The organism is Sphingomonas sp. SAFR-052 (assembly GCF_051965015.1).
In the GTDB taxonomy this organism is placed as follows: Bacteria; Pseudomonadota; Alphaproteobacteria; order Sphingomonadales; family Sphingomonadaceae; genus Sphingomonas.
In genome coordinates, this window is the sequence record NZ_JBQCMO010000009.1 from 1 (window position 1) to 57,671 (window position 57,671).

At 68.1% G+C, this 57,671-nt stretch carries 48 protein-coding genes (1 of these 48 running past the window's edge); 28 read left to right on the forward strand and 20 right to left on the reverse strand.

Translation table 11 applies throughout. From position 1 onward, the window contains the following. Positions 1-112: 112 nt before the first annotated feature. On the reverse strand, positions 113-283 hold the full coding sequence (locus ACTHQV_RS14970) for a hypothetical protein (protein ID WP_440491385.1): 171 nt from the start codon (positions 281-283) through the stop codon (positions 113-115). 301 nt (positions 284-584) lie between these two features. Here ACTHQV_RS14970 and ACTHQV_RS14975 point away from each other — a divergent pair, with 301 nt between their 5' ends. Further along, positions 585-1,370 carry an IclR family transcriptional regulator gene (locus ACTHQV_RS14975; RefSeq protein WP_440491387.1) on the forward strand — a complete coding sequence of 262 codons (786 nt, stop codon included), beginning with the start codon at positions 585-587 and terminating at the stop codon, positions 1,368-1,370. 2 nt (positions 1,371-1,372) lie between these two features. On the opposite strand, the gene ACTHQV_RS14980 is transcribed toward ACTHQV_RS14975, so the two are convergent. The 3 genes from ACTHQV_RS14980 to ACTHQV_RS14990 all read right to left on the reverse strand — a co-directional run bounded on the left by ACTHQV_RS14980 (position 1,373) and on the right by ACTHQV_RS14990 (position 3,282). Then, positions 1,373-2,383: a zinc-binding alcohol dehydrogenase family protein gene (locus ACTHQV_RS14980; RefSeq protein ID WP_440491388.1), complete on the reverse strand. Its 1,011-nt coding sequence runs from the start codon at positions 2,381-2,383 to the stop codon at positions 1,373-1,375. 235 nt (positions 2,384-2,618) lie between these two features. Continuing rightward, a complete protein-coding gene (locus ACTHQV_RS14985; RefSeq protein WP_440491390.1) occupies positions 2,619-2,984 on the reverse strand; it encodes a hypothetical protein in 366 nt (121 codons plus the stop codon). Between the two features lie 40 nt (positions 2,985-3,024). Beyond that, positions 3,025-3,282: a hypothetical protein gene (locus ACTHQV_RS14990; protein ID WP_440491391.1), complete on the reverse strand. Its 258-nt coding sequence runs from the start codon at positions 3,280-3,282 to the stop codon at positions 3,025-3,027. Between the two features lie 359 nt (positions 3,283-3,641). Here ACTHQV_RS14990 and ACTHQV_RS14995 point away from each other — a divergent pair, with 359 nt between their 5' ends. Next, positions 3,642-5,042 (forward strand): dihydrolipoyl dehydrogenase, encoded by a 1,401-nt coding sequence (locus ACTHQV_RS14995; RefSeq protein WP_440491392.1) that lies wholly within the window; start codon positions 3,642-3,644, stop codon positions 5,040-5,042. Between the two features lie 61 nt (positions 5,043-5,103). Here ACTHQV_RS14995 and ACTHQV_RS15000 read toward each other — a convergent pair whose 3' ends face one another. After that, positions 5,104-7,170: a TonB-dependent receptor domain-containing protein gene (locus ACTHQV_RS15000; RefSeq protein ID WP_440491394.1), complete on the reverse strand. Its 2,067-nt coding sequence runs from the start codon at positions 7,168-7,170 to the stop codon at positions 5,104-5,106. A 253-nt stretch (positions 7,171-7,423) separates the two neighbouring features. On the opposite strand from ACTHQV_RS15000, the gene ACTHQV_RS15005 reads away from it, so the two are divergent. From ACTHQV_RS15005 to ACTHQV_RS15050, 10 genes are all read left to right on the forward strand, one after another. Further along, a complete protein-coding gene (locus ACTHQV_RS15005; protein ID WP_440491396.1) occupies positions 7,424-8,095 on the forward strand; it encodes a PepSY-associated TM helix domain-containing protein in 672 nt (223 codons plus the stop codon). Between the two features lie 17 nt (positions 8,096-8,112). Next, a complete protein-coding gene (locus ACTHQV_RS15010; protein ID WP_440491397.1) occupies positions 8,113-8,598 on the forward strand; it encodes a DUF2271 domain-containing protein in 486 nt (161 codons plus the stop codon). A 22-nt stretch (positions 8,599-8,620) separates the two neighbouring features. After that, positions 8,621-9,466, forward strand: coding sequence for a DUF4198 domain-containing protein (locus ACTHQV_RS15015; RefSeq protein WP_440491398.1), 846 nt, complete (start codon positions 8,621-8,623; stop codon positions 9,464-9,466). A 95-nt stretch (positions 9,467-9,561) separates the two neighbouring features. Continuing rightward, positions 9,562-10,437 carry an FAD:protein FMN transferase gene (locus ACTHQV_RS15020; protein WP_440491399.1) on the forward strand — a complete coding sequence of 292 codons (876 nt, stop codon included), beginning with the start codon at positions 9,562-9,564 and terminating at the stop codon, positions 10,435-10,437. Positions 10,438-10,591: 154 nt separating this feature from the next. Beyond that, positions 10,592-13,045 carry a zinc-dependent metalloprotease gene (locus ACTHQV_RS15025; protein WP_440491400.1) on the forward strand — a complete coding sequence of 818 codons (2,454 nt, stop codon included), beginning with the start codon at positions 10,592-10,594 and terminating at the stop codon, positions 13,043-13,045. 192 nt (positions 13,046-13,237) lie between these two features. After that, a complete protein-coding gene (locus ACTHQV_RS15030; RefSeq protein ID WP_440491402.1) occupies positions 13,238-13,531 on the forward strand; it encodes a hypothetical protein in 294 nt (97 codons plus the stop codon). An 88-nt stretch (positions 13,532-13,619) separates the two neighbouring features. After that, entirely contained in the window at positions 13,620-16,724 is a 3,105-nt protein-coding gene (locus tag ACTHQV_RS15035) for a TonB-dependent receptor (protein ID WP_440491404.1), read from the forward strand. A 98-nt stretch (positions 16,725-16,822) separates the two neighbouring features. Next, positions 16,823-18,325 (forward strand): tryptophan halogenase family protein, encoded by a 1,503-nt coding sequence (locus tag ACTHQV_RS15040; RefSeq protein WP_440491405.1) that lies wholly within the window; start codon positions 16,823-16,825, stop codon positions 18,323-18,325. Continuing rightward, on the forward strand, positions 18,322-19,623 hold the full coding sequence (locus ACTHQV_RS15045; RefSeq protein ID WP_440491407.1) for a sugar porter family MFS transporter: 1,302 nt from the start codon (positions 18,322-18,324) through the stop codon (positions 19,621-19,623). Before ACTHQV_RS15040 ends, ACTHQV_RS15045 begins: the two co-directional genes overlap by 4 nt. Next, positions 19,620-23,000 (forward strand): glycosyl hydrolase 2 galactose-binding domain-containing protein, encoded by a 3,381-nt coding sequence (locus ACTHQV_RS15050; RefSeq protein WP_440491409.1) that lies wholly within the window; start codon positions 19,620-19,622, stop codon positions 22,998-23,000. The genes ACTHQV_RS15045 and ACTHQV_RS15050 overlap by 4 nt, the downstream gene beginning before the upstream one ends. A 7-nt stretch (positions 23,001-23,007) precedes the next feature. On the opposite strand, the gene ACTHQV_RS15055 is transcribed toward ACTHQV_RS15050, so the two are convergent. Beyond that, positions 23,008-23,805, reverse strand: a complete 798-nt coding sequence (locus ACTHQV_RS15055) for a phosphate/phosphite/phosphonate ABC transporter substrate-binding protein (RefSeq protein WP_440491411.1) — start codon at positions 23,803-23,805, stop codon at positions 23,008-23,010. Next, positions 23,798-24,673, reverse strand: coding sequence for a fatty acid desaturase (locus ACTHQV_RS15060; RefSeq protein WP_440491412.1), 876 nt, complete (start codon positions 24,671-24,673; stop codon positions 23,798-23,800). Before ACTHQV_RS15060 ends, ACTHQV_RS15055 begins: the two co-directional genes overlap by 8 nt. 155 nt (positions 24,674-24,828) lie before the next feature. Here ACTHQV_RS15060 and ACTHQV_RS15065 point away from each other — a divergent pair, with 155 nt between their 5' ends. The 8 genes from ACTHQV_RS15065 (at position 24,829) to ACTHQV_RS15100 (ending at position 33,339) form a co-directional block, all read left to right on the forward strand. After that, positions 24,829-25,755 carry a DNA/RNA non-specific endonuclease gene (locus tag ACTHQV_RS15065; protein ID WP_440491414.1) on the forward strand — a complete coding sequence of 309 codons (927 nt, stop codon included), beginning with the start codon at positions 24,829-24,831 and terminating at the stop codon, positions 25,753-25,755. A gap of 74 nt (positions 25,756-25,829) precedes the next feature. Beyond that, positions 25,830-26,000, forward strand: a complete 171-nt coding sequence (locus tag ACTHQV_RS15070) for a hypothetical protein (protein ID WP_440491416.1) — start codon at positions 25,830-25,832, stop codon at positions 25,998-26,000. 26 nt (positions 26,001-26,026) lie between these two features. Further along, positions 26,027-27,046, forward strand: a complete 1,020-nt coding sequence (locus ACTHQV_RS15075; protein WP_440491417.1) for a hypothetical protein — start codon at positions 26,027-26,029, stop codon at positions 27,044-27,046. 10 nt (positions 27,047-27,056) lie between these two features. Next, the gene (locus ACTHQV_RS15080) at positions 27,057-27,815 is read left to right on the forward strand and encodes a hypothetical protein (RefSeq protein WP_440491419.1); all 759 of its coding nucleotides are present in this window, start codon (positions 27,057-27,059) and stop codon (positions 27,813-27,815) included. Positions 27,816-27,838: 23 nt separating this feature from the next. After that, positions 27,839-28,921 (forward strand): M4 family metallopeptidase, encoded by a 1,083-nt coding sequence (locus tag ACTHQV_RS15085; RefSeq protein ID WP_440491420.1) that lies wholly within the window; start codon positions 27,839-27,841, stop codon positions 28,919-28,921. After that, positions 28,918-29,274 (forward strand): protealysin inhibitor emfourin, encoded by a 357-nt coding sequence (locus ACTHQV_RS15090; protein WP_440491422.1) that lies wholly within the window; start codon positions 28,918-28,920, stop codon positions 29,272-29,274. Before ACTHQV_RS15085 ends, ACTHQV_RS15090 begins: the two co-directional genes overlap by 4 nt. A gap of 90 nt (positions 29,275-29,364) precedes the next feature. Then, entirely contained in the window at positions 29,365-32,319 is a 2,955-nt protein-coding gene (locus ACTHQV_RS15095; protein ID WP_440491423.1) for a VIT domain-containing protein, read from the forward strand. Positions 32,320-32,433: 114 nt separating this feature from the next. After that, on the forward strand, positions 32,434-33,339 hold the full coding sequence (locus ACTHQV_RS15100) for a LysR family transcriptional regulator (protein WP_440491424.1): 906 nt from the start codon (positions 32,434-32,436) through the stop codon (positions 33,337-33,339). Positions 33,340-33,391: 52 nt separating this feature from the next. On the opposite strand, the gene ACTHQV_RS15105 is transcribed toward ACTHQV_RS15100, so the two are convergent. The 12 genes from ACTHQV_RS15105 to ACTHQV_RS15160 all read right to left on the reverse strand — a co-directional run bounded on the left by ACTHQV_RS15105 (position 33,392) and on the right by ACTHQV_RS15160 (position 45,089). Next, positions 33,392-34,375: a bile acid:sodium symporter family protein gene (locus ACTHQV_RS15105; RefSeq protein WP_440491425.1), complete on the reverse strand. Its 984-nt coding sequence runs from the start codon at positions 34,373-34,375 to the stop codon at positions 33,392-33,394. Positions 34,376-34,396: 21 nt separating this feature from the next. Next, positions 34,397-34,738: a hydroxyisourate hydrolase gene (gene uraH / locus ACTHQV_RS15110; RefSeq protein WP_440491426.1), complete on the reverse strand. Its 342-nt coding sequence runs from the start codon at positions 34,736-34,738 to the stop codon at positions 34,397-34,399. Continuing rightward, positions 34,735-36,156: an FAD/NAD(P)-binding protein gene (locus tag ACTHQV_RS15115; protein ID WP_440491428.1), complete on the reverse strand. Its 1,422-nt coding sequence runs from the start codon at positions 36,154-36,156 to the stop codon at positions 34,735-34,737. The genes uraH and ACTHQV_RS15115 overlap by 4 nt, the downstream gene beginning before the upstream one ends. Beyond that, entirely contained in the window at positions 36,153-36,638 is a 486-nt protein-coding gene (gene uraD, locus ACTHQV_RS15120; protein ID WP_440491430.1) for a 2-oxo-4-hydroxy-4-carboxy-5-ureidoimidazoline decarboxylase, read from the reverse strand. The genes ACTHQV_RS15115 and uraD overlap by 4 nt, the downstream gene beginning before the upstream one ends. Beyond that, positions 36,635-37,015 (reverse strand): oxalurate catabolism protein HpxZ, encoded by a 381-nt coding sequence (gene hpxZ, locus ACTHQV_RS15125; protein WP_242121760.1) that lies wholly within the window; start codon positions 37,013-37,015, stop codon positions 36,635-36,637. The genes uraD and hpxZ overlap by 4 nt, the downstream gene beginning before the upstream one ends. Beyond that, a complete protein-coding gene (gene puuE / locus ACTHQV_RS15130; protein ID WP_440491431.1) occupies positions 37,012-37,914 on the reverse strand; it encodes an allantoinase PuuE in 903 nt (300 codons plus the stop codon). The genes hpxZ and puuE overlap by 4 nt, the downstream gene beginning before the upstream one ends. Further along, positions 37,911-39,092, reverse strand: coding sequence for a pyridoxal-phosphate-dependent aminotransferase family protein (locus tag ACTHQV_RS15135; protein WP_440491575.1), 1,182 nt, complete (start codon positions 39,090-39,092; stop codon positions 37,911-37,913). The genes puuE and ACTHQV_RS15135 overlap by 4 nt, the downstream gene beginning before the upstream one ends. A gap of 37 nt (positions 39,093-39,129) precedes the next feature. Further along, on the reverse strand, positions 39,130-40,380 hold the full coding sequence (locus tag ACTHQV_RS15140; RefSeq protein ID WP_440491432.1) for an allantoate amidohydrolase: 1,251 nt from the start codon (positions 40,378-40,380) through the stop codon (positions 39,130-39,132). Continuing rightward, positions 40,374-41,957 carry a gamma-glutamyltransferase family protein gene (locus tag ACTHQV_RS15145; RefSeq protein ID WP_440491433.1) on the reverse strand — a complete coding sequence of 528 codons (1,584 nt, stop codon included), beginning with the start codon at positions 41,955-41,957 and terminating at the stop codon, positions 40,374-40,376. Before ACTHQV_RS15145 ends, ACTHQV_RS15140 begins: the two co-directional genes overlap by 7 nt. Then, the gene (locus ACTHQV_RS15150) at positions 41,954-43,285 is read right to left on the reverse strand and encodes an AtzE family amidohydrolase (RefSeq protein ID WP_440491435.1); all 1,332 of its coding nucleotides are present in this window, start codon (positions 43,283-43,285) and stop codon (positions 41,954-41,956) included. The genes ACTHQV_RS15145 and ACTHQV_RS15150 overlap by 4 nt, the downstream gene beginning before the upstream one ends. Further along, entirely contained in the window at positions 43,282-43,446 is a 165-nt protein-coding gene (locus ACTHQV_RS15155) for a hypothetical protein (protein WP_440491436.1), read from the reverse strand. The genes ACTHQV_RS15150 and ACTHQV_RS15155 overlap by 4 nt, the downstream gene beginning before the upstream one ends. 101 nt (positions 43,447-43,547) lie before the next feature. Continuing rightward, a complete protein-coding gene (locus ACTHQV_RS15160; RefSeq protein WP_440491438.1) occupies positions 43,548-45,089 on the reverse strand; it encodes an adenosine deaminase in 1,542 nt (513 codons plus the stop codon). A 215-nt stretch (positions 45,090-45,304) separates the two neighbouring features. Between ACTHQV_RS15160 and ACTHQV_RS15165 the strand changes: the two genes are divergently transcribed. The 6 genes from ACTHQV_RS15165 to ACTHQV_RS15190 are packed head-to-tail and all read left to right on the forward strand — an operon-like array spanning position 45,305 to position 53,644. Beyond that, on the forward strand, positions 45,305-46,657 hold the full coding sequence (locus tag ACTHQV_RS15165; RefSeq protein WP_440491439.1) for an NCS2 family permease: 1,353 nt from the start codon (positions 45,305-45,307) through the stop codon (positions 46,655-46,657). A gap of 4 nt (positions 46,658-46,661) precedes the next feature. Continuing rightward, the gene (xdhA, locus tag ACTHQV_RS15170) at positions 46,662-48,068 is read left to right on the forward strand and encodes a xanthine dehydrogenase small subunit (protein ID WP_440491440.1); all 1,407 of its coding nucleotides are present in this window, start codon (positions 46,662-46,664) and stop codon (positions 48,066-48,068) included. Further along, positions 48,065-50,332 carry a xanthine dehydrogenase molybdopterin binding subunit gene (gene xdhB / locus ACTHQV_RS15175; protein ID WP_440491441.1) on the forward strand — a complete coding sequence of 756 codons (2,268 nt, stop codon included), beginning with the start codon at positions 48,065-48,067 and terminating at the stop codon, positions 50,330-50,332. Before xdhA ends, xdhB begins: the two co-directional genes overlap by 4 nt. Then, entirely contained in the window at positions 50,329-51,252 is a 924-nt protein-coding gene (gene xdhC / locus ACTHQV_RS15180) for a xanthine dehydrogenase accessory protein XdhC (protein WP_440491443.1), read from the forward strand. The genes xdhB and xdhC overlap by 4 nt, the downstream gene beginning before the upstream one ends. Next, entirely contained in the window at positions 51,249-52,538 is a 1,290-nt protein-coding gene (guaD, locus tag ACTHQV_RS15185; protein WP_440491445.1) for a guanine deaminase, read from the forward strand. The genes xdhC and guaD overlap by 4 nt, the downstream gene beginning before the upstream one ends. After that, positions 52,538-53,644 carry a nucleoside hydrolase gene (locus tag ACTHQV_RS15190; RefSeq protein WP_440491446.1) on the forward strand — a complete coding sequence of 369 codons (1,107 nt, stop codon included), beginning with the start codon at positions 52,538-52,540 and terminating at the stop codon, positions 53,642-53,644. Before guaD ends, ACTHQV_RS15190 begins: the two co-directional genes overlap by 1 nt. On the opposite strand, the gene ACTHQV_RS15195 is transcribed toward ACTHQV_RS15190, so the two are convergent. Beyond that, positions 53,595-54,530, reverse strand: a complete 936-nt coding sequence (locus ACTHQV_RS15195; protein ID WP_242121773.1) for a LysR family transcriptional regulator — start codon at positions 54,528-54,530, stop codon at positions 53,595-53,597. The genes ACTHQV_RS15190 and ACTHQV_RS15195 overlap by 50 nt on opposite strands. A 232-nt stretch (positions 54,531-54,762) precedes the next feature. Between ACTHQV_RS15195 and ACTHQV_RS15200 the strand changes: the two genes are divergently transcribed. After that, positions 54,763-57,246 carry a TonB-dependent siderophore receptor gene (locus ACTHQV_RS15200; RefSeq protein WP_440491447.1) on the forward strand — a complete coding sequence of 828 codons (2,484 nt, stop codon included), beginning with the start codon at positions 54,763-54,765 and terminating at the stop codon, positions 57,244-57,246. Positions 57,247-57,305: 59 nt separating this feature from the next. Continuing rightward, positions 57,306-57,671 carry the 5' end (the start) of a purine nucleoside permease gene (locus ACTHQV_RS15205; protein WP_440491449.1) on the forward strand. Its footprint extends 735 nt past the window's final position, so only the first 366 of its 1,101 coding nucleotides appear in the window; its start codon is at positions 57,306-57,308; the stop codon falls past the right edge of the window.

Consider the following 57,671-nt stretch of genomic DNA (forward strand, 5'->3'; position numbering starts at 1 on the left):
TCACCAAGATCTGGACGTCAGAGCCAGACCGGTTCATCGTAAATCCGATCCACCAGATGCCGGGACTGAACACCTAGTATGCGTTCCTGGCGCTGCCCTTGCCCCAGCTGGTTCAGATTGCCGCCGGTGCGATGATCGCGTGGCCCCGTGACCGCTTGCCGCGCATCACCTCCCCCGCGCCCTGCGGCCGCGGCAGTGCGGCGCGCACGTCGTGTTCGTCGTGGTTCGTGGAGGGACCGCCCGGCAGCGTGTCGGCGTTGCGCGCCATATGCCAATGGTGCAAAAACGAGCAGCGTTCCGGCCGCCATGGCGGCCGGAATCCCAACTTTGGTCGCAGTTCGCCGGAACCCTCCGGGCATGTCCGCTCTCCTGATGCATCGAATGTCCCGGCTTATGGTCCGGTGACGTTTTCGAATGTGAGAGCTTAGTAGCATATATAAACTAATTGCAAGCTAGAAAAAATCGCGCCTTTACTGCGAATGTCCTGCGATACGGGGGTTCGTGCGGTGGGGCTACGCACTACGCAGACGCGCCGCGATACGGAGATGCGTTGACGCGCAGCGACACTCCATTATGCCATCCGCATGAGTCGCCCACGTTCTTCCACCAAAACCTATGCCGCCCCGGCGATCGAAAAAGCGTTCCACATCATCGATCTGCTGGCGCATTACCCACAGGGCGCGCTGGTCAAGGAAATGGCTGCGCATCTCGGCCGATCGGTTGGCGAATTGTTCCGCATGGTCGTGGTGCTGGAACAGAGCGGCTATCTTCGCCGCTCGCCGACGACCGATCGCTACAGTGTCACCTACAAGATTCTCGACCTCGCCTTTCGCGCCACCCCGGCGCGCAACGTGGTGCGTACCGCGACTCCGTGGATGCGGCGACTGGTCGAGGAGGTCGGGCAATCCTGCCATTTCGTGGTCGCCAACGGCGCGCACGGGCTGGTCATCGCACGGGAGGAAAATCCCGGCACGCGCGGATTCGCGCTGCGGCTGGGGGCGCCGATCGACATGATGCAAAGCTGTTCCGGCCAGGTGATCCTCGCCTTCTGCCCGCCCGATGTCGCCGACCAGATCGTGCGCGACATCGATGCCGTGCGCGCAGAACCCATCGACCGGTCATTGCTGGACGAGCGCCTGGAGCTGATCCGCGCGCGTGGCTTTGATCAGCGCAAGAGCCCGATCACGTTCGGCGTCACCGACGTCAGCTACCCGATCTTCGCCTTCGACCGCGAACTCGTGGGTGCGCTGACCGTGCCGTTCATGGAACTGATCGACGGATCGCAGCGTGTCACCGTCGACGCGGTCGGCGAACGGTTGCGGGCAGCGGCGCGCGCCATTTCGGTGGAGCTGGGCTGCCCGGAGGATTGAGGTCAGAAGGTGACGATCGCCTTCAGGACATGATCCGCCTCCTCGATCAATTGCGGCAGTCGCCGGGGCAGGTCGCTGGCCGTCACGTCATGCGTGTGCAGTGCATCGGTCGGGATGTCACCGTTGACAATCGCGGCGATCACGCGGGCGAAATCCGCCTCCAGCGCATTGCGGCTCGCCATCAGCGTCGTCTCGCGCTTGTGGAATTCGGGATCGGCGAACACCAGATCGCCGGGCGCCACGCCGACCAGCACCAGCGTGCCGCCATGCGCGACATATGCGAGGCTTGCAGCCATCGCGGATAGCGAACCGGTCGCGTCGAATACCACATCGAACATCTCGCCCCGTGTCGCCTGCTGCAACGCGGCCGCCAGATCCGGGGAGGCGAGCCATGTATCGGCGAACCCCAGCCGTTCGCGGGCATGGGCCAGACGTGCCGGACGCGTATCGACCAGCGTGACCGCCGCGCCGTTCATGCGCGCGAACAGAGCGGTGCCGATGCCGATCGGCCCGGCGCCGACCACCAGCGCGCGTTGGCCCGGTGCCGGCCGGCCACGGGCGACGGCATGCGCGCCGATGGCGAGGAATTCCACCATCGCCGCCTGATCGATCGTCAATCCCGATGCGTCGACCAGCGCGCTTTCGGGCACCACCAGCCGTTCGCACATCCCGCCATCGGTATGGACGCCCAGGACGCGGATGTTGGTGCAGGCATTGGGCTTGGCGTTGCGGCACGCGATGCAGGTACCGCACGCCAGATAGGGATTGAGCGCCACCGTCTGCCCGACATGAAAGGCCGAACCCGCACCGATCCATTCGATCGTCCCGCCCAGCTCATGTCCCATCACGCGGGGATAGGACAGGAACGGATGGCGCCCTTCATAGATATGATAGTCGGTTCCGCACAATCCGACCCGATGGATGCGCACCACGGCCTCTCCGGGCGTAGGTTGCGGCTCCGGCCGATCGATCAACGTCAGGCTGAACGGTTCCGGACAAATGATTGCCTTCATCAGACCCTCCCTCTCGATCACCGCACTAGACAGTCAGTAGCAAATATGCAAGCAAAGTAGCATATGTAATTTTAGAATAAGGTAGATCGAATGGCGGATCGGCGCACGACGATTCGCAGCAGGCGTCGGGCGGCTCGCCGATCACTGTCGGCATGGCGGCCGGGACAACCGCGGTGCCGGCAACCCACAGGGGAAAACGAGACGAGACATCCGGGATAGGCTGGCTTGATCGTTGTTAAATAGGAGAAAAAGGATGATCAAAGGCACTTCGATTTGCAAGGCCGTTGCGATAGCCCTGGCGTTCGCGCCGCCGGTTCTCGCGCAAACTCCGCCCCCTGCAACCAATGCATTGCCCGTGCTCGGGCCCAAGCGGTTCATCGATTATTTCAAGCCGATGCCGATCATCCAGCCGCTCAGCAAAACTGCGTGGGGCGCGAAGGAAGTCGGGCCGCCCTCCACCCAGCGGCGTGAACCGATAGCCGTCGTCGCTGCGCGCCAGTTTCAGCCCGTCGCGCCCCTCGTCCTTGTCGGTGAAATAGCTGAGCAGTAGAACGCTATCGGCGTCCTTCGCCCATACTGGAAAGGCCGCACCGCCCAGCATCGCACCGATCCCGGCCAGCGCGCTGCGTCGATTGCATTCGTCATGGTCGTAGCCTCCGATCGATCGTCAGCCTCTCTTGCCGCGACGGCGGGCATTTGTCGCTTGCGATCGGCGGCAGCGAGGTGAACGAAGCCGGTGAAATAATGATGCGGCGATCGTAGCGAGTGGCGAAGCGTCGGAAATGCTTGAGGCGACTGACGCAGCTCTCGATCTGGTTGCGATGCTTGTCGATGCCTGCATCGTGCGGAATGGCGACCTTGCGGTTGCGCCTGGAGGGGCTCACCGCCTCGGCGTGCATTGCCGCGATCTGACGAACTGCCCCCGGCCTGTTCGGAACGGATGCACCGTGCGCTGCCCGATTTACGCATCCATGTCTTTCCGAACAGCTCACACATGCCGTTCTACGAGCAGCCGGAGCCGTATTTCGCGGTGCTGGTAGCGTTTCTGCGTTCGGTCCGCCGGTGGCTGGCCGATCTGCCACTGTCCAATTTCCTGACCGACGCGATCGTACCTCAGGAAGCGGACGAGGTGACGCGGCCGATCGTCGATCCTACGACGCGGCGGCATTCGACAGCTGCTCCTGGCATGTTCCTCGATCGATCACCGCCTTCAGCCAACGATTGTGCCCGTACTCAGACCCTACGACCCGGAACCTTAATGCTGCTCGGTCGCCTTGACGCATATCAAGATCGGAGGCGGACATTGAGCGAGCGTAGCTGCGACGTTGTAATCATCGGGGCGGGCACCGCCGGGCTCAAGGCATATAAGGCAGCAGTCGCTCGCGGCGGTGAGGTGGTGATCGTCGAACGGGGTCCCGGCGGCTCGACCTGTACGCGAGTCGGTTGCATGCCGTCCAAGCTTCTGATCGCGGCCGCCCGAATGGCGCATCAAGCCCGGCGGGCATCGGACTTCGGGATCGTAACCGGCAACGTATCGGTCGATGCTACGAAGATGTGGGAACGGATCCGGCGCGAGCGCGACCGCTTCGTCGCCTCGGTGCTCGACGAATATCATGCCATTCCCTCGGATCGGGTGGTCCATGGCAGCGCGCGCTTCGACGGTCCCGACGCGATCCTTGTCGGGGACGATCGCATTGCGGCGCGGCGCGGGATCGTCATCGCCACCGGCGCGCGTCCGATCATCCCCGATCTGCTCGACCCGGTCCGCGAGCGCGTTCATACGCACGAAACCATCTTCGATCTCCCGGATCTGCCCGCCGCGATCGCGGTGCTCGGGGCCGGGCCGCTGGGTCTGGAACTGGCGCAGGCATTTGCCAGGCTCGGTGTCGACGTCACCGTTCTGGACGAAGGCGAGCGCATCGGCGGCCTCAAGGACCCGGCGGCCAATGCCGCCGCCATCGACGCGCTCCGCGACGACGTGACCCTGCGGCTCGGTGTCGCCGTCGAGGCATCGGTGACGGCGGACGGCCGTGCCCGACTGAGCTGGGCGGAGGGCGAAGTGGTCGTCGACGTGGTACTGGCGGCCACCGGCCGACCGCCGGCCCTTGACGACCTCGCCCTCGACACCACCGGGCTTACGCTCGATGCGCATGGCACGCCGGTGTTCGATCGCGGAACCCATCGTTGCGGCGACAGTAACATCTTCATCGCCGGCGACGCCGATGCCTGGCGGCCGGTGCTGCACGAGGCGGCACGCGGCGGCAGTATCGCGGGCGATGTCGCGATGGGCGGACCGTCCGCGAAAATCCTGCCGGCACTGGCGATCGCCTTCACCGAACCCAATCTCGTCGAAGTCGGTCGGTCGTTCGACCAGCTTCCCGACGATGCACGGATCGGTCAGGCCGCCGTCAAGGACAACGGCCGCGCCACCGCCGACGGCGAGATGCAGGGTCTCGTCCGCCTGTATGCCGATCGCGACGGCAAGCTCCTCGGCGCCTCGATCGTCGCGCCTGAGGGCGAACACTTGGGGCATCTGGTCGCGCTGGGAATCGAACGCGGGATCGACGTTGCCGAATTCGTCGATCAGCCGTGGTATCATCCGACGATCGAGGAACTGCTGCAAGCTGCGGGTCGCGATCTGCTTGGTACCGATAATTGATCGCTGCGATACGAGATGCCGGTTGTGATCCATCGGGAATAGTCACGCAGGCTATCGTCTCTTAAAAATCGACGTTGGCCGAGAGCCATAGTCGCCGTCCTTCCTGATTGATCGCGTACGCTGGGGTAAAGACCGTGTTCGCGCCGCTGCGATAGGGTTCGTAGATCGCATAATCGGTATCGAGGATGTTGTAGACCGCAGCCGAGAGGCGGAGTGCCGACGTCACCTGATAGGAGCCGCCGATATGGAACAGTTCGTACGCGCGGAAATCGCCCAGCGCGCGCTGCTGATCGTTGTTGCCGCGATACCGGCTCGAGCGGATTTCGGTACGGGCCCACAGGTTCGCCCGCTCCGATAGCGTGCAGCGCAGATTGCCGTTCACCATATGCTTCGGGATGCCGACCAACGGCCGGCCCTGTTCGGTACCGCTCAACTGCTCCGTCTCGGTGTACGTATAGTTCGCCACCAGCGCGAGGCGACCCGTCAGAGCGAACCGGCCGGCCGCTTCGACCCCGCGGGTTCGCGCCCTGTCGATATTGATCGATTGGCTGAACAGGTCGACCGCGGGGAACGGCCCGACGTCGAGGCAGTTCGGCCGGTTCGGATTGCCGGCGAAGCGGCAGTTGGGAATGCCCGGTCCGGCCGCGATCTTGTCGGTGAAGTCATTGTTGAACAGCGTGACGTTGCCGCTGAACATGCCCTTATCGTCGAAATAGATCCCCGCTTCGTAACTCGTGCTGGTTTCGGGGACGAGGTTCGGCGTGCCGAGCAGGGGAATACGCCCCTGGCCGCCGAACCCGATGATCCCCTCGGCGATCTGTTCGACGCGCGGCGTCTTGAAACCGCGACTGACGCCGCCCTTGATGGTCAGCGCGTCGTTGACGTTCCACACGGCATAGACGCGCGGCGACCATTTGCTGCCGAAGGTCGAATGATCGTCGTAGCGCGCCCCGCCGGTCAGGTTGAATCCGTCGGTGACGGTCAGCGTCGCTTCGGCGAAACCGGCCCATTGGGTGAAGGTGAACGGCTCGGGGGCGACGCCCTCGACCATCCGCGCCCGCCAATATTGTCCGCCGAGGGTGAAGGCGACCGGTCCTTGCCGGCCGGCAAAGCGTGAATCGACGATGTCGTTGCGCGCCTCCAGCGTGCGCGGACTGCCCGGCACCTTACCCGGCGTGCCGTTAGGGATCAGGCGGCCGATCGTCTCGGTATCGTTGCGGGTCACCGTCGTATCGAGCATGCCGAGCGACGTACGCCAGCTATGCGCGACGACATAGTTGCTGCGGTTGAACCGTTGTTCCGGGGCATAGCCGCCCGACCCCAGCGTGCCGAGCTGGCCTTCGCTGTTGTCGTAGGACTGGGTATTGCGATCGAACTCGATCCACAGGTCGTGATCGGCATGCGGCGTCAGCGACAGACGTCCGCCATAGTTGTAGATGTCCGACCGTACCGGATTACGCCCGAGGGTGAGCGCGGGATCGCCGGGAATGGGAATGTCCGATCCCTCGCGGTGGAACACGCTCCCGCGCAGCGTCAGTCCCAGCAGATCGCGCACCACCGGCCCTTGCGCGAAGCCGTTCACCGACTGGATATTGCCGAAGCGGTCGTCGCCCTGGATCGTGCTCTCCGCGGTCGCCGTACCGACCCAGCGGTTACCGACCTTGCGCGTGATGATGTTGATGACGCCGCCCATCGCGTCCGATCCGTACAGCGTCGACATCGGACCGCGCACGACCTCGATCCGGTCGATCGCCGAAAACGGCGGCAGGAAGCTGGTCGAGGTTTCGCCGAAGCCGTTGGGCGTGACCCCGCCCGGCGCGTTCTGGCGGCGGCCGTCGAGCAGGATGAGGGTGTAGTCGCTGGGCATGCCGCGGATGGAGATGTTCAAGCCGCCGGTCTTGCCGGCCTCGCCGCCGACATCAATGCCCTGCACGTCCTGCAGCGCCTCCGCCAAACTGCCGAAGCGCTTCTCCTCGAGGTTCGCGCGGTCCAGCACCGAGATACTGGCCGGCGCTTCGACGATACGCTGCTCATATCCGGAAGCGGTCACGACGATGTCGGCGTCGGTCGTATCGGTATCGCTGGTTCCTGCCTGGGTCTGGGCAGCAGCGGGTGCGGATGCCAGCACACACGCCATTCCGGCCCACATACTCCAATTCCGGCTTACCATGACGATCCCCTTACTATTGCGAATGATTAGCATTCGCGGCGCAACTGGAGGAACGATCGTTGGAATGCCACTCCTATTGCCGGCAGATCGAAAACGTAACGGTCAAGCAACATTGATTTACACTCGTGAGTAGCTGCGCATCGCGGCGCGCAAACAGCTGTCAGACTTGCTAATGACAATGGTTCGCATTACGGAGGTGCGCAGAGGGCGAATGGCGGACACCAGTCTACACAGCGAACCGGACACGCGGACGATAGCGACAGCGAGCAGGCGCCCGCGCAACTGGCGTGCATGGTGGGCCAGGCACATCATCGCATGGCATTGGATCAGTGCCGGTGTCGCGCTGGCGGCAATGCTGCTGTTCGCGGTAACCGGCATCACGCTGAACCATGCCGGGTCGATTTCCGCCGAGCCCATCGTCGCGGAACGCACGGTGACCCTACCCGCCGGACTGGTCGCGACGCTCGGTCCCGCCGCGCGCGCAGGAGGAAGCGTGCCGCCGCCGGTCGCCGCAATGGTGAAAGCGAGGGTCGGACTGGACGTCGCGGGTCGCCCGGTCGAATGGTCCGAGGGGGAAGCCTATATCGCCCTGCCCCGCCCCGGCGGCGATGGCTGGGTCAGCATCGACCGGGCGAGCGGGGCGATCCGCGCCGAGACGACCGATCGGGGGTGGATCAGCTATCTCAACGACCTGCACAAGGGGCGCAACACCGGTGCGGCATGGTTCTGGTTCATCGATATCGTCGCCATCGCCTGCGTGCTGTTTTCCGTCACCGGCCTGCTGTTGCTGCAACTCCATGCGAAGCGGCGTCCGTCCACCTGGCCGCTGGTCGCCACCGGCATCGTCCTGCCGGTGGTGCTCGCCGCCTTCCTGATCCATTGACGAGGGGGATTTCTCCGATGCGTATCCTTTCCCTGGCGGTCCTCGGCGGTGCGACCGTCGCCGCGGCGCCCGCGACAACAGGCACCGTCTCCGTCACCATCCCGCGCCTGTCGGTCGCCGAATATCATCGTCCCTATGTCGCCGTCTGGATCGAACCGGCGGGCGGCGGCGCGGCGCGCACGCTGGCGCTGTGGTACGACGTACGCAAGAGCGGCGCGGAACCCGGCACGAAATGGCTCGCCGATCTGCGCGCATGGTGGCGCAAGGGCGGCCGCAGCCTGCGCCTGCCTACCGACGGCGTCAGTGGTGCGACCCGTGCGCCCGGCACGCATACCATTAAGCTGCCCGCCGACCTGCGGCCCGGCGCCTATGTGCTGAACGTCGAGGCCGCACGCGAAACCGGCGGTCGCGAACTGGTACAGGTGCCGCTGACCGTGCCCGCCAAGGCCGCGCGCGCCGGCGGATCGCACGAACTGGGCGCCGTCACCGTCGCCGCCCGTTGATATCTTGCAAAGGGAAATGCCGATGCCTCGCTTGACCCGGCGTCTGTTCGCCGCCGCCGTCCTGTTGTCGATCCCCGCCGGCGTATCCGCGCATCGGCTGTGGCTGTTGCCGTCGGGGACGGTGTTCTCGGGCACCGACAGCTGGGTCACGGTCGATTTCGCGGCATCGAACGACCTGTTCTATGCCGATCATCAGCCCGGCCGGATCGATGGCGTCAAGGTGTGGCAGCCCGACGGCAGCGCCGGTCAGGTACAGAACGGCGCGACCGGCCGCTATCGCTCGGTGTTCGACGTGAAGCTCGACAAGCCCGGGACGTGGAAGATCGGGACCGAAATGTCGGGGCTGATGGGCAGCTTCAAAGTGAACGGCGAGGAAAAGCGCGTTGGCGGCCGCGGCGGACCGCCCGGCCCTGACGGCGTACGCCGGCCGCCGCTCACGGTCGCCGACATTCCCGCCGATGCGACCGATGTGAAGCTGACCGAAACCAGCAACCGCAACGAGATTTTCGTGACCGCGGGCGAACCGACCCGCATTGTGCTGAAGCCCACGGGCAAGGGGCTGGAGGTCGATTACGTGACCCATCCCGACGAACTGGTCGCGGGTGAGACGGCACGCCTGCGCTTCCTGGTCGACGGCCGGCCCGCGCCCGCGTTGAGGGTGACGGTGGTGCCCGGCGGCAAGCGCTATCGCAATGCCGAGGGTGCGCGCGAACTCACGACCGGTGCGGACGGGGTGCTGGCGATCGACTGGCCACAGGCCGGTATGTACTGGCTGAGTGCCACGCATGAAGATGCCAAGCCGACGGCACCGCGCGCGACGGCGCGACGCATGGGCTATGTCACGACGCTGGAGGTAATGACGCCCTGACGATACCGCGCATCGCGCTGCCGGTCGCGCCCGACGCGGCACTGCTGGCGACGCATGACCCCGCCGCGCCGGTCGCGACCCTGGCCGGCCGGACCATGGGTACTGGCTGGAGCGTGCGCTGTGCGCTGCCGGCCGGCATAGACCCGGACCGGTTGCGGCAGGCGATCGATGCCCGTCTCGACGATCTGGTCGGGCAGATGAGCCACTGGGACGCGGCATCGGCGTTGTCGCGCTTCAACGCGCTGCCCGCCGGTGCGATCACCGATCTGCCCGATGATTTCGCTGCGGTGATCGACCTGTCGCTGCGGATCGCCCATGCCAGTGGCGGTGCCTTCGATCCTGCGATCGGCCGGCTGGTCGACCTATGGGGTTTCGGACCGCCCGGGCCGCAGCCGGCGCCCGACGATGCGGCGGTTGCGGCAGCACGCGTGGTGTCGGGATGGCGACGCCTGCGACGCGATGCCGGCGGGCGGCGCCTGGTCCAGCCGGGTGGACTGGCGCTCGACCTGTCGGGGGTCGCCAAGGGCTATGCCGTCGATGCCGTCGCCGACCTGCTGGCCGGCCACGGGATCGCCCATTGCCTCGTGGAGATCGGCGGCGAACTCGTCGGGCGCGGCATCCGCCCCGATGGCGACCCGTGGTGGGTCGAATTGGAAAACCCGCCCGGTATCGATGCCGCCCCGATCCGGGTGGCGTTGCACCAATGCGCGGTTGCGACCTCGGGCGACTATCGCCGCGGCCGGCATTCGATCGACCCGCGGACCGGCCGGCCCGTTACCAATGGTGTGCGATCGGTCAGCGTGATTGCCGGTAGCGCCGCGCTTGCCGATGCGCTGGCAACGGCGATCACGATCGCGCGGCCCGATGACAGCCTGATCGCCGCGCAGCGCGTCGCAGCCCGGATCGTGGTAGATGATGGCAACGGTATTCGGGAATTCCTGACCGTTCCGCTACGCGCAATGCTGGCGTAGCATTTTCCGCGATGACAACGGCTAGCGTGGCCGGGGTTATCGCTCGGCAAGTGGAGGCGGTAGCGAAGGTTCGACCCGGCCATTCCGTTTCGTGGAAGCGTGCTGCACTTGCGAAGACTGGGGCGATCCGGCATCACCGACGGCGGGGGGTACCATGATCCGTAGAGCCATCATCGCCGGCGTCCTGTTGACCACAGCGCTTCCCGTTGCGGCCGAAGGACGGAAGGCCGACCGCGCCGCGGCGAAGCAGGACACGCTCGCCGGCACGGAGCGGCTGGACGGTTTGCTGCCCGTCCATGTCGATCGCAAGGGCGGACGCATCCTCCTGTCGCTGCCGGCGCCCGGTGCCGACGGCATCGCCGCGCGTATGCTCTACACGACGGCACTCAGGACCGGGCTCGGTTCGGCCCCGATCGGCCTGGATCGTGCGCAGCCCGGGCCCGCGCAACTGCTGGTGATCCGCCGGCTGGGCCGGAAAGTGGCGTTCGAATTCGAAAACCCCCGCTTCCGCGCGACCGGCGCGTCGGCGGCGGAGCAGGCGGCGGCGGCAGATGCCTTCGCCACGTCCACCTTGTGGCTGGGCGACGTGATCGACGGTCCCGACGGGACCCTGCTGGTCGATATCGCGCCCTTCCTCATCCGCGACACCAAGGGGATTACGGCACAGCTCAACACCAGCGGCGAGAAGGGCTGGAAGCTGGTCGACGCACTGAGCGCCGCCGATCCGAACAGCGTTCGTGCGTTCCCGTTCAATCTCGAGTTCGAGGCGCGACAGACCTTCGCGAGCGACACGCCCGGCCCCGAGGTGCGCAACATCGCCCCCGATCCGCGGCAAGTGACCCTGGTGGTGCGCCACAGCTTCGTCGCGCTGCCCGAAACGGGCTATGTCAGCCGCGCCTTCGATCCGCGCGGCGGCAGCTTCGCGACGCAGATCCTCGATTTCGGTGCGCCGCTCGGCGGGCAGATCGTTCAGAGCCTCGCCAACCGATTCCGACTGGAACGGGTCGATCCCAACGCGCCCCGCTCGCGCGTCAAGAAGCCGATCGTCTTCTACATCGACAATGCCGCGCCCGAACCGATCCGCACCGCGCTGCTTGAGGGCGCATCGTGGTGGAAGACGGCGTTCGAGGCGGCGGGGTACATCGACGCCTACAGGGTCGAGATCCTGCCCGACGGGGCCGATCCGCTCGACATGCGCTACAACGTCGTCAACTGGGTCAACCGCGCGACCCGCGGCTGGTCCTACGGTTACGCCGTCACCGATCCGCGCACGGGGGAAATTCTGAAAGGATCGGTGCTGCTCGGGTCGCTCCGCATGCGGCAGGACATGCTGATCTACGAAGGGCTGGTCGGCGCCGCCCGGACGGGAACGGGTGGGCCCAACGATCCGGCGCAGGTCGCGCTCGCCCGCATCCGCCAGCTCGCGGCACATGAGGTCGGCCACGCGCTCGGCCTGCTGCACAATTTCGCAGGCAGCACGCAGGGCCGCGCGTCGGTCATGGACTATCCGGCGCCGCGGATCGGGCTGGTGAACGGTGCGCCCGACCTGTCGGACGCGTACGGCGTCGGGCTGGGCGCGTGGGACCGGTACGCGATCGACTGGCTGTACGGCGATCCTACCGGAACGAACCCGGACGCGGCGGCACGCACGAAGGCGGCAGCGGCGGAGCAGCGCGGGCTGCGCTTCGTCTCCGACGAGAACGCGCGCAGCGCCTCCGCATCGCAGCCATGGGGGAGCCTGTGGGATGACGGGGCCGATCCGGTCGCCGAACTCACCCGCATGATGACCGTTCGCGCGGCCGCGGTCGCCCGTTTCGGGCCCGACGCGCTCGCGCCGGGTGAAGCCGTGGCCGCGCTGCGCCGCAAATTCGTACCGATCTGGCTGCTCCACCGTTACCAGGTGGAGGCGGCGACCAAGCTGGTCGGCGGCGTCTTCTCGACCTACGCGGTCGCGGGCGGCAGTGGCGGCACGGCGGCACCGGTCGATGGCGCGACCCAACGCCGCGCGCTGGATGCGATCCTGACGACGCTGGATCCGGGCGCGCTCGACGTGCCCGAGCGGCTGATATTGCAGCTGTCGGCCGGCTGGTCAGGGGAGAGCGACCGGCAGACCGACATCGAGGTCATGCGCACCGCCGGCAGCACCGTCTTCGACCCGCTGGCGGCGGCCGAGGTCGCCGCGGAGGTGACCTTGCGTGCGTTGCTGGCACCGGAGCGCCTCGCACGGCTCGCGGACCAGAACCGCCGCGATCCCGCAATCCCCGGCACCGCGCTCATCGCCACGCGATTGCTGGCGATCGCGAACGCACCCACGACCAGCACCCGCGAGGCAGCGGTGCGTCGGGCGGTCGGTACGCGTATCATTCTCGACCTTGCGAAGGCGGCCGCCGACCCGGCTACCGGTTCCGACGCGGCACGATCCATCGATCAGGCGCTCGCCGACTGGGCCGACCGGCAACAGGCGCGTGCGTTCGCGAACGGCGACGACCGCGCCTGGGCGCTCGCCACCGCCCGCCTGCTGCGGGACCGCGAGGCACTGCAAGCGGCGCTGCGCGACGAGGATGCCGACGTGAAGATCCCACCGGGCATGCCGATCGGGTCGGATTAGGGCGCAAGCGATCCGGTTTCGGTCGCTTTCGGTGATCGGGCGACTTTTCGAAAGCGAACTTTCGTTCATCGGCACCTGACGCCCAGTTCGACCTGCCGCCGACGCATCGCCGACCGCGACCATGGCGACGCGTCATGTCGGTCGACGGCCGGGTCTTGTCGTGAAGACGGAGTGTTCGGGATCGAGGTCGAGTTGACCGTCGTATCCCTCGGCTTCGGCGTGGCGCACTCGGCGAACAGCGCCTGCAACTCGACCAGCGTAATGTCGTGCTTCGCTTCGATCCGTCCCGCACGGCAGTCGCAACCCTGCGGCTTGGCTGCCGGCGTGCCGTGCAGCGTCGATCGCGGTCGTCTCCTGCGCGAACTGGCGCTCGGTGGGCGGGGTAGTGAGGAACATCGTCTCGATGTCCTGTATCGCGGCCGACAGCGTGTCGGGCCGATCGAAGCACCGCGTCGAGGCGTCGGTGGCCATACGCTATTTGGTTGACAGATTGCCGGAAAAATACGAATGTTTGCTTTAATTAATCGTATCAGGCCGCGGATGACGGTCTGGACGCCATAAAGGGGAGGTTCTTATGCGCTACGAATCGTCGACAGCCGTTCGGTCGCTGTTGCTGGGTGCTGTGTCGGTCATCGGACTCACCGCACCGACGGGCGCCTTCGCCCAGACCGCGACCGGCAACACCCCCGCCGCCCCGGCGACCCCGGCCGATGCCGCCGCCGCACCGACCCAGATCGAGGGCGTCAGCGACGAAATCGTCGTCACCGGCATCCGCGCGTCGCAGGCCCGCTCGGTCGAGATCAAGCGCAACGCCGCCAGCGTTGTCGAGGCGATCAGCGCGCAGGACATCGGCAAGTTGCCCGACGTCACCATCTCCGACTCGCTGCAACGCATCCCCGGCGTCCAGATCCGCCGCGAGGCGGGCGAAGGCGGCGCGGTCAACATCCGCGGCCTGCCGCAGGTCACCACGCTGATGAACGGCGAACAGTTCCTCGGCGCCAATTCGGTGACGACGGTACAGCCGAACTTCACCGACATCCCGTCGCAGCTGTTCTCGGGCGCGACGGTGTTCAAGTCACCGACCGCCTCGCTGCAACAGGCGGGCCTTTCGGGCACGGTCGACCTGCTGACGCGTCGGCCGATGGACCTGAAGAACGGGCTGACGCTGTCGGCCGCCGCCGAAGGGCAATATGGCGACCGGACCGAGAAATGGAGCCCGTCGGCCAACGGCCTGATCGCCTATCATGGCGATCGCTTCGGCGTGCTGGTATCGGCCGCCTATAGCGACCTGACGCTCGGCAACAGCTTCCGCGGGATTCAGGATTACGGCGTCGCGCTGAACAACGAAGGCGGCAGCGCCACCAATCAGGGTAATTTCGCGGTCGGCAATAACGGCGTCAGCCGCGGCACCCCGGTGCGCAACGCGCAGGGCGCCATCATCGGCTATGACGTGAATGGCGACGGCGATGCCAACGACGCGTTCATCACGCCACAGTCGCACACCGCGTGGAATCGCATCACCAACCGCGAACGCTTCGGCGCCAATGCGTCGTTGCAGTTCGAGATCAACGACGCGCTCAAACTGACCGCCGACGGCTTCTACACCCGCCAGACACAGTATGACCGCACCGCCGGTTTCCAGTTCCAGAATGTCGACTGGCTGTCCTCGCCGTTCCTGCCGACCAAGTCGCGCGATACTGGCGCGGTCGTTGGCGGCTACAACGTTAACACCGTCCAGCAATATACCTACAGCCTGCCCAGCTTCGACAGCTATTCGGAAACCTTCCGGACCAAGAGCGAATCGCAGAACTACAACGTGCAGCTCGACTGGCAACCGAGCGACCAGTTCAAGGGTACGATCCGCGGCATCTATGGCAAGGCATCGCGCAAGCGCGACCAGGCCTATACCCAGTTCAGCCTGACCAACGGCGCGCAATGGGCCTATAACGGCGTCGGCAACTATCCGGCGTCGATCGGCGGCGACCGGCAGTTCAATCCGACCGGCTATCCGATCTACAGCCAGACCGCGACCGTCGACTATTCGAGCGGCGCGCCGGTGTTCGGCTTCTCCCCCGCCTTTCTGGCGCAGGCGTCCGATCCGTCGCGCTACGGGCTGAAGACGATTTCGTCGGAAGGTAACCAGTATCAGAATGGCGACCTGTGGGCAGTGCGCGCCGATGGCGAATATACCGCCGATAACGGCGTGAAGCTGTCCTTCGGCGGGCGCTATGGCGAACGCAGCGTCGACCAGTTCACCTTCGACCGGGTATCGCCCTTCTATGCCGGCAACCGCGACAATGCCGCCAATCCGGCGGGCGGATGCCTCGTCAAGTGGAAGGCGTTCGACGTCAACCTGAACGACGGCAAGTGCGCGGTGCTCGACGCACAGGGCAATGCCTATACCGCCGGCTATACCCGCCAGGCCAACGACCCGATCTTCGAGGGTCTGGTCAAGCAATATGCCCTTCCCGCCGGTGGCGCACCTGCCCTCTATGCGCTCGATCCGCATGCGATGGACGATAGCGAGGCGTGGCAGAACAAATTCTACCCGGGCAGCCAGAATCTGGTGAACCCCGCCGACAGCTTCACGGTCAATGTCCGCCAGATCTCGGGCTATGGCCAGGTATCGGGCGAAGGCGAGCTGTTCGGCATGCCGTTCCGCGCCAATGGTGGTCTGCAGGTCGTCAACACCCGGCTGAACGTGCGGCAGAACATCGTCGGCGCGCCGCAGCCCTACGGCGTGTCGGGCGTCGATGCCGGCGATGTGACGACGAACCGCGAATTCACCGACTTCCTGCCCGCGTTCAACGTCGCGTTCGACCTTACGACCAAGCTGCGCGCCCGTGCCGCCTTCTCGAAGACGATGACGGTGCTCGACTTCCTGCAATGGGGCGGCGGTCTGAACGTCAACTACGCGATCAATACGCAGGTGAACCCGGCCCGGTTTGAGGCACGGACCGCGGATTCACGCGGCAACCCGAACCTGAACCCGTGGCGCGCGACCAATGCCGAAGCGAGCCTCGAATATTATACCGGCCGCTCCAGCCTGGTCGCGGTCGGCGCCTTCTACATCTCGGTCGACAGCTTCATCACCACCACGACAGAGACTCGCAACGATATTCCCGACAATGACGGCGTGATCCGTCGCCCGGTCATCACCAATACGCTGGCGCAGGGCGAAGGCGGCACGCTGAAGGGGATCGAGGCGTCGGCGCGCCAGTCGCTCGCCGATTACGGCGTGAACGGTTTCCTCGGCGGGTTCGGCGTCGATGCCAACTACACGCTGTCGCTGGGCGATGCGGGCCTTGTCGACCTGGCCGGCAACAACCAGCCGTTCCAGGACAACAGCAAGCATCAGGTGAACGCGGCGCTGTGGTTCGAGAAATACGGGTTGCAGGCGCGCGTCGCCTATAACTACCGCTCGAAGCGCCTCGCCTCGTCCAACTATGGCGGCATCCGGGACCAAGTGACCGGTCGTGGCCTCGCGCAATATCAGATGCCAACAACCTATCTCGACGCCTCGATCTCCTACGACATCACGCCCCAGTTCAGCATCTATGGTCAGGCATCGAACCTGACCGGCGAGACCGAACGCTATTACCTCACTTGGGCCGATCAGGTGTTCAACGAGAACATCTACGAACGCCGCTTCATCGCCGGCGTCCGCGCCAAGTTCTGATCGGCTCCCTTCGTCCGCAGTCGCCGTCGCGCAGCGTCGCGGCGGCGACACGGGACGAAGGGTGGGGTATCGATCGAACGCGACGAAGGGGGGGACAGATGCCGCACGAACCGGTTCGATCGATCGTCATCGTCGGCGGCGGCACCGCCGGGTGGATGGCCGCGACCTATTTGGCGCGGCGGCTCGCGCATCTGAAGCTGTCGATCACCGTCGTCGACAGTGCCGCGATCGGCACGGTCGGCGTCGGCGAGGCAACGGTGCCGGCGATCCGCGATTTCCTGTCGGCGATCGAACTGGGCGAACCCGATGTGCTGCGCGAAACCGGCGGCACGATCAAATATGGCATCCGCTTCGATGGCTGGGGCGGCGAAGGGCATCGCTTCTTCCACCCCTTCGGCCTGTACGGGGTCGGTGCACAGGGCGTGGCGTTCCACCAATATTGGCTGAAGCTCAACGCCGCCGGGCGGGCCGGGCCGCTGGGCGATTACTGCCTCGCCACGCAACTCGCGCGGAACGGCCTGTTCCTGCCGCCCGCCGATCGGCCCGCCAACGACCTAGGCGTCTTCAACTTCGCGCTGCATTTCGATGCAGCAAAGTTCGCCGCGCTGCTGCGGCGGCTCGCGCTCGCCAATCATGTCGCCCATGTCGACGGCCGGATCGTCGACGTCGCGACCGATCCGGCGCGCGGCCATGTGACGCAGGTGACGCTCGACGACGGGCGCGTCATCGCCGGCGACCTGTGGATCGACGCATCGGGATTTCGCAGCCTGTTGCTGGGCGAGGCGCTGGGCGTGCCTTATGTCGACTGGTCGCACTGGCTGCCCTGCGACCGGGCGGTGGCGATCCCGTGCCGCGCGGCGCCGGGTGACCCCACCCCCTATACCGTCGCCACCGCCCGCCCCGCCGGCTGGCAATGGCGCATCCCGCTGCGCCACCGCATCGGCAATGGCAGCGTCTATTGCAGCGCGTTCCAGTCCGACGCCGATGCCGAGGACGCACTGCTCGCCTCGCTGGAGGCTGCGCCGCTCGCCGATCCCAATCGCCTCCGCTTCGTCACCGGGCACCGGACACGCTTCTGGAGCGGCAATGTTGTCGGCCTCGGCCTTGCCTCGGGTTTCCTCGAACCGCTCGAATCGACCAGCATCTCGCTGATCCAGTCGGGGCTGGAACGCTTCGTCGCCTTGTTCCCCGATCGGACCTGCGATCCCCGCCTTGCCGCCACCTACAACCGGCAATCGGTGCTGGAATTCGAACGGCTGCGCGACTTCCTGTTCCTGCACTATCTCGCCAACGGCCGCGACGAGCCGTTCTGGCAATCCATTCGCGCGGTCGAACCGCCGGAGCCCTTGCAGATCAAGCTGGACGCATGGCGTTCGGGAGGAGAATTCGTGCGCAACGAGTGGGATACGTTCCAGGACCCGAGCTGGTTGAGCCTGTATGCCGGCTTTGGCGACCTGCCCGCCCGCCATTCGCCGCTGGCGGATGCGATCGGCGAGGACGATCTGGCCGACAGTTTTGACCGGATGCGCGCCGCCATCGCCAAGACGCTGGCTCATGCCGAACCGCATGGGCGCTTCCTCGCCCGGGTGACGAGCGCATGAGCGGCACCACCCACACCCGCGCCGTCATCGCGATGAGCCTCGGCGGCCTATTGTTCGGGTTCGACACTGCCGTCATTTCCGGCGTCACCGACGCGCTGCGCAGCCAATATGCCCTGTCCGAAGCGGGCCTCGGCTTCGCCGTCTCCGCCGCATTGTGGGGGACGCTGGTCGGCGCATTGTTCAGCGGTGCGCCCGGTGACCGTTGGGGCAGCCTTGCCGTGCTGCGGGTCATCGGGCTGCTCTATGTCGCGTCGGCGGTCGGCTGCGCGATCGCCACGACGCTGACCGGCTTCGTCGCGTTCCGCCTGCTCGGCGGCCTCGCCATCGGTGCGTCGTCGGTACTGGTGCCCGTGTATATCGCCGAGATCAGTTCGGCGAAGCGGCGCGGGCTGCTGGTCGGGCTGTTCCAGTTCAACATCGTCGCCGGCATTCTCGTCGCCTATCTCAGCAATTATCTGGTCGCACAGGCGATCGCACCCGACCTTGCCTGGCGGTGGAAGCTGGGCGTGGCGGCGATCCCCGCCGCGCTGTTCCTCGTGCTGCTGACCGGCCTGCCGCAAAGCCCGCGCTGGCTCGCCGCGCGCGGTCGCGATCAGGATGCGGCGCGGGCGGCGGCGCGGCTCGGCCTCGATGCAATTCCGGCAGTGGAGACGGGGGGTACTGGCCGGCTCGACTGGCGCATTCATCGCCTGCCGATCCTGCTCGCCATCGCCATCGGTCTGTTCAATCAGCTCTCGGGGATCAACGCGATCCTCTATTATCTGAACGACATCTTCGCCGCGGCCGGCTTTACCGGCGTGTCGGGCGATGTGCAGGCGATCGCGATCGGGGCTGCGAACCTGGTCGCGACGGTCATCGGCATGGGCGTGATCGACCGGGTCGGGCGCAAGCCGCTGCTGATCGGCGGCGGCATCGTCACCGCGATCGCGCTCGCCGGGGTCGCGCTGGTCTATATGGGCGCGGCATCTCCCGCGCTGCTGCTGCCGTTGCTGATCCTGTTCATCGCCGCCTTCGCCATGTCGCAGGGCGCGGTGATCTGGGTCTACCTGAGCGAGATATTCCCGACCGACGTGCGCGCCCGCGGACAGGCGATCGGCAGCGCGACCCACTGGGTCGCCAATGCCGCACTGTCCTTCGCCTTTCCGCTGATCGCGCAATGGGACCGCGCGCTCCCCTTCTGGGGCTTTGCCGCGGCGATGCTGTTGCAGGCGCTGCTGGTCTGGCGGCTATTCCCCGAAACCCGCGGCCGCGATCTCGAAGCGATCAGCGCCGACCTGACCAAAAGGACGAAGGCATGAAACTGGGACTTATCGCGACACTGCTTGCTGCGGCTGGACCGGGCGGGATTGCCGCAGCCCAGGTGCCTGTGAATGGCGGCCCGTATAACGCCAGCTTCCTATCCGGCGGCATCGGCATCGAACGCCCGATCGTCGGACCGGTGCTGTCGGCCGGCGCGCCGTACAGCGTGACGCTGTGGATCAAGGGCGCGGCGCGGCAGGCGGGCATGGTGCCGCTGGTCGCGATCGGCGATGCGCGGGTGCTCGGGCTCGACGACGGGCGGCTGACGCTGCGCGACGGCACCGCGACGATCGCCGGCCCGGTCATCGCCCCCGGCCGCTGGACGCAGGTCGCGGTCGTCTCCGACGGCAGCCGCGCGAGCCTCTATGTCGATGGCCGCCGGGTCGCCGGCGGCGCGGCGCGCACCACCGCGACGCAAGGCATGTTCCACATCGCCCGCGCAATTCCGGGCAAGCCGCATTTCGGCGGCACGCTGGTTGGCGTCACGCTGCACGAACGAGCATTGTCGGCAGCGGACGTCGCGAAGCTGCCCCGCCCCGATTTCGACAATGTCCAGCTATGGGAAGTCGGCGTCACCTGGCCGTTCCAGAAACAGGCCAATATCGGCCTGACCCAGCAGCAGGACCCCTGGACGCTGCCGCAGAGCAAGGGCGACGCCTATAGCGCACCGGTCGCCAAGCCGCTGCCGACGGCGCCGGTCATGCAATCGCTGGCACCGGGCCGGTGGCAGATCAATGGCTGGCAACTGGCCGCCGCCCCCGATGTCGCGGCCGATGGCGCCGCCCTGTCGCGGCCCGGTGCGCCGAAGGGCACGTGGCGCGTGGCGACCGTGCCGGGGACGGTGCTCCAGACGCTGGTCGATCGCGGCGTCTATCCCGATCCCTATTACGGGCTCAACAACCTGAAGATTCCCGAACAGCTGGCGCGGCAGGAGTATTGGTACCGTACCCGCTTCACCGTGCCGGCGGAAGCGGCGGGGCGGAAGCTGACCATCTTGTTCGGCGGCATCAATTACGCATCCGAAATCTGGGCCAATGGTGCGAAGCTCGGCACGACCCGAGGCGCGTTCATCCGCGGCCAGTTCGATTATGTGCCGGTCGCGGGCGAAAACGTGATCGCGGTGCGGGTGTCGCCGCCGCCGCATCCGGGCATTCCGCATGAACAATCGGTCGCGGGCGGCGTCGGCGAAAATGGCGGGCAACTGGCGATCGACGGCCCGACCTTCGTCGCAACCGAGGGGTGGGACTGGATCCCCGGCATCCGCGACCGCAACACCGGGCTGTGGCGCCCGGTCGAGCTGCTGGCGCATGGCAGCATCCGCATCCTCGACCCGCATGTCGTCACCGACCTGCCGCTGCCGCGCACCGACCGCGCCGATATCCATATCACCGTCCCGATCGACAATAGCGGCCCCGCCGCGCCGGTCACGGTCAAGGTCGCGTTCGAAGGGGTCACCGTCGAAAAACGGGTAACCGCCCCCGCCGGGCGCAGCGACGTGCGCTTCACCCCCGCCGATTTCCCCGCGCTGACCGTCGCCAACCCGAAATTATGGTGGCCGAACGGCTATGGCGAACCGCATCTCTACCACGCGACCTATCAGGTCAGCGACGCGAACGGCCTGTCCGACAGCAAGACCGGACGCTTCGGCATTCGCGAGGTCAGCTACGACCTGTCGCTGTTCGATGCTGCCGGGGCGCTGCGCCGCGTGAACGTGCAGACCACCGACGGCGGCTTGGCGGGGCAGAAGCTGATCGACGTCCGTCACGGCGCGATCAAACAGACGCCGACCGGATGGGCGGAATCGCTGACTGCGGCCGGCGAGGCGTCGCGGGCGGTGACGGCGATCGCCGAAACCCTGCCCGAACCGCATCTGACCATCCGCGTGAACGGCGTGCGGATCGCGGCGCGCGGCGGCAACTGGGGCATGGACGACGCGATGAAGCGGGTGAGCTATCAATGGCTTGCCCCGTTCTTCCGCCTCCAGCGCGAGGCGCACATGAACGTCATCCGTAACTGGATGGGGACGAATACCGAGGAGGAGTTCTACGACCTCGCCGACGAAAACGGCATGATGGTCCTGAACGATTTCTGGCAATCGACCCAGAATTTCCAGATCGAACCTGACGACGCGTCGCTGTTCCTCGCCAACGCCCGCGACACCATCGCACGGTATCGCAACCACCCGTCGATCATCCTGTGGTTCGGCCGCAACGAAGGCGTGCCCTATCCGGCGTTGAACGAGGGGCTGGACGATGCCGTGTTCCAGCTCGACGGCACGCGCTGGTTCACCGGATCGTCGAACGTCGTCAATTTGCAGGGGTCCGGCCCGTATAATTACCGGGCGCCGGTCGGCTATTTCACCGATCTCGCCACCGGTTTCTCGGTCGAAACCGGCACGCCGTCGCTGTCGACCGCGGAATCGGTCGAATCCTACGTCCCCGCCGCCGATCGCTGGCCGCTGAGCGACGTGTTCGCCTATCATGACTGGCATTTCGGCGGGAATGGCGACACCAAGACGTTCATGCAGACGCTGGCGACGATGTTCGGTTCGGGCAAGGACTTCGCCGATTTCGAGCGCAAGGCGCAGATGATGAACCTCGAAACGCACAAGGCGATGTACGAAGGGTTCCTCGGCCATCTGTGGACCAAGAATAGCGGGCGGCTGCTGTGGATGACGCATCCAGCCTGGCCATCGAACGCGTGGCAGATCTATTCGTGGGATTACGACACCCATGCCGCCTATTACGGTGCTAAGAAGGCCGCCGAGCCGCTCCATGTTCAGCTGAACCTGCCCGGCAACGAACTGGTCGTGCTCAACACGACCCAGGCCGATGCCAAGGGGCTGACCGCCACGGTGCGCGTCGTCGGGCTCGACAATGCCGAACTGTTCGCACGGATCGACCGGGTCGATGCGCTTGCCAATCGGGCGACGCCGCTGGCGGCGGTACCGCTCGACCCGCTCTACGCGGCGCATCCGGTGGTGCTGGTGCGGCTGACCCTGTCAGATGCGGCGGGCAAGCCGGTGTCGGACAATTTCTATTGGCGCGGGCGCGATGCGGCTTCGTATCAGTCGCTGAACGCGCTGGCCCCGGCGACGCTGACGACGCGGATGGCCGCACCGGTGGTCGATGGCGACGACCGGATGATCGCGGTGACGCTGTCGAACGACGGTCCGGTCGCCGCACTGAACGCCAAGCTGACGCTGCTCGGCCCTGACGGGAAGCGCATCCTGCCCGCCTTCTACAGCGACAATTATGTCTCGCTCCTGCCCGGCGAATCCCGCACCGTCGCCATCCGTTATCCCGCGACGATCGGCGTGCAGCCGAGCGTGACCCTGCGCGGCTGGAACGTCGCCGAAACGGCGGTGCGGCCGTGACCGGCGCTCACGCGACGCTGGGGTAGCCCGCCGCCGCTGCCGCCGCATCCTGCGCCGCGATCCGCGCGGCCAGGTCCGGGTGCGGCGGCACGATCCCGGTCAGGAACAGATCGGCCCGCGTGGCCGCAAGGGCAGGGTCGGCGATCACCTGCCCCAGCACCGTCCGCAGCAGCGTCGCGACCGCGGGCGGGGCGGCGGTGACGAACGCCGGCGTGGCGGCCGGATCGCTGCGGTCGAGCACGCGCAGCCGCCCAACGACCGTCGGATCGGCCCGCGCGATCGCGGCAAAGGTCACTTCGTCGATCGCAGCGACATCGGCATGGCCGTCGACCACCGCGCGGACGCTGTCGGCATGGGCGCCGGTTTCGACCACCGCGCCGAAAAACGGCCGCCCCTGCGCCAGCGGTGCGATCCGGTCGCGCAACAGCGCCATGCCGGTGTTCGATCCCGCATCGTTGATCGCGGCGGTGCGCCCGCACAGGTCGCCCAGCCGCTGCGCCGGATCGTCGCTGCGGACCACGATCAGGCTGCGATGCTCGCCCGGAACGTCGGTGCCGGCATAGACCGGATGGCCGAGCAGGCGCAGCGTAGCATGGTCGCACGCCCAGGGGCGGGTACAGATCATGCCGAACAACAGGCCGGGGTCCGACCAGACCATCGCCGTCGATACGCCACGCGTCAGCGCCTCCGGCACGTCCGGCAGCCCGTGGTCGCGCAGCCGGTCGCGCAGTGCCGCCCACAGCCGGTCGTTGGCAGCATGCTGCGTGTCATGGTCGTACATGCCGAGCCACGCGATGTTACCCATGGGCATCGCCCCGGCCCGCCGGGTGGTGGATCGTGTCATGTGCCCGGATCGCAAAGCGGCGCAGCACGTCGCGATAGCCGTCATAGCGCGGCTCGGGCCGCTGCGTCCGGGCGCGCTCCACCGCGGGCAATCGATACCAGGGCGCGGCGGGCACGGCGTGGTGTGCGGCATGGAGATTGTTGTTGAGGAACAGCAGCGCCAGCGGCCCGCGCGACGCGACCGTCGTCGCGCGCGACGGACCGGCGGCATCGGCGCGATGTTCGGCGAACCCACGCAACAGCGATCCGGCCTGTCCGGGCAGAACGAAGCACAGCAGATAGCTGCCGATCGGCAGTGCCACGAGGTGCAGCCAGCCGAGGATCAGCGCGACCCCCACCAGATGCGGCCCCCATTCGCGCGCGAACCCGGCGGGATCGCGCCGCAGCCGCCGCGCCTCGTCCAGCAGGAACATCGCGATCGCCGCGACCGGTCCGACCAGCAACTGCCCGATCAGCGTCGCGCGCAGGCGGGCGACAGCGGCGATCACGCCCCCGCCGGTGACATAGCGCGACTCCGGATCGTGCGCCGGATGGGTCGGATGCGGCGATCGATGGTGGGCCATATGGGTCCGGCGATACGCGCCATAGGGCAGCCACAGCGACAACGGCACGCCCCCGATCAGGTCGTTGACCCGGCGCCACTGCGTCGGATGGCCATGAATCGTCTCGTGCTGCAGCGACCCGTGCCATGCGACGAACCATCCCCCCAGCAGGGCGAGGATCGGCCAGGGAAGCCGGGCATGGGCGGCGGTCAGCGCCAGCCACCCGCCATAGATGACCACCGCCAGCAGGACGGTGGGCAGCTCGATCGGTCTGGTACGAAGCGTCATATTCCCATCTTACCAGTAGGAATACTGTTCTGGCAATCACGACCATCCTCGCAGCAGGTGCCGGCCCTCCCAGCAGGTGCCGGCAAGTCGGGGTGTGCGCGGTGCAACGATCCTGCCCCGAACGGACTTTACGACCGGGCATGGGAGACCCGTTCATGATCCATCTGTCTTATCGACCGCGTTTCGACGACCTGCGCCCGATGGTCGCGACCGGAGCCGCCTTGCTGCCGTTCGACCGTCCGGGGCTGCGGACGTCACCCGCGAGCTATTTCGAGGGCCGACAAGGGTATCGCGCCGATCATCTGGGCGCATTCGTCGTGCCGCTGCCCGATACATCGGCGATCGCCGACGATGTCCTGCCGGTCGCGGACCGGCGCGACGGCCGGCTCGACTATGAACATTTCTCGATCGTCATGTCACGCAGCCGTCGGCTGGCATGGTTCACCGGCGTCAATATCGACGGCAGCGCGAGCGTATCGATCCCGCGCGGCGGCGATCCATGGGCGTTCGACGGCCGGATCCCGGAGGCGGCGCAGATCGGCGAGGCGCTGTACGCCGACAATGATTTCGATCGCGGGCACCTCGTCCGGCGCGAGGACCCGAACTGGGGCACGACCGCCGGCACCGCCAACCGCGACACCTTCCACTTCACCAACTGCGCGCCGCAACTCTCCGCCTTCAACCAGCGCAGCTGGCTCGGTCTAGAGGACTATATCCTCGACAATACCCGCCGCGTCGGCGAACGGGCGACGGTGTTCACCGGGCCCGTGTTCCGGCCGGACGATCCCGTCTATCGCGGCGTCGCGATCCCGCTGGCCTATTGGAAGGTCGTCGCCTTCGTCCATGACGACGGACGGCCATCGGCCACCGCCTATCTGATCGACCATGACGTCGATTTGAACGAGCGCACGCTGCTGTTCGGTGCGTTCAAGACGTATCAGCGCTCCGTCCGCGCGATCGAGTCGCTGACCGGTCTCGCCTTCGGCGACTTGCCCGGCTTCGACGGCTTTTCGAACGAAGAAGCGGCAACCGGTGAGACGGTTCGTCGGAGGATCACCGGGCCAGAGGACATCCTCGTCTGAGCCGTTCGAAAAAACGCTGTCCTACAAAGAACTTATCGGGAACGTTCGCGGTTGAAACCACAAAGGAGTCGGACATGCCCGACCTGATCGACGGCCCGATGCTGGTCGGCATCGCGGCGCTCATCACCAGTATCGCCAACATCATCACCGCACTGCGGCGCCGTGACCCGCCGCGCGACCGCCCGCGACTGCGACGCCTGCCGCGACAAAGAAATGCGAGGGCGAATCAACATTTACGGGCATGATGCCCCCTGATCCGAAGGAGATCGCCATGGGCCGCCTCGCCAACGCCGTACTGCCGCTATCGACGCTGCCGCTGCTCGTCGCCGGCTGCGCCACCAACGCCATCCGACTGGAGGCGGCAGGAACCGTACAGGCGCGAAGCCGCGAGGCGGTGACCGCGACCGAACGCTATTTCGATGCCGTCGAGCAACGCCGCCGCGACGCCGCCGCCGCACTCGTTGCGAGCGACCCCAGTTGCCTGCCTGCGACCCCGCTGCGCATTCAGGTGCCGGTCGCGTCCGACGCACCGGCGGCACCGCTGTGCCTGTCCGCCGGAGCACCGATGCCGGGCCATGCCGCCTTCGACATCGATATCGGCAGCAGTCCGCGCGATGTGCTCGAACCGCGCATCGCGCTGATCGCCGCGATCGGCGACTATGCCGATGCGCTCGCCGCCATCCTCGAGGCGCCGGGGACCGACGTGTCGGCGGAGATCACCGCCTTTGCCGATCAGGCCGACCGGCTGGCCCGCTTCACCAATTTCGTCGCCGGCACCGATCTGCCAAACGTCAACGCCGCCGTCGCCAGCGAACAGCGCCAGAGCCTGATCGCGCTGATCGCCTTCGCCGACGAACTCGCGCGCGAGGCACGACGGACCCGCGATGTCCGCGCGCTGGTGGTGCGGCAGGGCGCCGTGGTCGACCGGGCGCTGGCGTCACTGTCGGTGCAGGTCGCGGCGTGGGGGAAGGGGGCGGCACGCAATGCCGACGATCTGTACGGCAATGCGCTGTTCCGGACCTATCTGCGCAACCGCGAGACGCTGTCGCCCGATCAGCGCGAGCAACTGGCCACCCGCATCTTCGCCGCGCGCGAGGCGGCGAAGGACGGACCCGCCCGCGCCGCACAGGTCGTCGACGCGATCGACCTTGCCGCCACGGCGCAGGCGGGACTGCGCGCGGCGCTGGACGGGCGCCTGACCCCTGAGCAGCGCCGCGCGGCCGCACGCCTGAATATCGAGCGCGTCACCCGCGCGCTCGGCCTGATCGCATCGCTCGCAACCCCCGGCTGACGAGGATATCATGACCATTTTCTCCGAAGCGCTGGACGCGGCCGACGCGCTCATCGACCAGTTGCAGGCGTTCACCGCCAATCCGCGCTACCTGCCACGCTTCTTCGACACGTTCTTCGGCCTACGCACCGCGCTCGGCAGTGCCCGCGACCGCTTCGCTGCGGCGCATGGGCTGACGGACGGCGATCGCCCGGTCTTCGCGACGGTTATGGACCGCGCGACGCAGGCGGTGTCGATCGGCGCGGCGCTGACTCCCGACGACGCGCCGGTGTCGCGCTATGCCGGTGCCGTGCAGCGCGCGATCGCGGCGATGGAGGAACCGGGGGCCGCGACGAAACCAGCGCTGCGCGGGACGCTGCGGCTGCGCGGCCTGTCGAAGCAGACGGCATGGGCGGGGACGCCGGGGTGCGCGGTTGCCGAGCCCTATTATGCCAGCCTCGTGAAACTGTTCCCGGTGGAGGCGGTGACGCTGTACCCACTCGCGACCGGCATCGCGGCCGGCGACACCGCCATCCGCCTGATCCTCATCGCCGTCATCACCCTGTTCATCGTCGCGCTGCGCTGGTTCGGGACGCAGGATGCCGGCGGCGGCGATGCCGATATGCCGGCGATCGCCGTCTCGGTCGTCTCGTTCCTGCTCTATGCGGCGGCGCTCGGCGGATTCGGCTATCTGCCGGGCGGCGTCGAACAGACCAGCCAGTTCTTCGCGTTCATCACGATCATGTGGGTCGCGCTCATTCCCTTCGCGCTGCGCCGGGCGCGCCGCTGACCGGCCTTTCGGGAGATACGAACATGTGCACCGCCGCTCACCGTCATTCGCTTCACTGCATCCTGCCGCCCTATATCCTGTCGCGCATCGCCGAGAACGGCTCGCCCGCGCTGCGTGCCGTCGCGATCCGCAGCCTGATGATCGACCCGACCATCCGCATCGTCCGGGCGAGTACCGCCGGGCCGGTCACCGGCGACATCGCTCGCCGCCGGGCCGCGGCCGGCAACATCCTGACGCCCAGCCCGCTCAGGACCATCCGCGACGCCGGCGGCGAACCGGAGGCGCCCGGCGCGACCGTGGTGCGGCGCGAGGGCGACGGACCGACCGGCGACATCGCGGTGGACGAGGCCTATGACGGGCTCGGCGCGACCTTCGACCTGTATTGGACCGCCTATCAGCGTAACTCGATCGACGATGCCGGCATGCCGCTCGACGCGACGGTCCATTATGATCGCGACTATGACAATGCCTTCTGGGACGGGACCCAGATGGTCTTCGGCGATGGCGACGGCGAATTGTTCAACCGCTTCACGATCTCGCTCGACGTGATCGGGCATGAACTAACGCACGGCGTGACCGAGAAGGAGGCGGGTCTCGCCTATTTCAACCAGTCGGGCGCGCTGAACGAAAGTATCTCCGACGTGTTCGGCAGCCTCGTCAAACAGCGCCTGCTCGGGCAGACGGCGGATCAGGCCGACTGGCTGATCGGTGCCGGGCTGCTGACCGAGCGCGTCAACGGCGTCGCGCTGCGTTCGATGCAGGCGCCGGGCACCGCCTATGACGACCCGGTGCTCGGCAAGGATCCGCAGCCCGGCCACATGGACGCGTTCGTCCGCACCAATCAGGACAATGGCGGCGTCCATATCAATTCGGGCATTCCCAACCGCGCCTTCTACCTCGCCGCCACCGCGATCGGCGGAAACGCATGGGACCGCGCCGGACGGATCTGGTACAATGCGCTGCTCGACCCCAATACCCGGGCAAACACGGACTTTGCCGGCTTCGCGCGCATCACCCGCGACGTTGCCGGCCGTCTGTACGGCCGGGGCAGCGCCGAGGAGGCCGCCGTCGCGCAGGCATGGGACGCGGTTGGAGTGATCGGATGACGACGGACGGGGGCGATCAGGAACCGGTGACGGGCGAGGCCCGGCTGCGGATCGACGGCGGCCTCGGGCATTTTCCGGGGCTGGCACGGGAGCGCACCGTCTCCTTCGCCGATCTGCCCGGCAGCGAGCGGGCCGAGCTCGCCTACCTCGCCGATCAGGCGGGCTTCTTCGACTGCACGCCGCGCGACGACCCGGCGCGGCCGGATGCGCGCACCTATACGGTCGGCCTGACGATCGGCGAACGCAGCCGCGACTTGTGCGTCGCCGAACCCATTCGCGACCCGGCGATGGCGCGACTGGTTTCGGTCGTGCGCCGGCTGAGCACTGCGCGGCGCCCGATCCGCGGACAGTAACTCCGACCCGCGCGCCATAGCGATAGCCCCCTCCCGATTGCGCCGCCTGCGAAAGCTTGTCAGACTGCCCCACGAGCAGAGGGGGAAGCGATGCTGCGTTTGGTGATATCGGCCGTCGCCCTCGTCGCGCTGTCGCCATCGGCCTTGGCACAAAGCAACCCGACGCTGAGCGAAGCGGAGCGTGGCATCCGCCGCGATGGCGAGGCGACCTCGCACCTGCGCATCGATGCGCTGAACCTTCGCGTCGATATCGTCGGACGCACCGCCGACGTGACGGTCGAGATGGTCATCGGCTCGGACGATCCCGACCCCTATGAGGCCAATCTGGCCCTCACCCTGCCCCCGGATGCGGTCGTCACCGGCTATGCGCTCGACGTGGACGGGAACATGATCCCCGGACAGCTGCTCGAAGCGCCCAAGGCACGCAACGTCTATGAAGACCAGGTTCGCGGCGCGATCGACCCCGGACTGGCGGAGGTTGCCGGCAACCGGTTCACGACGCGTATCTTCCCCATCACTGCCCGACAGCCGCGCCGCTTCCGGCTGGCCTTCGTCGCGGCATTCGATCCGGCGACCGGCCTCGTGCTGCCGTTCGCGCGGGACATGGCGATCCGGCAGGTGACGGTCGCGGTGACCGCCAGCGGCTACCAAGTCGCACCCGCGGTTCGCTTTGCCGCCCAGCCGATCGAACTGACGCGGCGTGCCGCCGACTGGCACGGCGAGGCGATGCTCGGCAGCGCGACGTTGCGCGACGGGCTGACCGTCACCGGCGGCACGCTCGCCGCGCCGATGCTCGTCACGCGCCACCCCGCCGGGCAGGCGTTCTTCGTCATCAGCGACGGTGCGGCGACCGCCCCGAAGCCAGCGGCACGTACCGGGCGACTGCGGATCTATTGGGACCGGTCGCTGTCGCACCGTGCCGATCGCACCGACCTCGAGGCCGAACTGCTCGCGCGCCTTGTCGAGCGGACCGCGCCCACCGCGATCGACCTCGTCACCTTTGCGAGCGACCGGCCACGGGTTACGACCTTTACCGATGCGGCGGCGCTCCGGGCCGCGCTGTCGCGCGTCACCTATCGCGGTGCGACGTCGCTGGCGGGACTTGGCACGCTGCCGCTGCCGGCAGCGACACAGTGCGTTCTGGTGTCCGATGGCGCCGTCACCATCGATCGCGGCGCAGCCTTCGCCCCCGACTGCCGCCTGAACGCGCTGACCACCGCCCCCGGCGCGGACGGTGCCCGGCTCGGCCGACTGGTACAGCGCACCGGCGGCACCGTCATCCGCCTGACCCCTGGTGGCGAGGGCGCGGCGCTTGCCACGCTGGCGGCGCGCGATCGCACGCCAGTCGCGGTCCGCGACGCGGCCGGCCGACCGCTCGACGTCCGCTCGTTTCCGGCCGGGCCGGGCCGCTGGCTGCTCGTCGGACCGATGCCCGCGTCCGGCGGCCCCGTCGTCCGCCTGAGCGACGGGAGCGAGCGCCGCTATGCGAACGCAGCGGCCGAAGAAACCGCGGAGGCGCCCGGCGCGCTCTGGGCCGCGAACCGGATCGCGGCACTCGCCGACGATCCCGCGCAGCACGCGGCAATGGCGGATACCGCGCGCCGCTACCAGGTCGCCGGCCCCGGCATGTCGTTCCTGGTACTGGAACAGCCCGACCAGTATCTGCGCGCCGACCTGACCCCGCCGCCGGGCTTCGGAAAATCGTGGCTGGCACGCTATGCCGACGCCAAGCGCGAGCATGACGCGGATCGGGCGCGGGCGCGCGAGCTGCGCTTCGGCTTCGTCCTCGACCAATGGCGCGACCGCCGGGCATGGTGGAACAAGCGCTTCGTGCCGCGTTCGCGCGCGAAGGTGAAGCAGGAGCGGTTCGACGGACAGCCAGTCGCGGTACCCCCGCCCCCACCGCCGGCCCCGCCCGCACCCACAGTGCCGCTGCCGCCCCTCACGGTGACGTCCGCGCCACCGCCCCCTCCGGCTGAAACGATCGACGCCGCCAATATCGTCGTTACCGCGCAGCGGGCCTCCGCCCGAACCCCGCCGGCGCCGGACCGGCCCGCACGGGCGATCCGCCTCGACATGGCGGACCTGATCGCCAAACGCTCCTATATCAGCGCGCTCGATGCGGCAGCGCCCGCCCGCCGCCTGACCGTGCTGGCGGAGCAGGAACGCCAGTTCGGCACCGTGCCGACCTTCTACCTCGATACCGCCGAGTGGTTCCGGGTGAAGGGCGATGCGGCGACTGCTTCGTCGCTGCTCCTGTCCGCGCTCGAACTCGTAACCAGCGACGACGAGACGCGCCAGATCGTCGCCTTCCGCCTCGAACGCGACCGGGCCTACGATCGCGCCGTCGAACTCGCCGAACAGCTGGCGGCGGCGAACGCGACGTTTCGGCCGCAACCGGTGCGCGACCTCGCCCTCGCGCTTGCCGCACGCGGACGTGACGCGGGCAAGGCGGGTCGCGCTGACCTCGAACGTGCCTTCCGGCTGCTCGTCGATACCGCGCTCAACCCGGCCTCGCGCGACTTCGACGGGATCGAGGTGATCGCCCTGATGGAAGCGAATGCGCTGGTCCCGCGGATAGAGGCGGCGGGCGGTCGCTGGACGCTCGACCCGCGGCTCGTTGGCCTCACCGCCACCGACGCCCGCATCGTGATGGAATGGACCGCCGACGACGCCGATATCGATCTGTGGGTCGAGGAGCCCAATGGCGAGCGCGTCATGTATTCCCACCCCTTGAGCAGCGCCGGCGGGCAGATTTCCAACGACATGACGGATGGTTATGGGCCGGAGGAATATGCCATCCGTCGCGCGCCTGCGGGCAATTATGGCGTGCGCGTCAACGGCTATGATGCCGACCGGATCAACCCCAACGGGCCCGGCCATGTGCTGATGCGGCTCCAGCGCAACTTCGCCCGACCGGACGAGCAGCAGGAACTGGTCGATCTCGACCTGTCGTTCCAGACCGGCCGCAACCGCGATGCGGAAGGGAACACGACACCGGTAGCGACCCTGCGCGTCGCCCCCGACCGGACGTCTCCGCGATAGGACGATGTGGGGGCGGACCATGATCCGACCCGACCGCCCTGCCCCGCCGCGACGTCGGACTTGCCAAGGTCCGGCCGTTGACGGATGGAGCAAGGGCGGCAAGGCAGGGCGACGATGGTCCTTATCAAGACGGGATTGATCTATTTCGACCGGGCGATCCGCGAAGGGTCGATCCGCAAGGCGGCGGAATCGCTCAACATCGCGTCGTCGGCGGTCAATCGCCAGCTATTGCAGCTGGAGGATGAGCTCGACGTACAGCTGTTCGTCCGCATGCCGCGCGGCATCCGCCCGACCGCGGCGGGGGAGGCGCTGCTCGGCTATATCCGCCGCTGGAAACGCGAAAGCGTTACGCTGCGCCACGAGATGCTGCGGCTGCGCGGTGGCGAGCGGGGGCTGATCCGCATCGCCGCCGCCGAAAGCCTTGCCGACGATCTCGTCCCGCGGACCATCGCCCGCTATCAGCAACGCTATCCGCTGATCGAGTTCTCGTTGCTCGCCGCCGACAATCATCGGGTTAAGGCGGAATTGCTGTCGAAGGATGCCGACGTCATCTGCGCCTTCGACCTGACCGGCACCGCGCGCACCGCCACCGTCGCGCATGTCCAGACGCCGATCGGCGTGATCGTGCCGCCGGGCCATCCGCTGGCCGAGCTCGAGCGGGTGACGCTGCCCGACTGCATCCCGCATGCGGTGGTAACGCCGAACGACGACTGGCTGAAACAGAGCGTGCTGTTCGACCTGTTCGACATGAGTGACGTGCCGTTCCGCCGGGTCGCCACGGTCGAACGGATCGACACGCTCAAGCGGCTCGTACGCGCCGGGGTCGGCATCGCCTTTCTCTCGCGGATCGGGCTGGAGCGCGAACTGGCGGCGGGCGAGCTGTGCTGGATTCCGCTGGCCGACGGTATCGTCCGCCCGGCCGGGGTGTCGATCCTGCTGCAACGCGGGCGGGTGCTGCCGATTTATCTCAGCAGCTTCGTCGACATGCTGAAGGAAGAATTCGGCGAACTGGCGGAATAGGCCCTGATCCACTTGCGTGGAAGCGGCACCGGCCCGCTCCGGCTTTGCCGGATCAGACGCTGCTCGCCTCCGCCGCGTCGGCCGCGTTGGCGAGCCTGCGCGCGAGGAAGGCGCAGGCGATCAGCTGCAACTGGTGGAACACCATCACCGGCAACAGCACGACCCCGACCTGCGCCGGCGGGAACAGCACGCCCGCCATCGGCACACCGGTCGCGAGGCTCTTCTTCGATCCACAGAAGCGCATCACCGCCGCATCGGCGGGGTCGAGCTTCATCGCGCGCGCGATCAGCCCGGTCAGCACCAGCACCACCGCCAGCAGCGCCGCGCACCACCCGACCAGTTCGGCCAGTTCGATCGCCCCGACCTGCGACCACAGCCCCTCGACCACCGCCGCGCCGAACGCGGTATAGACGACCAGCAGGATCGATCCGCGGTCGAGCGTGGTGACCAGCCGCTTGCGCGCGGCGATCCAGTCGCCGATCCACGGCCGCAGCAGATGCCCCGCCGCGAACGGCACCAGCAATTGCAGCACGATCGCGCGGACGCTGTCGAACGACAGGTCGACGCCGCCGGTACCGGGCAGCAGCAGCGCCGCCAGCGCGGGCGTGAGGGCGATGCCGAGCAGGTTGGACAGCGACGCGCTGCACACCGCCGCCGCGACATTGCCGCGCGCGATCGCAGTAAACGCGATCGACGACTGTACCGTCGATGGCAGCAGCGTCAGGAACAACAGCCCCGTCGCGAGGTCGGGCGCGGGCAGGCCGCTGCCGGTAATGGCGAGGCCGAGGATCGGGAACAGCACGAAGCTGACCGCAAGGATGGCGAGGTGCAGCCGCCAGTGCCGCGCCCCCGCCAGCAACGCACTGCGCGACAATTTCGCGCCATGGACGAAGAACAGCGCGACGATCGCGGTATCGGCGGCGACGTCGAAGATCGGCACCCCGACCCCGCGCGGCGGCAACACCGTCGCGATCACCACCGTCGCCAGCAGCATCAGGATATAGGGCTCGATCGTGGCGAGCAGACGGCGGATCATCGGGGTACTCCGGTCGGGGGATCAGCTGCCCCGGTAGGTCGAATAGCTGTAGGGCGAAACCAGCAACGGCACATGATAATGGCCACCGTCCTGCGCGATGCCGAAATCGATCGTCACCCGGTCGAGGAACGGGGGATCGGCCAGCGGCACGCCGATGCTGCGGAAATAGTCGGCCGCGGCGAAGCGCAGCGCATGGCGTCCCGGCGACAGGCGCAGCGTCGCCAGCTCGGGACAGCGGCCATCGCCATTGGTCACGCCGGTGAACAACGGCGCGCGCTGGCCGTCGAACAGCGTGACCGCGATCCCCGCCGCCGGACGGCCATGCGCGGTGTCGAGCACATGCGTCGACAGCGTCGCGCTCATGCCGCCGCCTCGCCGCGCGGCCAGGTGCCGACGAATTCGGGTTCGTCATAATCGAGATAGGCGGCGATCATCGCATCGCGATCGTCGAGGAACAGCTGATCCGCCACCCCCGCCACCAGGCGCGGCAGCGCATGGCGCAGCCCCGACAGCGCCGATGCCGACAGGCCAAGGCTGATCAGCCCCGAATAGTTGAATGCGAACAGCCCGTGCAGCTGCGCCGCATCGTCCGATGTGCGCGGCAGGAACTGGAAATTCGGTCCCAGATAGGGATGCGCATCGATCAGCGGATTGTCTCCCTCCACCGGGCGATAGCGGTCCGACCAGCGGGCGATGCCGTCGGCGACCAGCGCCAGTTCGGGCCGCAGCGCCGGATCGGTGACGAGGCCGGTCGACAGGACCAGAAAATCGAACGTCTCGGTCCCGTGCGGCGTGGTGATCGCGACACCGGCGTCGGTTTCGGCGACGTCGAGCCATGGCGTACCGAGATGCAGGTGGAAGCCGGGCAGCGCCGATGCCCGGTCGAACGTGTCGTTGGTCGGTGGCTGGCTGCGATCAAAGAACGCAGCCATCATCCGGTACTTGGCGGCATCGTCGAGCGCGGGAAAGCGGCCGATGATGCCGCTGCGCTCCATATGCCGGATCGGGTTGACGCGCGGCAGCGCCGGGCGGCGGACGAAGACATGCGCCTCCCCCACCCCGGCCGACAGCGCGGCATGGGCATTGTCGAACGCCGACGCCCCCGCCCCTAGCAGCGCGATGCGCTGGCCGGCCAGCGTCGCATAGTCGATCGCCGCCGAGGTATGCGCATACCGGCTTGGCGGCAGCCGGTCGCGCACCAGCGGCGGGACATGCCAATGCCCGCCGCCCTGGATCCCGGTCGCCAGCACGACCTTGCGCGCGAGCAATGCCCCCCCCTCCGCCAGATGGATGCGGAACCGCCCGCCGAGCGGCTCGACCAGCGTGACCCGCGCCTCGTTGCGCACCGGCAGCTTCAGCACCGCCCGGTACCAGCGCAGATACGCCATCCAGTCGCGGCGCGGAATCTTGTCGAGCGCGTCCCAGCCCGCGCGCCCGTGCTGCGCCTCCCAGAAGGCGCGGAAGGTCAGCGACGGTATCCCGAGGTCGATCGCGGTCAGATGCTTGGGCGTGCGCAGCGTCATCATCCGCGCATAGGTGTCCCACGGTCCCTCATAGCCCGCCGGACTCTCGTCGAGCACGACGATGTCGGTTACCCGTTCGCGCATCAGCCCGAATGCGGCGCCAAGGCCGCTCTGCCCGCCGCCGACGATGACGACGTCATGGACATGGCCGTCCGTGCTCGTTTGCGCCATGGTCCATGCCGGGCCGCCAAAGGCAAGCCGTTCGAGGTCGGTCGCGACCTGTTCCGCCAATGCGGCAAGGCCGATGGGTGGGGTCATGACAGCGTCTCCAGTCGCAGGCGGACGATATGGCCGATTTCGTCGATCGCGGTCGCCACCTCGGTCTCGGCATCGTTGGTCAGCCGGTCCGCCATCGCCCGCAATATCCCCGCGCGGTCGGTCCGCCGGACACAGATGACGAAGGGAAAGCCGAACCGCTCGCGATAGGCGGCGTTGAGGCTGTGAAAGCGTTCGAACGCCTCGGGTGTCATCCGGTCCAGCCCGGCCGATGCCTGTTCGCTCTGCGATGCGGCGGTCAGCGTGCCCGCGATCGCCGCGCGCCCGGCCAGTTCGGGATGGGCGCGGATCACCGACAGGCGTTCCTCGGGCGTCGCATCGGCGAGGACGGCAATTATGCCCTGGGCTAGGTCGTCGAACGGCCGTCGCGCCGCCGCCCGTTCGATCACCCATGGCGAATGCTCGACCACGCTGGCGTAGCGCGTGACGAAATCCCGGTCCGACAACGTGTTGAAATCGGTCACGATCCGGTCCCCTCGATCGAGACATGCGCGGCGACAACCTTCCAGCCATCGGCAAAACGCACCCAGCTCTGGCTCTGCCGCCCGCGCCGCGCGTCCCCCTCGCGGAAGAACTCCGCATTGGCGGTGGCGAAGTCGCGGCCGAAAGCGTGGATCGCGACTGTGCCGAGCCGGCGTTGCGGCGATCCGCCGCGCCCCTTGCGGAAGGCGCGAATGGCCTCCGCGCCGTACAGCACCTCGCCCACGCCATAGCGGATCGTCGACGGATGATCGTGGAACAGCCGGTCCATCGCCGGCACGTCATCGGCCATCAGGGCCGCCTCGTAGGCATGGAAGGCCGCCGTTACCTCGGCCACCACCTGCGGATCGTCGATCGTCATGCCGGGTGCGCCTGTTGCCAATGTCGGGCGATATCGATGCGGCGCGCGATCCACGCATCGCCGCTGGCGATCACATGGTCGACGAAGCGGGCCAGCGCCGCCGCCCGACCGGGCCGGCCGGCGATACGCCCGTGCAGGCCGACCGACATCATCCGCCCGCCCTCGGCGCGCAACTGTTCGAAGCTATCGCGCAGATAGCGGAAGAACGGCTCGCCATCGGCAAAGCCGTTATAGGCGACGAACTTCATGTCGTTGGCGTCGAGCGTATAGGGCACGATCAGCTGCGCCCGCCCGCCATTGGCCGCGGCATGGCGACGATCCCAATAGGGAAGGTCGTCGGCATAGCTGTCGGCGTCGTAGACGAAGCCGCCCTCCGCGGCGACCAGCGCCCCGGTCGCGGGCGAGGTCCGCCCCTGATACCAGCCGAGCGGGCGCGTGCCGGTCAGCCGGGTGTGCAGCGCGATCGCCTCGGCGATATGCGCGCGTTCGACCTCGGGCGGGACAGTTTGGTAATCGATCCAGCGCAGGCCGTGGCTGGCGATCTCCCAATCCGCCGCCAGCATCGCCTCGACCGCCGGCGGATTGGCGGCCATCGCGGTCGCCACCGCGAAGGCGGTAACCGGCACCTGCCGTTCGGCGAACAGGCGGTGCAGCCGCCAGAAGCCGGCGCGCGCGCCATATTCGTACAGGCTTTCCATCGCCATGGCGCGCGCGGGATGGCTGGAGGCCCCCACCATTTCCGACAGGAACGCCTCCGACCCGGCATCGCCGTTCAGGACGCAATTTTCTGCGCCCTCCTCGACATTGACGACGAACTGCACCGCGACCCGCGCCCCGCCGGGCCAGCGCGGATCGGGCGGCGTGGCACCATAGCCGATCAGGTCGCGTTCGCCGGTCATGCGGCATAGCTTTCGAGCGCGGCATCGACCCCCGCCCCGGCGGGCAGCGTCAGCCCCTCGGCCCGCAACACCGCCTCCAGCGCCGCCAGCGTCAGCAGCACCTTGTGCTTCGTAGCGTTGTAGCCCATCGCCCCGATCCGCCAGACCTTGCCCTGCAAGGGTCCGAAGGCGGTGCCGATCTCTATCTCGAAATCCTCGCGCATCCGCGCGCGGACCCGCTCGCCATCGATGCCGTCCGGGATATGGATGCCGGTGACGTTGGTCATGCGGAAGCGCTCGTCGCCGAACACCTCCAGCCCCAGCGCGCGCGCACCCGCCACCACCGCACGCCCCGCCGCCGCATGGCGCGCGAACCGCGCCGGCAACCCCTCACCCAGCGCCACGCGGGCACATTCGCGCGCACCGTACAGCATCGTCGTCGCTTCGGTATGGTGGTTGAGGCGCTTGTCCGACCAATAATCCATGATCATGGCGAGATCGAAATAGTTGGTGCCGATCCGCACGCCCGCAGCGTCGGCGATGTCGTCGCGGCGAATGCCCTTTTCGATATGACGCCGGCCGAGAATGCGCTCGGCAGCGCGATCGGAAATGGTGATCGGTGCCGATCCCGATGGCCCGCCCAGGCATTTCTGCAGGCCGCCGGTGACGATATCCGCGCCCCAGCGATCGCTGGCGATCTCCATGCCGCCGATGGTCGCGGTCGCATCGACATAGAGATAGGCGCCCGCCGCCCGGCACAATTCGCCCACCCCGTCCAACGGCTGCGCCATGGTCGTCGAAGTATCGCCATGGACGCAGGCGACGACCATCGGCCCGGTCCGTTCGATCGCATCGGCGATGGCGTCGATCGGCACCGTCTGTCCCCATGGCACTGACAGCCGTTCGACCGTCGCGCCGATGCGCTCGCCGATTTCCTGCAGCAACAGCCCGAACCGGCCGAAATCGATCACCAGCAACCGGTCGCCCGGCGCCAGCAGCGACACCAACGACGCCTCGATCGCCGCCCGCGCAGTCCCGTCGATCAGGAAGGTCCAGTGATTGTCCGTCCCGAACACCGGCCGGTACAGCGCCATCACCTGGTTCATATAGCCGGTCATTTCCGGGTCGAACTGGCCGAGCAGGTCGGCGCTCATCGCGCGCAGCACGCGGGGATGGGCGTTGACCGGGCCGGGCCCCATCAACAGCCGCTGCGGCGGATCGATCTCCCCGAACAGGTCAGGCGTCACGTTTTTCGTCTCCCAATCGATCGATGAAGCCGCGCATCGCGGCAAAGGCGGCATCGGCGTCGGCCGGATCGACATGCTCGGCCGGATGATGGCTGATCCCGCCGGCGCAACGCACGAACAGCATCGCCACCGGCCCCAGCGCCGCCATCGCCATCGCGTCATGCCCCGCCCCCGACAGCAGCCGCCGCGACGCCTGTCCGGTGGCGATGATCGCCGCGTCGAGCAGGTCCATCAGCCGCGGATCGCACGGACAGGGCGGCAGGTCGTGGATCGTCGCGAGGTCGAGCGTCACCCCCCGTTCCGCGGCAATGCGCTCCATCTCCGCCCGGATCGCCGCAGCGGCATGGTCGCGGCGGTCGGCGGCACCGGCGCGTATGTCGATGGTGAAGCGCACCTCGCCCGCGATCACGTTCGCGGCCCCCGGCGCGACCTCGATCCGCCCGACCGTCGCGACCAGATCGGAGGCGGCGGCAACGGCGATCTCCTCGATGGCCGTCACCATGCGCGCGGCGGCGGCCAGCGCGTCGCGGCGCAGGGGCATCGTCACCGTCCCGGCATGGCCGGCGACGCCGGTCACCGTGGCAGCAAGCCGCAGCTGCGCGGCGATGCCGGTGACGGTGCCGAGCGCCAGCCCCTCCGCCTCCAGCACCGGTCCCTGTTCGATATGCGCTTCCAGATAGGCGAGCATCGTGCCCGGCGCGCGGGCGGCGGTGGCGATCGACGCGGCATCGCTGCCGAATTCGCGCAGCGCCGCATCGACGCTGACCCCCGCCGCATCGGCCATGTCGGCGGCACCGGGCGAAAGCGTGCCCGCCACCGCGCGACTGCCGAGCATCGCGGCGGGAAAGCGCGATCCCTCCTCGTCGCCGAAGCCGATCACCTCGATCGCGAAGGGCAGCCGTCGCCCTTCGGCATGGAGCGCCGCGACGCATTCGATGCCGAGCATCACCCCCAGCGGCCCGTCATAGGCACCGCCGTCACGCACGCTGTCGAGATGGCTGCCGATGACCAAAGCGGGCGCAGCGGGCGTCGCGCCCTCGTACCGGCCGATCAGGTTGATTGCGGGGTCGCGGCGCACGGTCATACCCGCATCGGTCATCCACGCCCCGACCCGCTCGATCGTCGCGCGATAGGCCGGGGTCAGCCAGCCCCGGAACAGCCGGTCGGCCCGGTCGCTATACGGCGCGCGCGACAGTTCGAGGCAGCGTGCCGCCGCCCGTGCGCCCGATGGTGTCACCATGTCGCGACCATCCCGTCGCTGCGCGGATCGCTCGCCCCTTCGAGCACGCCGTCGGGGTGGCGGAGGACGGCCCCGGCATGGCCCATCATCGCCGACCATGCCGGCACCTGCTCGACCGTATGTCCCGCCTCCGCCAGTTGCGCGTAGAGCGCGGGATCGAACCCGGCCTCGATCTTCAGCGTCGTACTCGGATCGCCCCAGGTCCGTCCGAGCAGCCAACGCGGTGCATCGATCGCCGCCTGCAACGACTGGCCGAACCGCACATGGCGGCTGAAGATCGCCGCCTGCGTCTGCGGCTGCCCCTCGCCACCCATCGTGCCATAGGCCATGACCCGGCCATCGTCGAAGCGGGCGAGCGCCGGATTGAGCGTATGGAACGGCCGCGCTCCGGGGCGCAGCCGGTTGGGGCCGTCGCCAGCGAGCGCGAACGAACAGCCGCGATTCTGCCAGGTAATCCCGGTCTGCGGCAGGACGATGCCCGATCCGAATTCGAAATAGGTGCTCTGGATACAGCTGACCACCTGCCCGCGCGCATCGGCCGCGCCGAACCATGTCGTATCGCCCAGCGCCGGCGGATGCGGCCAGGGGGCGGCACGGGCCGGCTCGATCGCGGCGGCCATGCGGTCGAGCGCGCCGGCATCATCGAGCAATGCCTGCGCATCCTGCGCCATCGTCGCCGGATCACCGACATGCGCGTCGCGCCAGCGAAACGCCTGTTTCGTCGCCTCGACCAGCTGGTGGACATGGTCGAACCCGTCGGCCTCGGTCGCGCGCAACCGGTCGAACAGCGCGAGGATCAGCAGCGACGCCACCCCCTGCGTCGGCGGTGGCAGGTTGAACAGGCGCGCGCCGTCGATCGCGACGGTCAGCGGCGCCACCTCCCGCGCGGCGAACCCGGTGAGATCGTCCGCCGCCAACGGACTGTCCAGACGCCCCAAATCCTCCGCAATCGACTGTGCCAACGCACCGCGATAGAAACCGTCCAGCCCGTCCGCCGCCAGTCGCATGAGCGTCGTCGCGAGCGCCGGCTGCCGCAGCACCTCGCCCTCCCGCAACGGCCGGCCATCGGGTTCGAAGACCCGTGCATAGTCGCCGGGCAGATCGCGCAACGCCGCCGAAACGCTGGCGGCGACCTGTGCCCCGCCCGGGGTGACGACCACGCCGGTCCGTGCATGATAAATCGCATCGCGCAGCAACCGGTCGAGCGGCAGCGTCGATCCGCTCCGTGCCAACGCCGCCTGCCATGCCGCGACGGTGCCCGCGACCGTATTCGCCGCCAGGCCGCCGCGCCACGGGATCGTCGCATGGTCGCGGTACAGATCGGGACCGGCCGCCATCGCCGCCGGGCCGCAGCCATCGATCGCCCAGTTGCTGCCATCGGGCTCGGCGACCAGCCAGAAACCGTCGCCGCCGATCCCGGTCATGTGCGGATAGACGACGGCAAGGCACGCGGCGGTCGCCACCGCCGCCTCGACCGCGCTGCCGCCATCGGCCAGCACGTCGCGCCCGGCCTGTGCGGCAAGGTGATGCGGCGCGCTGACCATGCCGCGCAGCGCCCGGGGCGTCGCGCGCGTCATGCCGCCACCGCCAGTGCGCTCCGACAGGCGACCAGCCCCGCCGCGACCAACTCCGCCGCGGTATCGAACAACAGCGCCTCGCGCCCCGGCGCGGCGATCAGCTGCACCCCGATCGGCATCGCCCCTGCCTGTGCCAGCGGCACCGACAGGATCGGCACCCCGGCCAGGCTCAGCGGCTGGGTATGCAGCCCCAGATCGGCGCGCGCCGACAGCGACTGGCCATCGATCACGATCGTCGTCGCATCGATGCGCGGCGCGGCCATCGGCGTCGCCGGGGCGAGCAGCAGGTCGTGCGTCGCCAGCGCCTCCAGCAATTCGTCGGTGAAGCGCGCGGCGACCGCCTCCGCCTCGCGCACTGCCGCCACCGGCTGCAACGCGCCGGCGATCAACCGGTCGCGCGTGCCGGCATCGAACGCCATCGCATCGCGACGCAACGCCGGCAGATGGCGATGGCCACCCTCCGCCCCGGTCAGCACGAACCCCGCCGATCGCGCCGCCGCCGCCGACCGCAGCACGACCGGCGGTCCGGCGTCCAGATGCCGGGCGATACGATCGATCCCGGCGAGCACGGCAGGCTCGGCACGTTGCGCGAACCAGCCGCCTAACGGCGCGACCCGCCCTGCCCCGCCACCCGGTAATAACGGCGCGCCGGCCATCACCGCATGGGCGATCGCCATGTCCTCGACCGAACGGGTGAAGCAGCCGACCGTGTCGAGACGCTCGACGAAGGGATAGACCCCCGCGACCGGCACCGCGCCGAAGGTCGGTCGCAGCCCGAACACACCGCATAGGCTCGCCGGCACGCGGATCGATCCGTTGGTGTCCGACCCCAGCGCCAGCGGCACCAGCCCGGCCCCGACCAGCGCCGCCGACCCGCCCGACGATCCGCCCGCCAGTCGCTCGGGATCATGCGGGTTGCGAGTGGTGCCGAAATGCGCGTTCTCGGTCGAAAAGCCATAGGCGAATTCGTCCATATTGGCCGTAGCGACCAGCACCGCACCCGCCGCGCACAGCCGTGCCACGACCTCGGCATCGCACGCGGCCGGCGGTGCCCCCGCCAATTGCCGCGCACCGGCGGTGGTCGGCTCGCCGGCCACGTCGAACAGGTCCTTGACCGCGAACGGCACGCCGGCCAATGGCCCCGGATCGCGGCCGGCGGCGACCATCGCATCGACCCGCGCCGCATCGGCCAGTACCCGGTCGCGCAGCAGCCGGGTGGCGGCGTTCAGCGCCCCTTGCGCGCCGATGCGGTCGAGCGTCTCGATCGCGATCGAACGCGCCGTGCGGCGGCCGGCGCGCACCTCGGCGGCGATGGCGGTGGCGCTCATCGCGGCTCCTCCGCCAGTGCGGCGCGGACCGTTTCGTGATGGCGCGCCAGCAACCGCTGGTTGGCGACCACGCCGTCGAGCGCCGCCGCCGGCAGGACCATCCCGATCCGATCGGCCAGCAACAGGGCGAGCCGCCGTTCGTCTTCCGTCGCCTGGGTCATGCCGCCGTCTCCCCGCTTGCTGTCGATGCGATGGGTAGCGTCGCCGAACCGCTTGGCAGAAGCGCAATATTGCGCTCCGAGCGAACGCATTTTTCGCGCACTCAATCGAAGCGCTGTGTCTCGAACGCGGCGAAATCGCGCTCGAGCCGCGCTTCGAGCCGCGCCTTGTGGTTGCCGGTCAGGAAGGTGCGGCACGCGGGCGCGTCGAGCATGCCGCAGGCGGCGATGCGCGGACCACCGGCGCGGTCCTGCCAGATGCTGCCGCCGGGCAGGAACGCATAATGCAGCGAATCGCGCGCGATCTGCTTCAGGTCGCGGTAGCGCAGCCCTTGTTCGGTCACCGCGCGCAGATATTCGTTGGTCATGTCGCTGCGCGCGACGCCTTCGTCATCGGTCGACAGCACGACCGGCACGCCTGCCTGTCGGTACAGCGACAGCGGATGGTCGCGACCCTTCACGCCCAGGATCACCGCGTTGCTGGTCAGGTTGACCTCCACCGCCACCCGGTCGCGCGCCATGCGGGCGAGCAGCGCCCGCGCATCGGTTTCATAGGAGATGTCGACGCCGTGCCCGATCCGCCGCGCTCCCGCGACCGCCACCGCATCCGCGACATGGAACGCCAGATCGCGCGGCGGCACCAGCCCGATGGTCAGTTCACCGGCATGCAGCGACAGCGGCACCGCGGGAAAGCGTTCCTTCAGAAACCGGAACATCCGCATGTGCAGCCGGTAATCGCGCAGCGCCACCGGGTCATGTTCGGGCGCGACGATGTTGACGCCGACGAACCGCGGATCGGCCCCGACCATCGCGAAGCCCAGCGCCAGTTCGGCAAAGACCTGTGCCGGCGGCCGGGTGCGGATCGCGGCGATCTGGTACCGGATCTCGGTCGCGCAGGCGGGTTTGGGCTCGGGCGTGGTGCAGCCGTCGATCGTTGCCATCTCCGCTTCATACCCGTCATAGCGCGCGCGCATCGCCCGTACCGCAGCCGGCAGTTCGGGGGCGATCCGCGCATACAGCGCCGCCAGATCGCCGACATCGCCCTCGGCGACTTTCGCCAGTTCGGGCGTCAGCCCCGCACCGGTGCTGAGTTCGGCATAGGACACGCCATCGGCCGCCGCCTGCTGCCGGGTCAGCGCCAGCACCTTGCCTGCATGGCGCGCCGCGATCGGCCAGAAGGCGTCGAACGTTGCGAAGAACCGATCATAGCCCGACACGCGCGGATCGCCGGTCCCCGCCTCGAACCCGCGCGTCGAAAAGGCGTCGACGAAGCCGGCGTAGCGCCGATAGTCGCGGGTCAGCTCGGCCGCCGCGACCCGTCCCGGCGCGTCGCAGGGCGGCGGCGCCAGCCCCGGCGGATCGATCGACAGGCACAGCCCGTCCGCCGCCGCCCAGGCAAGGATATCCTCGGCATAGACCGCGCCACCGGCATGATTGTGCAGGTCGCCGCCCTTGGGCATCGTCTGCAGGAAGATGCGTAGGCGCGGCGGGCTGTCGGCGATACTGTCGAGATACGCCGCGGTCCGTGCTTCGGGTGTGGCGGGAGCCGGCGCGGCACCGCCCAGCAATGCCGCCGCCAGCGTCAAGATCAATCCCGCCACGCTTGCGCGCATGGCGGCGCGGCCGTTGCTGCAACGGTCGTTCATCGCTGTCCCCCTTCATGCCGGCCCGCCGGCGCCCTCGGCGGATGGTCTAGGGACGGTGCCCGCTCGCGCCCATCGCAATATCCGGCACGTTGCGTTGCCGGAAACCGCGCAGGCTTGCCCGCTCTCATTTTTGCAACGCGGAATGCCGTTCATTGCGGTAGATCGCGCGCATGGCTGCTGGCATGACGGCGGCAGGGCGGGTTCCGGGGGACGGCATGACAGACACGATATCGGCACGACCGACGGCGACGATGCTGGAACGCCGGTTCCAGCTGTCCGAACGCGGCACGTCGGCGCGGACCGAAATCCTCGCCGGCACCACCACCTTCCTGACCATGGCCTATATCGTGCTGGTCAATCCGGCGATCCTGGGACAGGCGGGGATGCCGGTCGCAGCGGTCGCCGCCGCCACCTGCTTCGCCGCCGCCTTCGCCTCGATCCTGATGGGACTGGTCGCCAATGTGCCGCTGGCGCTGGCACCGGGCATGGGACTGAACGCCTATTTCAGCTTCACCGTCGTGCAGCAGATGGGAATCCCGTGGCCGGTGGCGCTCGGCTGCGTGTTCATTTCGGGCGTGTGTTTCCTGATCCTGACGCTGACCGGGGTGCGGCAACTGATCGTGTCGGTCATCCCGCCGCATCTGTTCGCGGCGGTCGCGGGTGGGATCGGCCTGTTCATCGGCTTTATCGGCCTGCGCAATGCGGGGATAGTCGTCGCCAGCCCGGCGACGCTCGTCGCGCTGGGGCCGCTGACCGCGCCGGGCGCGGCACTGGCGCTGCTCGGACTGCTGCTGATCGCGGGGCTGAGTATCTGGAACGTGCGCGGCGCGATGCTGATCGGGATCGTCGCCACGACCATCGTCGCATGGCTGACCGGACAGGTCACGATGACCCCCGAACCCTATAGCCTGACGATGTTGACGCAGACCGCGTTCCGTATCGACCTGCCCGGTGTGTTCGGCGCGGGCGGGCGGCATGGCCTCGGCCTGTTCGAAATCCTGTTCGTGTTCCTGTTCGTCGACCTGTTCGACAATATCGGCACGCTGGTCGCGGTGACCAAGCGCGCCGGGCTGATCGACGCCGCCGGGCGTATTCCCCGGCTGAACCGCATCCTGCTGACCGATGCGGTCGCGACCATGGTCGGCGCGGTGGCGGGGACCAGCACCGTCACCAGCTATGTCGAAAGTGCGGCGGGCGTGCAGGCGGGCGGGCGCACCGGGCTGACCGCGATCGTCACCGGCCTTCTGTTCCTGTTGACCATGTTCGTCGCTCCCTATGCGCAGCTGGTGCCGCTGGCTGCGACCGCCCCGGCGCTGATCGTCGTCGGCGGGCTGATGCTGCTGCCGCTGGTCGAGGTACAATGGGACGACCCGCTGGCGGCGATCCCGGCATTCCTCACCGTCGCGCTGATCCCGCTGACCTTCTCGATCGCCAATGGCCTCGCCTTCGGCATCACCGCCCATGCCGTGCTGAAGGCGATGCGGGGTCAGGCGACGCGTGCGGATTGGTTCCTGTTCCTGCTTGCCGCGCTGTTCATCGCCCGCTTCGCATGGATGGGGGCGGCGTGAGGCCATGACGATCCGCTTCCTGCTCGACGAACGCGTGGTCGAGGTCGCCGATGCCGCCCCGACCGCGACCCTGCTCGATCACCTGCGCTATCGCCTGCGCCGCACCGGCACCAAGGAAGGCTGTGCCGAAGGCGATTGCGGTGCGTGCACCGTGCTGGTCGGCGAGGCCGAGGGCGACGGCATCGCCTGGCGCGCGGTCAATGCCTGCATCCTGTTCCTGCCGATGGTCGATGGCAAGGCGGTGCTGACGGTCGAAAGCCTGGCACAGGACGGCGCGCCGACCGCGCTCCAGACCTGCATGGCGGGCAATGGCAGTTCGCAATGCGGCTTCTGTACGCCGGGCTTCGTCATGTCGCTCTATGGCCGGGCAGTGGGTGCGGCGGGACACAAGCTCCCGGTCGCCGACGTGATCGCGGGCAATCTGTGTCGCTGCACCGGCTATGGCCCGATCCTCAACGCGGCGAACGCGGTGCCGCGGATCGAACGCGACGACCGGCGGACGGCGGCGGCATTGCGCGAGTTGCGGGCGAACGACGCCCTCGGAACGCCGACCTGGTTCGCGCCGCGCTCCGCCGACGAACTGGCGGCATTGCTGATCGAGCACCCGCATGCCCGGCTGATCGCCGGAGCGACCGATGTCGGGCTATGGGTGACGAAGGGGCTGCGCGACCTCGATTTGCCGATATTCATCGGCGACGTCCCCGAATTGCGCACGATCAGCGAGGACGCGAACGGCGTCACGCTGGGCGCGGCGGTGCGCTATGCCGAGGCGCATGACGCGCTCGCCCGGCTGCATCCCGATCTGGGTGAACTGGTCCGGCGGATCGGCGGGTTGCAAGTGCGCAATGCCGGCACGATCGGCGGCAATATCGCTAATGGCTCACCGATCGGCGACGGCCCGCCCGCGCTGATCGCACTCGGCGCGTCGGTGGTCCTGCGCCGGGGCGACCAGCGGCGGACGCTGGCGCTGGAGGATTATTTCCTAGCCTATGGCAAGCAGGACCGCGCGCCCGGCGAATTCGTCGAGCGTATCCACATCCCCCGCCCCGCCCCCGACGCGATCGTCCATATCGCGAAACTGTCGCGCCGCTTCGACAGCGACATTTCGGCGGTATGCGGCGCGTTCCACCTGACCATGCGCGACGGCACCATCGTTGACGCGCGCGTCGCGTTCGGCGGGATGGCGGCGACCCCCCGCCGCGCCGCGACGTGCGAGGCGGCACTGACCGGCGCCCCCTTTACCGAAGCGACGATCGCCCGCGCCGTCGAAGCGCTGCGCGACGATTTCGACCCGCTTACCGACGTGCGCGGCAGCGCCGCCTATCGCCAGCAGGCGGCGGGCAATCTGTTGTGGCGGCTGTGGCACCGCGAACAGGGCGAACCGGTGTCGGTCCACGAGCTGTGCCGATGACGGCCCCCAAACCCTCGCTGCCGCATGACAGCGCGCTGCTCCACGTCACCGGCACGGCGCGCTATATCGATGACGAGGCCGAACCCGCCGACCTGCTCCATCTCGCCTTTGGCCAATCGACCGAGACCCATGCCGCGATCACCGGCATCGACCTGTCGGTGGTGCGCGCTTCGCCGGGCGTGGTCGCGGTGTTCACCGCCGCCGACATTCCCGGCCATAACGACGTCAGCCCGGTCGCGCATGACGACCGGCTGCTCGCCGATGGCGAGGTGCTGTATCGCGGACAGCCGATCTTCCTCGTCGCCGCGACCAGTCGCGATGCGGCGCGGCGCGCGGCGCGCCTCGGCAGGATCGACTATGCCCCCCGCCCCGCGCTGCTGACCATCGCCGATGCGCGCGCCGCCGATTCGTGGATCGAGCCGACCCAGCGCATGGCACGCGGCGACGCCGCCGCCGCGCATCGCCGTTCGGGCGGCTTCGCGATGGGCGGCCAGGATCATTTCTATCTGGAGGGTCAGGTCGCGCTCGCGCGGCCGGGCGAGGACGGACAGGTCCATATCGCCAGTTCGACCCAGCATCCCAGCGAAGTCCAGCATCTGGTCGCCGACCTGCTGGGCGTGTCGTCCGCCGACGTGACGGTCGAGGTGCGGCGCATGGGCGGCGCGTTCGGCGGCAAGGAGACACAGGCCGCCCCCTTCGCCGCTGCCGCCGCGCTGGTCGCCGCCAAGACCGGCCGCCCCGCCAAATTCCGCTGCGACCGTGACGACGACATGGTCCTGACCGGCAAGCGCCACGATTTCCAGATCGACTATGACGTGGGGTTCGACGATGCCGGCCATATCCTCGGCCTGATCCTGCGGCTCGCGTCGCGGTGCGGGGCGACGGTCGACCTGTCGCCGGCGATCAACGACCGCGCGATGTTCCATGCCGACAACAGCTACTGGCTGCCCGCGGTCGAGATTCTGTCCGAACGGCTGAAGACGCACACCGTCTCCGCCACCGCCTTTCGCGGGTTCGGCGGGCCGCAGGGGATGCTGGCGATCGAGCGGGTGATCGACGTCGTCGCCGCGGCTTTGGGGCGCGATCCGCTCGACGTGCGCACCGCCAATCTCTACGGCCCCGGCCGCGACGTCACCCCTTACGGCATGACCGTCGCCGACAATATCGCGCCCGCGCTGGTCGCGCGCCTGCGCCGCGACAGCGACTATGACGCGCGCCGCGCCGCCGTCCGTGCCTTCAACGACCGGCACCAAGTCCTGAAGAAGGGCATCGCGCTCGCGCCCGTGAAGTTCGGGATCAGCTTCACGACGACGCACCTGAATCAGGCCGGCGCGCTGGTCCATGTCTATGCCGATGGCAGCATCCAGCTGAACCATGGCGGCACCGAAATGGGCCAGGGCCTGTATATCAAGGTCGCACAGGTCGTCGCCGACGTGTTCGCCGTGCCGGCCGGCGTGGTGCGCATCACCGCGACCCGTACCGACAAGGTCCCCAACACCTCCGCCACCGCTGCCTCCTCGGGCGCCGACCTGAACGGCATGGCCGCGTTCGAGGCGGCGCGCACCATCCGCGACCGACTGGCGGGCGTCGCCGCCTCGATCGGCGGCTGCGAACCGGAGGCCGTTTGCTTCACCCCGGCGGGCGTCGTCGCCGGCGCGGAGACGATCCCCTTCGCCACCCTGTGCCGCAAGGCGCATCTGGCGCGCGTGTCGCTGTCCTCGACCGGTTTCTACGCGACGCCCGACATCGCCTATGACCGCGCGGCGCATAGCGGGCGGCCCTTCTATTATTTCGCATACGGCGCGGCCTGTGCCGAGGTGGTGGTCGACACGCTGACCGGCGAGCACCGCGTGCTGGCGGTCGATATCCTCCATGACGTCGGCCGGTCGCTCAACCCGGCGATCGACCTCGGCCAGATCGAGGGCGGCTTCGTCCAGGGACAGGGCTGGCTGACCACCGAGGAACTGGTGTTCGCCGATGACGGCCGGCTGCTGACCCATTCGCCCGCGACCTACAAGATCCCGACCGCCGCCGACCGGTCGCAGCGGCTGTCGATCGCGTTGTGGGACGGCGAGAATGTCGAACCGACCATCCACCGGTCGAAGGCGGTCGGCGAACCGCCGTTCATGCTCGCCCAATGCGTGCTGTCGGCGCTGGGCGAGGCGATCGCCGCCACCGCCCCCGACCGCCGCGCCTTCCCCCCGCTCGATGCGCCCGCGACGCCCGAAGCGATCCTGCGCGCCATCGCCGCGCATCGCGCATGAGTGCAGCGTGGCGCGAACGGCTGCGCAGGGTGGCGACCGACGATCGCATCGCGCTGGTCACCGTGCTCGCGACCGAAGGCTCGGCCCCGCGTGGGGCGGGAACGCGCATGGTGGTCGACGATGCCGCCTCGTTTGACACGATCGGCGGCGGCGCGCTCGAGCATCAGGCGATCGAACAGGCGCGGGCGATCCTCTCCCATCCGCCGGGCACATGGCGGGTGCAGGATTATCCGCTCGGCCCCCTGCTCGGCCAATGCTGCGGCGGGCGGGTGCGGCTGTTGATCGAGCGGGTCGACCCGGCGGCGCTCGACTGGATCGCTGCCACGACCCTGACGACCACGCTGCATCCGACGCAGGTCGCGCGCCACGCTGATCCGCTGGCCGCTATCGTGCCGCTGTCCGCGCGGGGCGAGCGCCCGGCGGCCGGCGCGACATGGTCCGAGCGGCTCGGCCAGTGGCAGCGGCCGGTCTATCTGTTCGGCGCGGGCCATGTCGGACAGGCGATCGCCCGCCGGATCGCCGGCCTGCCGCTGCGCCTCGCCTGGTTCGACAGCCGTCCCGAACTGGCGGCGACGCCCGGCGTGACGATCGTCGACGCGGATCGTCTGCCCGCCTGCCTCGGCGATGCGCCCGCCGACGCGGCGGTGCTGATCCTGACGCATGACCATGGTCTCGACTATCGGCTGACCCATGCCGCCCTGACGCGCGCGCCGCTCGCCTATGTCGGGTTGATCGGCTCGGCGACCAAGCGCGCCCGATTCCTCGCCCGTCTGACCCGCGAGGACGTGTCGGCCGACGCGCGTGCCCGGCTGACCTGCCCGATCGGGCTGGCGACGATTCCCGGCAAGGAGCCGGACGTCATCGCTTTGTCGGTGCTTGCCCAGCTTCTGACCCTTGATTCAACGCCCGAGCATCTATGACCCTACGCCTGTTCCGCGCCGAACTCCTGTCGGTTGCGACCGACCCTCGCGACGATGCCCATGCGATCCGCCACGAAGCCGACGGCCTGCTCGCGGTCGAGGATGGCGTGGTCGTCGCGCGCGGCGACTATGCGACGCTCGTGCCGCGCTTTGCGGGCCTGCCGGTCGAACGCCTCCCCGGCCTCGTCGTCCCCGGCTTCGTCGACGCGCATGTCCATTATCCGCAGATGGACCGCATCGCCTCGCATGGCGAACAGCTGCTCGACTGGCTGGAGCGGCATATCTTCCCGGCCGAGATGGCCTTCGCCGATCCGGTCCATGCCGCCGGGGTCGCCGATGCCTTCCTGACCGAATTGCTGCGCCATGGCACCACCAGCGCGCTGGTGTTCCCGACCGTCCATCCCGGATCGGTCGACGCGCTGTTCGCCGCCGCGCTCGACCGGCGAATGCGGATCGTGTCGGGCAAGGTGCTGATGGACCTCGGCCCCGATGGCCTGCGCGACGCGCCGGCGAGCGGCCGTGCCGACAGCGAGGCGCTGATCCGTCGCTGGCGCGGGCGCGGCCGGCTCGGCTATGCGGTGACGCCGCGCTTCGCCCTCACCTCGTCCGACGAACAGCTGGTACAAGCCGGGCAACTGCTCGACGCGCATCCCGACGTGCTGCTCCACACCCATCTAGCCGAAAACAAATATGAATGCGCCGCCGTTGCCGATCGCTTCCCGCACGCGCACGACTATCTCGACGTCTATGACCGGTTCGGACTGGTCGGCCCCCGATCGGTGTTCGCACACGGCATCCACCTGCCCGATCGCAGCTGTGCGCGCCTTGCCGAGGCAGGTGCGGGGATCGCAGTCTGCCCGACCTCCAACCTGTTCCTCGGATCGGGCTTCTTCGATTTCGGACAGGCCGATGCCTACCGGCTGCGCCTGGGGCTGGGCAGCGATATCGGCGCGGGCACGTCCTTTTCGCTGCTGCACACCGCCGGCGTCGCCTATCAGGCGGCGCTCGCCCGCGAAGTCCGGCTCGACCCGTTCCGCGCGCTGTATCTGGCGACCGGGGGCAGCGCGGCGCTGCTCGGCATCGCCGACCGGGTCGGCGCGCTCCTTCCGGGGCAGGAGGCCGATTTCGTCGTGCTCGACGACGCGGCGACGCCGCTGCTCGCGCGGCGGACGGCGGGGGCCGATCTGGCGACGCGACTGTTCGCGATGCAGGTGCTGGGCGACGACCGCACCGTACGCCGCACCTATGTGATGGGCGACTGCGCCTGGGACCGGGGGAATTGGTGATGCGGATAGTGCTGTGGCTGATGGCATTGCTGGCGGCGACGATGCCGGCCCAGGCACAGCCGGCGAAACGCCTCGTCATCGTCGACGACGAAGGCTTCGGCCTCGCCCATGCCATGCTGCTCGACGCGCCCGATGTCGAGGTGCTGGGCATCACCACCGTCAGCGGCAATGTCTGGGCCAATCGCGCCACCGCCATGGCGCTGAAGGGCGTCGAGCGCATGGGATTGCAGGTACCCGTCGCACAGGGCGCGACCTATCCGCTCGTCAACTCCGAAGTCCTGACCGAACGCTGGGAGGCGCTGTACGGCAAGCTGACGTGGAAGGGCGCGTGGATGAAGCAATGGGTCGAACCGACCCAGCAGAGCACCCCGCCCTATCACGGCCCCGACGATCCGGTCGACCTGCCCGGCGGCAATCCGACGACCCGCCCCTCGAACGAGATCGCCGCCAATTTCATGCTACGCATGGTCCGCGCCCATCCCGGACAGGTGACGATCATCGCCATGGGGCCGCTGACCAACCTCGCGCTGGCGCAGCGGCTCGATCCCGCCTTTGCCCGCCTCGCGAAGGAACTGGTCTATATGGGCGGCAGCCTCAATCCGCGGCAGGTGCTAAGCAGCGTATCAGCCACGCAGTTCGCCCGCGAATTCGTCCATTCGCCGCGCCGCGAATTCAATGCGCGCTTCGATCCCGAAGCCGCCAGCATCGTCTCGCGCAGCCCATGGCGGCGGATCACCATCGTCCCGACCGACCCGTCGACCGCGACCGAACTGACGCCCGCCCTGATCGCGCGGCTGCGCGCCGTGTCGCCGCCCGCCGTCGCCGCATGGATCGGTGCGATGGAACCGGGCTTTCCGCTCTGGGACGAAATCGCCGCCGGCATCTGGCTCGACCCGTCGCTCGTCACCGCGCGCGACACCGCCTTCGTCGATTACGACACGCAGTTCGGCCCGAATTACGGCGACATGCTGTCGTGGAGCGCGGGCTATCAGCCCGGCATCGGCGAACAGCGCGCCGACATCGTCCGCACGATCGATCCCGCCGGCCTTGAGGCGCTCATGCTCCGGCTGCTGGCGCACCCGGCGGGCGATAGGCGAAGCCGGTGAAGCACGCCTCGATCTCGCGCAGCACCATCGCCGCCGCATAGGATGGCGTCCGCGCAGTCGCGGTGCATAGCGCCAGCGTCATCGGCCGCAGCACCTTGTCGACGATCCGGGTAAAGGCGAGCGTGCCGGCGCGCACCTCGGTCGATACGTCGAGCGAGGTCAGGATGCCGATACTGTCGCCCGCCTCGATCAGCGACGCGATCATCTGGATATTGTCCGACGTCACCCGCCGGTGGAGCGAGACCCCCGACGTCGCCTCCAGCACCGCGACCTGCTGATGCACCGCCAGCGGGGCGGCGGGCAGGATCACCGATTGGCCGTCGCAATCCGAAAACCGCACCTCCGCCTTGCGCGCCAGCGGATGCGAGGGCGGCGACACGATGCCGAGCACCACGTCGACAAAGGCCCGCACCGTCAGGTCCTGATAGGATTGCGGATCGAACAGAATGCCGAAATCGACGTCGTTGGCCGCGATCGCGCGGCGCACCTGTTCGTTGCCCAGCACATGCACCCCCATGGTGATGCCGGGATGGCTCTGCTGGATCGCATGGATCGCGGCGGGCATCACCCCCTTGGCCAGCGCGTCGATGACCGCGATGTCGACATGGCCGCGCTTCAGCCCGCGCAGGTCCTCGATCTGCGACAGCGTGTCGCCCAGCTGCTTCTGCCAGCGGCCACCCGCCGCCATCATCACCTCGCCCGCCGCCGTCAGCCTCAAGCCGGTCGGCAGCCGTTCGAACAGCTGCACGCCCAGCCGCGCCTCGGCATTCAGTATCTGGCGATCGATCGCCGAGGCCGAGACGGACAGTTCATCGGCGGCGCGGCGGATCGAGCCGAGGCGCCCGACGGCCATGAAATAGCGGATGAACCGCGACAGCGCCGGCATGCGCTAATTTTTGCAACGGATCGTCGTCATCATTGCGTTTGAATGCAACGATCCCGCCCCGTACGTCAACGTCCAAGTCGGAGACGGAAGGCGGCTGCATAGCGATGGCCGCACCGGACCGATCGGCACGACGACGCCGGACATGCACCGGCGCGACTGCGAACAGGAGAGGCGGGGACATTAGCGACGGTCCGGCCGCGGGGAACCGGTCGGGCGTCACAGGGGGCTGACCATGACGATGCTTGCGCGCTCGAACTCCATCGACCTGCACCGATCGAAACCGGGTCGCCGCACCGGCCCCGCCCTGTTCGCGGCGCTGCTGTGCGGAACGGCGCTGGCCATGCCCGCGCATGCGCAGGAAGCGACCGCCACGGCCGAGGCCGATGCGCAGGACGGCAACGACATCGTCGTCACCGGCTCGCTCAACGCGCTGCCGGTCAAGGACGTCGGCTCGGTCTTCGGCTTCGATAAGACGCTGGTCGAAACGCCGCGCTCGGCCTCGACGATCAGCGACGAACAGATCGAACGTTTCGGCATCACCGATATCTACGACCTCGTCGCCCAGTCGCCGGGCACTTTCACCAACTCCTTCTTCGGGGTCGGCGGCGCGCTCGACATTCGCGGCACGCCGGGCGAGACCTATTTCCGGGGCGTCCGCCGGCTCGACAATGCCGGCAACTATCCCACGCCGATCGCCGCCGCCGACCGGATCGACATCGTCCGCGGCCCCGCCTCGCCGATCTACGGCCCGTCCAAGACCGGCGGCTATCTGAACTTCGTGCCCAAATCGGCGCGGGTCGCTGGCGGCGCGCTGCTCAGCAGTCCGCGCGGCGAGGTCAGCTATACCGGCGGCAGCTGGGACCGGAACAATCTGCGCGCCGAGGTGCGCGGACCGGTGCGCGTGCTCGGCGCCGATCTCGGCTACAGCCTCTATGCCGAGATCGAGGATTCGGGCAGCTATTATCGCAACATGTCGACCAAGCAGACGATCCTGCAGGGCGCGTTCGACCATCAGCTGACCGACCGCATCCGCATCGAGTTCGGCGGCCAGTACCAGAATTTCAAAGGGCAGCAGAATGGCGGCTGGAACCGCCTGACCCAGCAGCTGGTCGACGATAGCACCTATATCACCGGCACCGCCAAGCCGCTCGACACCGATGGCGACGGCCAGATTTCGCAGGGCGAGATCAACGCCTCGATCCCCGGCGGCCTGTCGATCTTCGGCAACTTCACCTGCCCGAACAGCAGCTTCAGTCCGTTCGCCAGCGGCTTCACCGACGCCTGCTTCACCCAGACCTATCCGCAGCTCAACCTCGTCAACACCGGTACCGCCAAGCTCAGCCGCCGCGACGTGCTGACCGGCACCGAGGACAAGCTGACCAACAAGCAGACGACGCTCTATTACGACGTCACCTATGACGGGCCGGGCGAGCTGACCGTCAAGAACCAACTGTTCTTCGACAATACGCAGAATATCAACAACAACGATTACGGCTTTTCGCAGCGCGTCGATTCCTACGTCATCGAGGACAAGATCGTCGTTTCCAAGTCGATCGAGACCGGCATCGGCAAATTCTCAGGCCAATTCTCGCCGTCGATCCGCTATGTCAATTTCGACTATGGCGACGATTTCGACTTCGAATATTTCCACCGCGTCGATTTGATCCAGGGCTATACCCCGGCATCGAACCGGTTGCTCGCCAACGAATGCAATTGCGGCTATACCGACCGGGTCTTCGGCCACACGACCGATTACGGCCTCGCGGCGCTGGTCGATCTCGACTTCACCTTCGGCCTCGATCTGCTGCTCGGCGGCCGCTACGATAAGGTCGACGCATCGTCGCGCTATGACCCGACCGTCATGGACCGCGTGCCGGTGCGCAATTCGGCCAAGGGCAGCGACGATGGCTGGTCGTGGACTGCCAGCGCGTCGTACAAGCTGCCCTTCGGCATCATCCCCTATGCCACCGCGTCGCAGCAATCGACGATCGTCGTCGGCCAGGGGGCGGAGGTATTGCCCGAAGCGGTCGCGGGCGGCTTCATGTCGACCTCGCGTCTATACGAAGGCGGGGTGAAGGGCAGCTGGCTCAACGACACCCTCTATGCCGCGCTGTCGGTCTACAAACAGAACCGGACCGACTTCAACATCCAGTCGATCACCGTCAACCAGGCGGTCGAGACCAAGGGCGTCGAAGCCGAAGCACGCTGGGCGGTCGATCGCCATCTGCTCGTGACCGGTGCCTATACCCATACCGAGGTCGTGAACCTGACCGGGCTTCAGGCCGGAACGCTGTTCAGCTTCTTCGGGATCGAGGATCTGGTCAACGTCACGAACCCGACGCTGCATCTGGGCGGGCAGCCGATCGGGCTGGTCCCGATCAACAGCCGCAGCGATGCGCGCCGCGCCGGCATTCCCGCCAACCTCTATTCGGCCACCGCGACCTATGGCTTCGACAACGGCCTGTCGTTCAGCGGCAGCGTGGTGAAGGTGGACTCGGTGTTCTCGGGTCAGTCGCAGGCGGTGCGCCTGCCGGGCTATACGCTGGTCGACCTGTCCAGCTCGTACCAGACCGGCCCGTGGCTGTTCCGCGGCGTCATCAAGAACGCGACCAATGCGCGCTATTTCCGCGCCAACTTCACCGAATTGTTCGGCAGCACCATCGTGCTTCCCGAACGGCCGCGCAGTTTCCTCGCCTCTGCCGTCTATAAATTCTGATGGTGCGCGCGGGGGGAGTGCCGGCGAACGGCACCCCCCGCCCCGCCGGAGTATCGATCATGCGTCCTTTCGTCACCGGCCTGCTGCTCGCCGCCGCCGCGCCCGCCCTGTCGGCCCATGCCGCGCCGGCGCCCACCCCGCCCACCGCACCGCTCTGCGCGATCGCGGCGCCCTGCGCCAAACCGCTTCCGGTACGGATGGTGGTCGTTACCATGTTCGAAATCGGCAAGGACGAAGGCGACACCGCCGGCGAGTTCCAGCTGTGGAAGACCAGGCGCAACCTGTATCAGCGCATCCCCTTCCCGCACGGCTATCACGACCTCTATTACAATCCCGAAACCCAGATACTGGGCGTGGTCACCGGCGTCGGATCGGTCCGCGCCGCAGCGGCGATCACCGCGATCGGCCTCGACACCCGGCTCGAC

Excerpts from the sequence above, each read along its gene's own strand:
- ACTHQV_RS14975 (WP_440491387.1), top strand. The coding sequence starts at position 585 with ATGAGTCGCCCACGTTCTTCCACCAAAACCTATGCCGCCCCGGCGATC.
- ACTHQV_RS14980 (WP_440491388.1), bottom strand. The coding sequence starts at position 2,383 with ATGAAGGCAATCATTTGTCCGGAACCGTTCAGCCTGACGTTGATCGAT.
- ACTHQV_RS14985 (WP_440491390.1), bottom strand. The coding sequence starts at position 2,984 with ATGCTGGGCGGTGCGGCCTTTCCAGTATGGGCGAAGGACGCCGATAGC.
- ACTHQV_RS14990 (WP_440491391.1), bottom strand. The coding sequence starts at position 3,282 with ATGCACGCCGAGGCGGTGAGCCCCTCCAGGCGCAACCGCAAGGTCGCC.
- ACTHQV_RS14995 (WP_440491392.1), top strand. The coding sequence starts at position 3,642 with ATGCTGCTCGGTCGCCTTGACGCATATCAAGATCGGAGGCGGACATTG.
- ACTHQV_RS15005 (WP_440491396.1), top strand. The coding sequence starts at position 7,424 with ATGGCGGACACCAGTCTACACAGCGAACCGGACACGCGGACGATAGCG.
- ACTHQV_RS15010 (WP_440491397.1), top strand. The coding sequence starts at position 8,113 with ATGCGTATCCTTTCCCTGGCGGTCCTCGGCGGTGCGACCGTCGCCGCG.
- ACTHQV_RS15015 (WP_440491398.1), top strand. The coding sequence starts at position 8,621 with ATGCCTCGCTTGACCCGGCGTCTGTTCGCCGCCGCCGTCCTGTTGTCG.
- ACTHQV_RS15020 (WP_440491399.1), top strand. The coding sequence starts at position 9,562 with ATGGGTACTGGCTGGAGCGTGCGCTGTGCGCTGCCGGCCGGCATAGAC.
- ACTHQV_RS15025 (WP_440491400.1), top strand. The coding sequence starts at position 10,592 with ATGATCCGTAGAGCCATCATCGCCGGCGTCCTGTTGACCACAGCGCTT.
- ACTHQV_RS15035 (WP_440491404.1), top strand. The coding sequence starts at position 13,620 with ATGCGCTACGAATCGTCGACAGCCGTTCGGTCGCTGTTGCTGGGTGCT.
- ACTHQV_RS15040 (WP_440491405.1), top strand. The coding sequence starts at position 16,823 with ATGCCGCACGAACCGGTTCGATCGATCGTCATCGTCGGCGGCGGCACC.
- ACTHQV_RS15045 (WP_440491407.1), top strand. The coding sequence starts at position 18,322 with ATGAGCGGCACCACCCACACCCGCGCCGTCATCGCGATGAGCCTCGGC.
- ACTHQV_RS15050 (WP_440491409.1), top strand. The coding sequence starts at position 19,620 with ATGAAACTGGGACTTATCGCGACACTGCTTGCTGCGGCTGGACCGGGC.
- ACTHQV_RS15055 (WP_440491411.1), bottom strand. The coding sequence starts at position 23,805 with ATGGGTAACATCGCGTGGCTCGGCATGTACGACCATGACACGCAGCAT.
- ACTHQV_RS15060 (WP_440491412.1), bottom strand. The coding sequence starts at position 24,673 with ATGACGCTTCGTACCAGACCGATCGAGCTGCCCACCGTCCTGCTGGCG.
- ACTHQV_RS15065 (WP_440491414.1), top strand. The coding sequence starts at position 24,829 with ATGATCCATCTGTCTTATCGACCGCGTTTCGACGACCTGCGCCCGATG.
- ACTHQV_RS15070 (WP_440491416.1), top strand. The coding sequence starts at position 25,830 with ATGCCCGACCTGATCGACGGCCCGATGCTGGTCGGCATCGCGGCGCTC.
- ACTHQV_RS15075 (WP_440491417.1), top strand. The coding sequence starts at position 26,027 with ATGGGCCGCCTCGCCAACGCCGTACTGCCGCTATCGACGCTGCCGCTG.
- ACTHQV_RS15080 (WP_440491419.1), top strand. The coding sequence starts at position 27,057 with ATGACCATTTTCTCCGAAGCGCTGGACGCGGCCGACGCGCTCATCGAC.
- ACTHQV_RS15085 (WP_440491420.1), top strand. The coding sequence starts at position 27,839 with ATGTGCACCGCCGCTCACCGTCATTCGCTTCACTGCATCCTGCCGCCC.
- ACTHQV_RS15090 (WP_440491422.1), top strand. The coding sequence starts at position 28,918 with ATGACGACGGACGGGGGCGATCAGGAACCGGTGACGGGCGAGGCCCGG.
- ACTHQV_RS15095 (WP_440491423.1), top strand. The coding sequence starts at position 29,365 with ATGCTGCGTTTGGTGATATCGGCCGTCGCCCTCGTCGCGCTGTCGCCA.
- ACTHQV_RS15100 (WP_440491424.1), top strand. The coding sequence starts at position 32,434 with ATGGTCCTTATCAAGACGGGATTGATCTATTTCGACCGGGCGATCCGC.
- ACTHQV_RS15105 (WP_440491425.1), bottom strand. The coding sequence starts at position 34,375 with ATGATCCGCCGTCTGCTCGCCACGATCGAGCCCTATATCCTGATGCTG.
- uraH (WP_440491426.1), bottom strand. The coding sequence starts at position 34,738 with ATGAGCGCGACGCTGTCGACGCATGTGCTCGACACCGCGCATGGCCGT.
- ACTHQV_RS15115 (WP_440491428.1), bottom strand. The coding sequence starts at position 36,156 with ATGACCCCACCCATCGGCCTTGCCGCATTGGCGGAACAGGTCGCGACC.
- hpxZ (WP_242121760.1), bottom strand. The coding sequence starts at position 37,015 with ATGACGATCGACGATCCGCAGGTGGTGGCCGAGGTAACGGCGGCCTTC.
- puuE (WP_440491431.1), bottom strand. The coding sequence starts at position 37,914 with ATGACCGGCGAACGCGACCTGATCGGCTATGGTGCCACGCCGCCCGAT.
- ACTHQV_RS15135 (WP_440491575.1), bottom strand. The coding sequence starts at position 39,092 with ATGGGGCCCGGCCCGGTCAACGCCCATCCCCGCGTGCTGCGCGCGATG.
- ACTHQV_RS15140 (WP_440491432.1), bottom strand. The coding sequence starts at position 40,380 with ATGGTGACACCATCGGGCGCACGGGCGGCGGCACGCTGCCTCGAACTG.
- ACTHQV_RS15145 (WP_440491433.1), bottom strand. The coding sequence starts at position 41,957 with ATGACGCGCGCGACGCCCCGGGCGCTGCGCGGCATGGTCAGCGCGCCG.
- ACTHQV_RS15150 (WP_440491435.1), bottom strand. The coding sequence starts at position 43,285 with ATGAGCGCCACCGCCATCGCCGCCGAGGTGCGCGCCGGCCGCCGCACG.
- ACTHQV_RS15155 (WP_440491436.1), bottom strand. The coding sequence starts at position 43,446 with ATGACCCAGGCGACGGAAGACGAACGGCGGCTCGCCCTGTTGCTGGCC.
- ACTHQV_RS15160 (WP_440491438.1), bottom strand. The coding sequence starts at position 45,089 with ATGAACGACCGTTGCAGCAACGGCCGCGCCGCCATGCGCGCAAGCGTG.
- ACTHQV_RS15165 (WP_440491439.1), top strand. The coding sequence starts at position 45,305 with ATGACAGACACGATATCGGCACGACCGACGGCGACGATGCTGGAACGC.
- xdhA (WP_440491440.1), top strand. The coding sequence starts at position 46,662 with ATGACGATCCGCTTCCTGCTCGACGAACGCGTGGTCGAGGTCGCCGAT.
- xdhB (WP_440491441.1), top strand. The coding sequence starts at position 48,065 with ATGACGGCCCCCAAACCCTCGCTGCCGCATGACAGCGCGCTGCTCCAC.
- xdhC (WP_440491443.1), top strand. The coding sequence starts at position 50,329 with ATGAGTGCAGCGTGGCGCGAACGGCTGCGCAGGGTGGCGACCGACGAT.
- guaD (WP_440491445.1), top strand. The coding sequence starts at position 51,249 with ATGACCCTACGCCTGTTCCGCGCCGAACTCCTGTCGGTTGCGACCGAC.
- ACTHQV_RS15190 (WP_440491446.1), top strand. The coding sequence starts at position 52,538 with ATGCGGATAGTGCTGTGGCTGATGGCATTGCTGGCGGCGACGATGCCG.
- ACTHQV_RS15195 (WP_242121773.1), bottom strand. The coding sequence starts at position 54,530 with ATGCCGGCGCTGTCGCGGTTCATCCGCTATTTCATGGCCGTCGGGCGC.
- ACTHQV_RS15200 (WP_440491447.1), top strand. The coding sequence starts at position 54,763 with ATGACGATGCTTGCGCGCTCGAACTCCATCGACCTGCACCGATCGAAA.